This is a genomic window from Curtobacterium sp. NPDC090217 (assembly GCF_044746705.1).
GTDB lineage: Bacteria > Actinomycetota > Actinomycetes > Actinomycetales > Microbacteriaceae > Curtobacterium.
In genome coordinates this window covers 1-42245 of the sequence record NZ_JBIVCR010000008.1, presented here as the reverse complement: position 1 = coordinate 42245, position 42245 = coordinate 1, and the positions used below count along the sequence as shown (strand labels likewise).

Below are 42245 nucleotides of genomic sequence, written 5' to 3'. Positions count from 1 at the left end.
GCCCGGTCACATTCCGAACCCGGAAGCTAAGCCTCTCAGCGCCGATGGTACTGCAAGGGGGACCTTGTGGGAGAGTAGGACGCCGCCGGACTTCTCTTGCAACACCAGGGAACCCCTGACCAGTACTGGTCAGGGGTTTTCTGCGTTCCACGACCGTTCCAGGACTGTTCCAGGACCGCTCCAACGCCATCCACTGGGCCGCCGCAGCCGGGGTCGCCCGCGATAGGATCGTCGGCGTCATGACTGCGCCATTCACCACCGCCACCGGTTCCGACGTCCGCGTCCGATTCTGCCCCTCGCCGACGGGGACGCCCCACGTCGGCCTCGTGCGGACGGCCCTGTTCAACTGGGCCTACGCCCGGCACACCGGCGGCAAGCTCGTGTTCCGCATCGAGGACACCGACGCGGCACGGGACAGCGAGGAGTCGTACCAGCAGATCATCGAGGCGCTGCGGTGGCTGCAGCTCGATTGGGACGAAGGCGTCGAGGTGGGGGGACCGCACGGCCCCTACCGGCAGTCCGAGCGGTCCGACGTCTACGAGGACGCCATCGCGAAGCTCAAGGACGCCGGCCACCTCTACGAGTCCTTCGTGACGCCGGAGGAGATGGAGGCGCGGAACGTCGCGGCCGGTCGCGACCCCAAGCAGGGCTACGACAACCACGAGCGCGACCTGACCGACGACGAGCGCCAGGCGTTCCATGACCAGGGGCGTGCGCCGGCGCTCCGACTCCGCGTGCCGGACCGGGATCTGAGCTTCGACGACCTGGTCCGTGGCGAGATCACGTTCAAGCAGGGCACGTTCCCGGACTTCGTGGTGGTGCGCCCGAACGGCAAGCCGCTGTACACGTTCACGAACCCGGTCGACGACGCGCTCATGGGCGTGACGCACGTGCTCCGCGGCGAGGACATCCTGTCGTCGACGCCGCGACAGATCGCCCTCTACGAGGCGCTGTTCGAGATCGGGATGGCCGAGTTCATCCCGCGCTTCGGGCACCTGCCGTACGTGATGGGCGAGGGCAACAAGAAGCTCTCCAAGCGCGACCCGGAGTCGAACCTCTTCCACCACCGGGCGAACGGCATGATCCCAGAGGGGCTGATCAACTACCTCGCGCTGCTCGGTTGGTCGATCGGTCCCGACCGCGACGTGTTCTCGATCGACGAGATGGTCGAGGCGTTCGACGTCGCCGACGTGAACCCGAACCCCGCCCGGTTCGACCACAAGAAGGCCGAGTCGATCAACGGTGACCACATCCGCCTGCTTCCGCCGGCGGACTTCCGGGACCGCCTGAAGCCGTACCTGACCGAGTACCTCTCGGACCCGGCCACCCCCGAGCAGGAGCACGTGCTCGAGGCCGCGGCGCCGTTGGTGCAGGAGCGCATGCAGCTGCTCAGCGAGGCCCCGGGGATGCTCGGGTTCCTGTTCACCGCGGACGGCGACCTCGTCGTCGAGGAGGACGCGCTCGCGAGCCTCAAGGGCGACCCGACCGAGGTCCTCACCGCGAGCATCGCCGCGCTCGAGCCGCTCGACGACTGGCGGACCGAGGGGATCGAGGGTGCGCTCCGCGTCGCGCTGATCGACGGTCTCGGCCTGAAGCCGCGCCTGGCGTTCGGTCCGTTGCGTGTCGCGGTCTCCGGTCGTCGGATCAGCCCGCCGCTGTTCGAGTCGATGGAGATCCTCGGCAAGGACTCGACGCTCGCACGGCTCCGCGCACTCTCGGCTCGCTGACGTGTACGACGTCGCGGTGATCGGTGCGGGGCCCGCTGGTCTCAGTGCCGCGCTCAACCTGGTGCGGGCGAAACGGTCCGTGCTGCTGCTCGACGCGAACCGTCCGCGGAACGCCGCCACCTTGCGGTCGCACGGCTTCCTGACTCGCGACGGGGTGTCGCCGCTCGAGCTCCGGAAGCTCGGACGCGCCGAGGTCGAACAGTACGCAGAGGCCACGGTCGTGCAGGCGATCGTCGACAGGGTCGCTCCGGACGGCGACGGCTGGCGCGTGCACGGGACCTGGCGCGGCGCCGAGGTGGACGAGACGGCGCGCACGGTGGTCATCGCGACCGGGCTCCGTGAGGAGTTCCCGGCGTTGCCGTCCCTGCGGGCGTTCTACGGCACCGCGATGCACAGCTGCGTCGAGTGCGACGCCTACGAGCGGTCCGGCGAACCCCTGGCGTTCGTGTGCGAGACCGCCGACGTCGTCGACCGGGCGCTGCTCATCGCGGCGTGGACCGACGACCTCGTCGTGTACACGAACGGCACCGCGCCCCTCGACGCCGACGGTCGCCGCCGGCTGGCCGACGCGGGCGTGCGGATCGACGAGCGCCCCGTCGTCGACTTGGAGGGGGATCGGTCCGGGATGACCGGCGTGCGCCTCGCAGACGGCCACGTGGAGCCGCGCACGGGCGGGTTCGTCCGGCCGACGTGGCACGTCGACCTGGACTGGGTCGACGCGGCACTCGACCGCGACGCCGAGGGACTCGTGGTGGTCGACCGCGTCGGACGCACGACGGTCCCCGGGCTGTACGCCGTCGGCGACGTGACCCCGCCCGGGCCCGAGCAGCTCATCGTTGCCGCAGGGCACGGTGCGACGACCGCCGCCGCGGTGCACCGCGACCTCGTCGGTGGTCTTGCGGACCTCCGGGATGCTGTACAGTAGATGACCGTGCCCCGGACAACGGGGACGGAAGACCGACAGGTCTTTTGGGGTATGGTGTAATTGGCAACACAGCGGTTTCTGGTACCGTCGTTCTTGGTTCGAGTCCAGGTACCCCAGCAGATGTGAGAACGGCCCCCGGGATGTCCCGGGGGCCGTTTTCGTGTGCCGTTCACAGCACGTTCAGCGGAACCCGCGAGGATGCGCAGAACCGCAGGATGTCCGCACCCGCCGTCGTCACCCCTGGAACGGGGACCACTCGTCGACTTAGTGTCCGAGTGGCCGTACCGGACGGGCGGTCAGCAGACGATCCAGGGGAACTGCCATGACGTCCACCGACGCATTGCTCCACCACCGTTGGGACCACACCGCTGTGATCCCCGCCGCGGACGACCACTCGGTCCTCGACCGCTGGGCACGCGTCGTGACCGCGTACCCGGACGAGCCGGCCCTCGCCGGCAACGGCCGCGCGTGCACGTTCGCCGAGGCGGATGCGCTCGCGTCGTCGCTCGCCGCGGTCCTCGCCGAGCGGCTGCACCCCGACGACCGGACCGGAGCCGGCGTCGGCGCGGTCCCCGGCGGTGCTCCCGTCCCGATCGGCGTCATGGCCGGGCAGACGACCGAGGGCGTGGTGGCCGTCCTGGCGCTGACGATGGCGAACCGCGTCGTGGTGGTCCTCGACGACCACCTGCCGGAAGCCCGGCTGCGCCACGTGGTCGAGCTCGCGGGCGTCTCGGAGGTCCTCGCGGACGCCGAGCACGCGGACCTCGCCGCCTCGGTCATCGGCGACGCCGGCCCGGTCCACGACCTGGACGCACTGCTCGACGCGTCGGCGGACGCCGCGGACCGCACGGCCAGCGCCGATGCGGTGGCGCGGAGCAACGGCATCGCCGAACAGGAGCGACGTGGGACAGACCCTCTCGTGCTGGTCTTCACCTCCGGGTCGACCGGCATGCCGAAGGGCGTCGCGATGACCCACCGGCAGCAGCTGCAGAACGCCGAGCAGGACGCCGTCGCGCTCGGGCTCCGACCGGGGGACCGGTTGGGTCTCGTGCTCCCGCTGTCCTTCGCGGCCGGCTACCTCATGGCCTTCGACACCCTGTTGAACGGCGGGGCCATCGTGCTCCTCGACCCGCGGGACCTCGGCACCGAACGACTCCTCGAGCGGATGCCGGAGGAGGACGTGAACGTGCTCGTCTGCACCCCGCACCTCCTCCGGTCCATCGTCCAGACGAAGCAGGCGGTCCCCGGCGGCGCACGGCTGCCGTTCCGCTTCCTGATGACCGTCGGCGAACCGATCACCGGCACGGACGTCATCGCCGCGCGCCCGGTGCTCGACGCCGGGACGGTGATCTGGAACGGCTTCGGCGCGAGCGAGATGGGGTGCGTCGCGTACTGCTCGGTCACTCCGGGCGACGACGTCGCTCCCGGCGTGATCCCCGCCGGGTTCCCGCTCCCCGGCAAGACCGCCAGGATCGTCCGCGAGGACGGCACCCCGGCCGACCTCGGCGAGACCGGCGAGCTCGTGATCGAGTCCGACGGCCTCTCCGCCGGGTACTGGGGCGCACCGGACAAGACCGCCGAACGCCTCGGCGCGACGGACGACGGCACGCCGACGTGGCGTCAGGGCGACCTCGCGAAGCTCGAGGCCGACGGCAGCCTGGTGCTCCTCGGCCGCTCCGACGACGCCGTGAAGGTCCGCGGGTACCTCGTCGAGCCCAGCGAGGTCGAGGCAGCGCTCCGCGCCGTCGAGGACGTGCACGACGTCGTCGTCACCGCGCTCGTCGAGCCGCCGGCCGTCACCCGCCTCGTCGCCTACGTCGTCGGTCGCCCTGGACGTCGGACCCCGGCACCCGCGGCGATCCGCCGTGCGCTCCGTGATCGGCTGCCGGAGTACATGGTGCCGGCGTCGATCGTCCCGATGCCCGAGCTGCCCCGCAACGAGCGCGGCAAGGTCGACCGCGCGCTGCTCCCCGGCGCGCCGTCGATCGAGACCGAGATGGTGGAGGGCGAGTACGACCAGTGGGAGCTCGTCGTGGGGCAGATCTGGGCGGAGGTCCTCGGCCTCCGCGGTGTGCACCTCGACGAGGACTTCTCCGCACTCGGCGGCGACTCGCTCTCCGCCGAGGAGATGCTCGCGATCGTGCACGCCCGGCTCGGCGTCGACATGCGCGCGTCCGAGCTGCTCGAGCACCCCACGCTGCGCACCTTCGCACGGCACGTCCGCTCTGGAACCAGCGCGCTGCCGAGCCACCCGGACATCGTGAAGGTGTCCGAGGCGCGGACCCCTGGACGCCCGCCGGTGTTCTGCCTGTCCGGCGGCGGCGCGCTCGGCCTGACGTTCCTGCCGCTCTCCCGGTACCTGCCGGAGCACGACGTCTACGCGATCCAGCAGCACGGCCTGGAGCGGCGCGCGATCCCGGACCGCAGCATCGAGCAGAGCGCCCGGCGGTACATCGCCCTGATGCGCATCGTGCAGCCGCGCGGCCCGTACATCATCGTCGGGCACTCGCTCGGCGGCATCGTCGGACTCGAGGTGGCACGGCTCCTCACCGAGGCGGGGGAGGAGATCGAACACCTCGCACTGCTCGACTCGTACCTGCCGCGTACCCGGACCGAGGCCGCGCAGCTCAACTTCGCCAGGATGCAGCCCCGTGAGCCGCGGAACGCCGCCGTCCGAGCGCTCCGGCACGGTCTCGACCGCGCCGTGAAGCGCGTGCTGCCGTCCGGCGTGCCGTACGGGGACCTCTTCGTGCGTCGTGCGCGGGCCTACGGCGCCGGGGTGCTGCGCTACGGCGGCCAGAAGGACTTCGACGCGATGTTCGACCACGCCGAGATGATCGTGCGCCGGCACACGCCGACGCCCTTCCACGGGCGGTCGACCTTCGTGCTCGCGGAGGACAACCCGGACGTCGAGCGCTGGTCCTCGGTGCTCCGCGGGGACAACCGCACCGTGCACATCCAGGCGGAGCACACGTCGCTGCTGCGCGAACCGCACGTCGCGGAGCTCGCGGCGGAGCTGCGCGCCGCCCTCGGGACGGACCCGACCCGGTCCTGACGGCCCCAACAGACCGACGGGAGGCTCGTGGCGACCCCGCCACGAGCCTCCCGTCCGTCCCGGGGCGACCCGACGACCCACCGCAGCCCGCTTGCGGGTTTCCGTATCCGCACCCGCGGCCCCGCAACGGATCACCGATCGCATTGACCCGTCACCCCGCCCCGACGAAGGTGGGAATCCCCAGGGAACGGCGTACCCCCGCTCCCGACGGGAACGACGGTGCACCCTCACCGCCGTGCACCGCAGCTGACGTACCCGCGTCCTGAGTCCTCGCGTACCCCGAGGACCATCGACCGTCGCCGTGACGGTCTTCCCGATTGCAGCCCTGAACCCGACAGGAGCACCATGTCCGCCAGCACGATCCGTCCCCTGGACCCTCGCGTCTCGGTCGTCATCCCCGCGCGCAACGAGGCGAGGAACCTCGAGATCATCCTCCCGAAGCTCCCGCCGGTGTACGAGGTGATCCTGGTCGACGGCAACTCGGTCGACGACACCATCGCGACCGCGCAGCGCCTCATGCCCTCGATCAAGGTCGTGCAGCAGACCCGGAAGGGCAAGGGCAACGCGCTCGCCTGCGGGTTCGAGGCCGTCACCGGCGACGTCGTCGTCATGTTCGACGCCGACTGCTCGGCGGACCCCGACGAGATCCCGCGCTTCGTCGACGCGCTCGTCGCCGGCGCGGACGTCGCCAAGGGCACCCGATACGCCCTCGGCGGTGGGAGCGACGACATCACGATCGTCCGCAGCCTCGGCAACCGCGGTCTGAACGTGGTCTGCAACCTGCTGCTCGGCGCCCGTTACACGGACCTCTGCTACGGCTACAACGCCTTCTGGGCGGACACGCTGCCCAAGATCGGCCTGCTGTCCTCGACCCTGCCGAAGCCCTCCGACGGCTCGATGCTGTGGGGCGACGGCTTCGAGATCGAGACGATCCTGACCTGCCGCTGGTCCGCCGCGGACCTGGCGATCTCCGAGGTGCCGAGCCACGAGAAGCTCCGCGTCCACGGCACCAGCAACCTGAACGCCGTGACCGACGGCATCCGCGTGCTGAAGTCGATCATGCACGAGCGTCGCCGCGCCTCCGAGGCGCAGGCACGCGCGCGCCTCACCCCGGTCACGCCCCGCGTCGTCCCGACCGCCGTGCCGGCACTGGACGAGGAAGCCGCGTGAGCGTCCCGACGGTCGCGGTCGTCATCTGCGCGTACACGCAGCAGCGGTGGGGCGACCTGCAGGACTCGGTCGAGTCCGCGAAGCGACAGCCGAACGCCACCGAGGTGGTCGTCGTCATCGACCACGAGCCCGAGCTGTTCCTGCGTGCGACGGCGCGCTGGCCGGAGCTGCTGGTCGTCGAGAACTCCGAGGACCGGGGCCTGTCCGGCGCGCGGAACACCGGCGTGGCGCTCGCCGAGTCGGAGGTCGTGGCGTTCCTCGACGACGACGCGACCGCCGACGACGACTGGCTGGCCCACCTCGTCGAGGCGCTCTCGTTGCCGGACGTCGTCGGCGTCGGTGGTCGGGCGACCCCGTCGTGGCCGACCGCGACCGGTGCGGGTCCCTACCCCGACGAGCTCCTGTGGATCGTCGGCTGCAGCTACACCGGACTGCCCACCGAACCGGGCGACGTCCGCAACGTGATCGGCTCGAGCATGGCGTTCCGCCGTGACGTGCTCCTCGCCGCCGGCGGGTTCCGGTCCGGGATCGGCCGGGTCGGCAACCAGCCGCTCGGGTGCGAGGAGACGGAGCTCTGCATCCGGATCGCGCAGGCCGACCCGACCGCGAGGATCCGCTTCGAGCCGCGGTCGAACGTCTCGCACCGTGTGTCCCCTGATCGCGTCGCGATGCGGTACGTGCGGCGCCGGAGCTACTACGAGGGCATCTCGAAGGCGGTCCTCAGCCGTCGTGTCGGGGCGAAGGACTCGCTGTCCAGCGAGTCGACGTACCTGACGAAGGTGCTGCCGAAGGCGCTGTTCCGTGAACTCGGTCGGCTCGGGCGAGGCGGCGGGACCCGTGCGGTCGCGATCGTCACCTGTGTGCTCGGTACCGTGACCGGCTACGCCGTCGGCCGGTTCCTCGGCGGCGTCGTGGTGGCGTCGCCCGCACCCGTCCCCGTCGCCGTGCAGCCGGTGGGTGCACCGTGACGCGTGCGACCCTGGCGATGGTCGTCTCGCCGATCACCACGGGTCCGCTGTTCCCCACGTGGGACGGCGCCCTGTGGGTCGGCGAGGTCGACCGCGCGGACGTGCACGCCTCGAGCCACCGCGACGTCATCGCGCTCGACGGGGCCGAGGGGTACCGGCGTGCCCGGCTGCTCGTGCGCGACCACGGCGAGCCCCTCGGGTTCGTCGAGGCGGAGATCACCGAGCGCCGCCGCATCGGCGCGACGATCGACGTCCGCTCCCTGCAGCGCGCGATCCGGCCGATGCCGGCGCCGGCAGCGCGGGTCTCCTCGGTGTCCGGGACGGCAGCAGGTCTGGTGCTGCCGTCCGTCACCGTCGTGCTCTGCACGGACGGTGCTTCGGACTCGACGATGCGCTCGGTGCTCGCCTGCCGGTACCCGTCCTTCGACGTCGTCGTGGTCTCGCACGCGGCCGAGCCGGGTGACGACGCCGTCGTGACGATCGACGGCCGCACGGTGACCACGATCGCCGCACCGTCCGGCGGGCTCGCCGCAGCGCGGAACGCCGGCCTGCTCGCGGCGACCGGTGCGGTCGTCGCGTTCGTCGACGAGGGGGCCGTCGTCGACGCCGGGTGGCTCGACGCCCTCGGGACCGCGTTCGCCACGGACCCCGACGTCGCGTGCGTGACCGGCCTCGTGCCCAGCGCGGAGCTCCGCACCCCGGCGCAGCGGTGGCACGACGAGCGCACCCCGGCGGCCAGGACGATCCGTCGCCGTGTCCTGCGGCTCGGCGACGACCCGGGCGACCTCCCACTGCACCCCTTCGCCGCGTCCGCGTACGGCACCGGGGCGAACCTCGCCGTGCACCGCGCGACGGCCCTCCGGATCGGCGGGTTCGACACCGCCTTCGGACCGGGCACCCGCGTCGGCGGCGGGGACGACCTCGACCTCTTCACACGACTGCTGTTCGCGGGTGCCGCGATCGCGGTCGAACCCGCCGCGATCGCGTGGCAGCGATCGGCGGACGACGTCGCGTCGTTGCGCCGCGCCGCCGCAGCGAACGGCCACGGACTCGGAGCCTGGATGACCAAGAACGCCTTCGACCGCGAGACGCTCGCCGCGTCGATCGACGCTGCTCCCGAGGCCATCAGCGCCTTCGCGCGCCTCGGATTCGAGCAGGGGGACCGTGCGGCTGCCGTCGACGGGTCCGCCGCGTCCGAACCGCTCGACGTCGTCGACGCCGAGTTCGCCGCGACGAAACGTCGGCTCCGCGGGGTCGAACGACGGTCGGCGTTCACGGCGCCGTTCCTCGCGCTGCGCGAACGGATCGGCGGCGCCGGGACGATCGACCGGACGGCGCACGGTCGGCACGAGCTGCAGCGTGGTCTCGAGACCGCTGGACCGGTCCGGGAAGTCCCGACCGGTGCGATGGGGCCAGCTGCGCGCCTCGTCGCGTCCGGCCTCCTGGTGGGCGTCCTCGTCCTCGCCGCGGTCGGACAGCTCGTCGGCGTCCCGGTGCTCCGTGCGAGCGCGACAGCGGTGTTCCTCTTCGCGCTGCTCGGCGTCGCGCCGCTGCTCTTCCTGCGGCCGATGCCCCTCGCACGCTTCGCGGTCTTCGCGGTGACCGGGTCCTTCGTCGCCACGATCGGCATCGGCTACACGATGGCGACGTTCCACGTCTGGGACCCGGTGGCTCCGTTCGTCGTGGTGGTCGTGGGCACGGCGCTCGCGGTGGCGGTCGCCGTGCCACGTGACCTCGCCGAGCTCCGCCGGGCACGGTACGTCGCCGACGACGCTCCGACGCGGCGCCGGTGGGGGACCACCGCGACGGTCACGACGCTCTCGGTGGCCGGGCTCGCCGTGGTCGTCGTCACCGCGCTCACGCACACGGGCGACCCGATCAGGGACGGCCTGTTCGGCAGGCTCGGCGCCGGGCTCGTCGTGGGACTGGCGATCGTCGTCGCCGCGGCCGTGGTCGCGCTGGTCCGGGGCCGTGCCGTCGCCGTCCCCGTGGTGGTGTTCGGCGGCGCGATCCAGCTGGCGCAGGCCATCACGTACGGCATGCCCACGGTGATGGCGGCCGCTCGGCACATCGGCGTGCTCGAGTACATCCGGCAGTACGGCGGGACCAACCCCGCCGCTGACATCTTCCAGACGTGGTCGGGGCTCTTCGCCGCCGGTGCCTGGGTGGCCGACGTGGGCGGGATCCAGAACGCGATGGTCATCGCCGCGTGGGTCCCCGTCCTCCTGGCCTTCAGCACGACGATCGCCTCGGGTGTGCTCGCGTCGCACTGGCTCCCGGGACCACGGCGTCCGTGGATCGCGGCGTTCCTGATCGCGATGACCGGGTCGCTCAACACGACCTACTTCTCGCCGCAGTCGGTCGGCATCCTGCTGTCGCTCGTGATCCTCGTGCTCGCGACCGGACCGCTCCGCAGCGTCGACACGACGTCGGTGAACGGGATCGTCGCCGCGAAGCCGCGGGCCCGGAAGGTCGGGCTGTCCCGGATCGTCGGGATCGCCGCCATCGGCATCGTGCTGGCCGTGACCCACCAGATCTCGCCGTACCTGACGGTCGCTGCGCTCGTGGTGCTCGTCGTCTTCCGCCTGGTCCGCCCGTGGTGGCTGCCGTTGGTCGTGCTCGTGCCCGCTGTCGTGTTCGCGGTCATGAACGGCAACGTGCTCGACAAGTTCCTGTCCCTCGCGAACGTCGGGCGGGTGTTCGACAACGTGCAGCCGCCGTCCCACGGATCGACCCTCCTCCCGCAGCCGCTCGTCACGCGGCTGGCGTTCGACGTCCCGGCCGCCGCACTCGTGGTGCTCGGGCTCGCCGCCCTGGTCACGGTGCTGCTCCGTCGCGACCGCGTGCACTGGGGGCTGCTCCTCGCGGCGGCGAGCCCGGTCTCGTTGCTCGTCGCCACGAACTACGGCCAGGAGGGCATCTTCCGCGTCGTCCTCTTCGCCACCCCGTGGATCGCGATCCTCGCCGCGGCGCTGCCGATGCCGACCGGACGGCTGGCGTGGGCAGGCTCTGCCGTGCGCCGGGTGATGCGCCCGGCCGGTGTGCGGGCCGTCGTCGCGGGAGCCGGCATCGCCGCGCTCGTGGCCATCGGGGCGTTCGGGCAGACCGCACTCGACTGGAACCGCGTGATGACGCGCAGCGAATCGGCCGCCACGCAGTACTACGACCGGACCGCGCCGAAGGGCTCGGTGATGCTCCTCACGGGATCCGCGATCGCCGTGCCGAGCAACACCGGTGCCCGGTACTTCGACGTCTCGTACCTGACCCGTGAGGCCCTCGGCAACTACCAGGACCCGTCCGGCACCTACGACCCGGAGGCCGACGTGTCCGACATCACGGCGAAGCTCGTCGACACGTGGCCGGCGACCCAGTACTACGCCCTCGTCGCCGAGCCGTTCGGCGCCTACGGCGAGCGCTACGGGTACCAGACGGACGCGCACTACCAGGAACTCGCCCGGGCGATGGCGTCCTCGCCGTACTGGAAGCGCGTGTGGTCGTCGGGCACGACGGCGATGTACGAACTGACCCGCGAAGGGATGCGTCATGCAACCAGGTGACAGACGAGGGCCCCGGCGGACACGGCGAACGATCGCCGCGTCCGCCGCGGCCGTGCTCGCGGTCGTCGCGGCACTCGTGGTGGGTCCGGGGCTCGCGGAGACGGCCGGAGCGGCGACGCCGACGGCCGACTGCAGCGCCGGTCGGGTGCTCAACGTCGTCGCGCACCCCGACGACGACCTGTTCTTCCAGGGCACCGCGCTCCGGAAGGACATCGACGCGGGGCGGTGCGTCCGCTCCGTCGTGGTCACGGCCGGTGACGCGGGCTACCCCAGGTACTACTGGGAGAGCCGCCAGGAGGGCCTCGAGGCGGCCTACGCGGAGATCGCGGGCGTCGCGTCCGACTGGACCACCGGTTCCCTCGTCGTCGCGGGCCGGACGCTCCACACCGAGACACTGACGGCCGACCCCCGGATCAGCCTGGTGTTCATGGAGCTCCCGGACGGCAACGTCGAGGGGAACGGGTTCTGGGGCGACGGCTACCAGAGCCTGCAGCGGCTGTACACGGGCGACAGCAGTTCGATCAGCACGGTCGCGGACGCGTTCCACAGCGCGACCTACACGCTGGCCCAGTTGCGGTCGACGCTGCTCGGGATCGTGCAGGACTTCGCGCCGAGTGACATCCACACCCTCGACTACGAGGGGTCGTACGGCGACGGCGACCACAGTGACCACCACACCGTCGGGTACCTCACCGACGAGGTGCAGCAGCAGTACAGCGGCTCGCACACCTTCACCGGGTACATGGGGTACCCGATCTCGGACCGGCCGTCGAACCTCACCGCGGCGCAGACGGCCGCGAAGTCCGACGCGTTCTACACGTACGCGCCCTACGACGACCTGACGTGTGCGTCCGCCGACGCCTGCTCGAGCCGACCGGAGTCGTCGTGGCTGAGCCGCGAGTACACCGCCGGTTCGACCGCCCCGACCGAACCCAGCGATCCCGTCGATCCGGGCCGGACCGACGTCACGGGCAGCGCCACGGTCACGGCCAGCGCGGAGAACCCCGCTGACGGCCAGACCGCGCTGAAGGCGGTCGACGGGGTCGTCAGCGGGTACCCGGACGCGCCCACCGCCGAGTGGGTCGCTCCGTCTGGTCGTGCGGGCACGTGGATCCAGCTCGGGTGGTCCGGCGGCACGACGCTGTCGTCGATCGACCTCGCGGACCGGCCGAACGGCAACGACCAGGTGACCGGCGGCACGCTGACGTTCTCCGACGGGTCGAGCGTCACCGTCCCGGCGCTCCCGAACGGTGGAGCGGTGCAGACCGTCACGTTCAGCGCCAGGCAGGTGGCGTGGGCGCGCTTCACGGTGACGTCGGTCAGCACCACCACGGAGAACATCGGGCTCGCCGAGATCCGCGCGTACGCACCGGCAGGCACCACGACCCCGCCGCCGACGTCCGGACCGACGAACGTCACGGCGGCTGCGACGGTGACGGCCAGCGCGGAGAACCCCGCTGACGGGCAGACCGCGGTGAAGGCGGTCGACGGCGTCGTCAGCGGGTACCCGGCGAACCCGTCGGCGGAGTGGGTCGCCCCATCGGGCCGTGCCGGCACGTGGATCCAGCTCGACTGGGCGGGCGGCACGACCCTGTCCCAGGTGGACCTCGCCGACCGGCCGAACAGCAGCGACCAGGTCACCGGCGGGAAGCTGACGTTCTCCGACGGGTCGAGCGTGACGGTCCCGGCACTCGCCAACGGCGGCACGGTGCAGTCGGTGACGTTCGCCGCGCGGCAGGTCACGTGGGTGCGGTTCACGGTCACGGCCGTGAGCGCGAGCACGCAGAACATCGGGCTCGCGGAGATCCGGGCGTGGGCACCGGCGGGGACCTCGACGCCGACGCCGACCCCCACCCCGACGCCGACGCCGACCCCGACGCCGACGCCGACCCCGACGCCGACGCCGACGCCGACGCCGACCCCGACGCCGACGCTGTCGGACGTCACCGGCTCGGCGACGCCGTCGGCGGTGGCGGACAACCCGGCGGACGGTCAGACCGTCGCGAAGGCGGTCGACGGCGTGCTGTCCGGCTACCCGGCGAACCCGTCGGCCGAGTGGGTCGTGCCGTGGGGGCGGACCGGGATCTGGTACCAGCTCGACTGGTCGAAGCCGGTCGCCCTGCAGCGGATCGTCCTGTACGACCGACCGAACGCCAACGACCATGTCACGAGCGGGACCCTGACGTTCTCGGACGGCAGCCAGGTCGCCGTCGGTGCGCTCCCGAACGACGGTTCGGCGCTGACGGTCGACTTCACCGCCAGGAACGTGACGTGGGTCCGCTTCACGACCACGGGGGTCTCCGGCAGCACCGTCAACGTCGGGCTCTCGGAAGTCCGCGCGTGGGCGACAGCGGGATGACGACCGACGACGATCGCGTCGGCGACCGCGACGTCGACGCTGTCCGTCCGCTCGACCAGCTGGCTGCGGCGGCACACGGTGCGGCGCCGGCACACGGTTCCGGCATCGCCCGGCACCGTGTGCCGTTCCGCGCCGGTGGACGGCGCACCGCCTTCGCGGTCGGAGCACTGGTCGTCGCGGCCGGGGTGGTCGCGGCATCGACGACGACCGCGACCGGAGACGGCGCCGACCCGAGCGGGGTGAGCATGCCGACGAGCGACGGCAGCGGGTGGAACCGGGTCTTCTCGGAGGACTTCGACGACAGCACCCCGACGGGCGGATTCGAGGCGGACTACGCCGACCGGTTCTCCGTCTACCACGGGTTCGCGGACACCGCTGGGACCGGGCGGTACCAGTCGTCGGCGCTCACCGCGCACGACGGCATGCTCGACATGCGCCTCCGGACCACCAAGGGCGGCACCCCGCTCGCCGGTGGGATCGTGCCCCTGGTCGACGGGCGCTGGGGCGGGCAGACCGCCGGGCGCTACAGCATCCGCATGAAGAGCGACGAGGTCGACGGCTACGGGGTCGCCGTGCTGCTCTGGAGCGACGAGAACGTCTGGTCGGACGGTGAGATCGACTTCCCCGAGGGAGCGCTCGGCGCGCCGGCCTCCCTCAACGTGCACTGCCTCGAGGACCCCGCGGAGAAGTGCGTCCAGTACGAGACGGCCGCGTCCCTGGCGGACTGGCACACGTACACGATCGAGTGGACACCCGCGCGGATGTCGTTCCTCGTCGACGACGCCGTCGTGGCGACGACGACCCAGAGCATCCCCACGTCGCGCATGCACCTGGTCGTGCAGGCCGGTTCGAACGCCGGACACCCGCCGCGGAGCGCCGCCGGGTCGCTCCTCATCGACTGGATGACGATCGACGTTCCCGTGGACGGGGCCGAGCCGCAGGCGACCCTGCCGTCCGGCGGCCGACCGGTGCCCGACGACGGGACCTGGACCGCCGACACCTCGGGCGACTGAGCCGACCCGGTACCGCCGCGCCGGGCCGGTTGCGGCGGTAGCGTCGCGCCGATGCCGGTCGCGGCGGTCCCCGTCGGTCAGGCCCTCAGCGCCGCGCGTGTGCCTGCAGTGCGTCGAGCAGGGCGGTCACGTGCGGGGCGCGCCCGTAGCGGTCGAGCACCCACGTGCGGCAGCGTTCCCCGAGGGAGGGGTCGTGGACCGCCTCGTCGAGGACGTCGAGGACCCGCTTCGCCAGCACCTCGGTGTCCGACGGGTCGACGGTGAAGCGCTCCCACCCGTCGGAGAGGATCTCCCCGGTGCCACCGGACGCCGCGGCCACGACGGGGCGTCCGGTGGACATCGCCTCGACGACGACCCGACCGAAGCCCTCCGGCTCGATGGACGGCGCGACGACGAGGTCAGCGGCGTGCAGGAGCGGGACCACGTCGTCCCGCTCCGGCACGACGAGCACGGAGTCCTCGGGGAGCTCGGCGACGGCGCGGTTCACGGCGTCGGCCTCGTCCGGGTAGAGGGCGCCGGCGAGCACGAGGAGCGGCAGGCGTCGCCCGGACGACGCGGACGCGGGGACCGTCTCCGGCTGCCGTGCCGCAGCGGTCTCGAGCACGCGTCCCCACGCCTCGAGCAGCGCGAGCACGCCCTTCGCACGGGTGAGCCGTCCGTAGTACAGGACCGTCAGCGTGGCGTCGTCGATGCCGAGCACCGCACGGGCACGGTGCACGTCTGCCGGTGTCGCTGCGGGGAAGTCGTCGGTGTCGATGCCGTTCGGCACGATCGTGATCCGGTCGGCAGGCGCGCCGGCAGCGCCCCATGCCGTCGCCATCGCCTTCGACACGGCGAGGAACTCGGTCCGGCCACCCGCCATGGGCCCGATGCGGTTGTAGTTCGGCGCGTGGTGCAGGTGGACCGCGAGGGGCACACCGGACACCAGCGACGCGAGCCGCCCGAACGGCAGGTACTCCGGCCGGTTCAACCACAGGACGTCGAGGTCCGCACGACGGAGCCGCAGACCCTGGCGAGCGAACCGCCAGGCGTCGCGGACGGCCGTCCTGATGCCGAAGCGGTAGTCGACGGCGTCGTGCAGCGGCACCCCCATGGCCTCGAACGGCGCGCGTCCGTCCTCGGATCGTGGCGAGTGGGCGTTGCGGTGCCAGATCTCGACCTCGTGGCCGGCGGCGAGGAGCTCGGCCGTGTCCTCGAGGACGCAGCGTTCCAGCCCCCCGGTGATCGCGAGCCCCGTCGTGACGACGCCGATGCGGAGTCGCCTCGAGCCGTCCTGCGTGTGCTTCCGTCGGGTCATGACGCACCTCCTCGTGCTGCCCGCAGCCGACGGAGGAACCACGGGAGGCACCCGAGGACACCGATGATGCGGAACCAGTTCCAAAAGACGTCCTGCGGCACGAACAGCGATGCCGCCGCGACCGTCAGGGCTGCGAGCACGGGGAGCACGATCCGGAGACCCGGCCCACGCCACTCGCGTCGGTCGGGCAGCACGAACAGCTGCATCGCGGCGAGGACCACGTAGGCCACCACCGTCGCGATCGCTGCCCCGGCGATGCCGAACAGCGGGACCAGTGCGAGGTTCGCACCGATGTTCACGGCGCCCGCGATCGCGGCGATCACGCCGACCGCCACGCCGCGCCGCTCCACGAGCAGCAGACGACCGGTGGCTCCGCTCGCGACCACCGGGAACGCCGTGATCGCGACCACGAACACCACGACGGTGAGTTCCTCGACGCGGTACGACGCCGGTGCGAGGATCGGCAGCGCCACGGGGGAGACCAGCGTGACGGCCAGCAGCACGGGCGCGAGCATCCGGTACAGCTCGTCGCGGGAGTGCATGGCGAGCTGCCGGCGGGCGACGGCGTCGCGGAGTGCGGCGAAGTGCGGTGCCCATGCCTGGTTCGTGAACGACAGGAGCAGGATCACCGCGGAGCCGACGACGTAGGCGATCTGGTAGCGCGCGACCTCCTCGGGGCCGAGCAGCCGCTGGACGACGACACGGTCGCCGGCGTTCAGCACGAAGTACGACAGGTTGCCGAGCGCGATCGGGATGCCCAGCTTGAACGCGCGGGCGTTCGTCGCGCCGTCGAACAGCCCGGCCAGGCGCGGCCGCGTCGCCGCGATCCCGATGACCATCGCGACGCCCTGCGCGACGACCCCGCCCCAGGCGTACGTGGTCGCGTCGGCGTGCACGAGCGTGAGCAGCCCGAGGCCGATGATCGAGCCGCCGATCGACGACAGCAGACTCGTCACCGCGAACACCTTGATGCGGTCCTGCGCCACGAGGAGCGCCAGCGAGATCTGCACGATCGCTGCCGGTCCGGTCCAGAGCACCGCGACGAGGAGCAGCGGGTGGTTGCCGATGAACCCGGCGGCGTCGGCCCAGACCGGGATCGTGGTGAGTGCCACCACGGTGACGATGCTCGCGGTGACCATGCCGACGGCGAGGAGTCCTCGTGCACGCCGGTCGTCGCCGTCCTCGGCCCGCTGGAGCACCGACGCCTGGTCGATCCCGGCCACCGCCAGCACGACGAGCGCCTGGTACAGCGCGATCGCGGAGGCGAGCACACCGAACTCCGCCGGCGGCATGAGGTGCGCCAGGACGGGGGAGATGAGCGACGAGACGACCAGCTGCATCGACCAGACGACGACGTAGAGCAGCCCACGGCCGAAGAGCGCGTTCGCACCCTTCCGGACGGCGACGCTCCCCGTGTCGACCGCGCCGAGCGCGGCGTCGGACGACGCCGACGACGGCGCTGCGGACGCGGACGCGGCGGCGGAGGCTTCACGGGCCTCGCGCGCCTCGCGCCGGGTCTGCGGGGGCACGGTCACGGTGCGACCACCTCCGGCGTGGGCGGTGAGACGACCGGCGCCGCGGGGGACGCCCGACGTCGCAACCCGAACGCCTCGTCCACGACCTCGAGCAGGTCGGTGCTCCGCTCGGTCGAGAACTTCCGCGCGAACACGTGCGGCAGGTCCACGTCCGAGCCCGTCCGACGCTCGAGCAGCCGCCCGGCATCGACGATCGTCAACCACGGCGGGCTCTTCATCGCCGTGCCGTCCCATCCGATCCACCACAGCGAGTGCGGCACGTGCTCGTCGGCGAAACCCGGAGTCAGCGCGGGCGAGCTCAGGACCGACGGCACGAAGGTCTCGTCGGCGATCCAGCTCCGTCGCCAGAAGCGGACGAGGTCAGGACGCCGGTCGACGACGTCGACGACCGCTGCCGCGTGGTGGCGAGCCAGGACCTTGAGCTGCGAGCCGCCGGCGAGGACGACGTCGCGTGGCATCCGCCGGGGCACCGGGAGCCGCAGCATCGTCTTCCGCCACGCCCAGTGCCGGTACCGGAGCCTGGCCACACCACCGTCGCGCCCCCACGCCGGGAACGGCAGCGGGTGCACGGCGAGGAACGACTGCTCCCGGTGCGCTGCGAGGAGTCCGGTGATCTCGGCCGCGTCCGCGAGGGGGTAGTCGCTGCCCGTGAGCACCGCGACGTGCGAGGCGTCCGTCGTGGCGAGCGCCGCCCGGTACCCGGACACCTCCGCCTCGACGTTCTCCCACTTCGCCCAGCCGGTGCGGATCCTGGGGAGGACCACGACCCGTTCCGGCAGCCCGTCCGTCATCGCGCGGAAGACCGGTTCCGGCGTCCGCGCGTCGCAGTGCAGGAACACCGGGAACGGGTCCAGCGCCTCGACGAGGCGGCGGACGTGCGCTGGGTCCTCGTGAGCGAGGACGATGCACGCGGGCACCGTGCTGGGGATGGCCATGGACGCGACGCTAACCGCGCCGTTCCGGGCCGGACAAGGCGACCGGAGGCCCTCTGCGGGGAAGCGGCGGTTTCCCGCACCGCCCCGTCGTGATCAGCGTTTCCGGCGGAACTCCGGGCAGTCGCAGAGCGCGCAGTCGGTGCCGGGACGGTAGTGCTCGTGGGCGTCCTGGACGTGCCCGCAGACGCAGGTCGCGGCGTCGACGACGACCACGCGCTGCTCCGACGAGACGACGACACCGAGCTCGGTCGCGGGGCCCAGCGGCATTCGTCCTCCTCGTGCCCGACGTGCTGCCGTCGGGTCGTCTCCAGCGATCCTACGGGGACCGGACCGCTGACGTGGCGGCAAACCGCAAGAGGGACGACCGTCGCCGCATCCCGGCGGGCACGCCGTTGACCGCGCGCGAGGGTGCCCGGAGCATCGGGGACATGAGCGACCACCAGGCGACCACGACCAGCGTGCTCACCCTCACGCCCGCGATGCCGTCGCCGGACGCGCCCGCATGGCCCGGCGCGGCCTGGGTCGGCGCCGTCGACCGGCAGCAGGCGCTCGCCGCGTCTGCCGTCGAACTCGCCGGCGCCGACGGCTTCCGCCGCGCCCGACTCCTCGTCCGTGACGGACGGGAGGTCGCGGGCTTCGTCGACGTCGCGGTCGACGCGACCGGCGACGTGGACCCGGCCGAGCTGGGACCGGCCCTCCGCGCCCTGCGCACCACGAGCCTCCCGTCCGTTCCGCTCGGACCGACCGACGGCCGGATCTCGGTCGTCATCGGGACCCGCGACCGACCGGCCGACGTCCGTCGGTGCGTCCGGTCCGTCCTGGCGTCCGACCACCCCGACTTCGAGGTGTTCGTCGTCGACAACGCGCCGACCACCACGGCGACCCGCGACGTGGTCGCCTCGTTCGCGGACGCTCGCCTCCACTACGTCCTGGAGGCCCGACCCGGCGTCTCGCGCGCACGGAACGCCGGTCTCGCCCTCGCGTCAGGGGCCGTGGTCGCCTTCGTCGACGACGACGTGGTCGTCGACCGGGGCTGGCTCGCTGCGCTCGCCGACGCCTACGCCCGCGACGCGGACGTCGTCTGCGTCACCGGCCTGGTGCCGAGCGGTGAACTCCGGACCCCGACGCAGCGCTACTTCGACGAGCGGGTGACCTGGGCGCGGAACACCGACCGCCGGGTGTTCCGCACCGCGGCACCGCCGGCCGACCTGCCGCTCTTCCCGTTCTCGGTCGGGGCGTTCGGCACCGGCGCGAACATGTCCCTCCGTCGATCGGCAGCGCTCGCCCTCGGCGGGTTCGACGTCGCGCTCGGCCCGGGGACACCGTCCCGCGCGGGGGAGGACCCCGACCTGTTCACCCGGGTGCTGCTCTCCGGCGGGGCGCTCGCCGTGGAGCCCTCCGCGATCGTGTGGCACCGGCACCGCCCCGACCGCGCGGCGCTGCGCTCCCAGGCACTCGGGTACGGGACCGGGCTCGGCGCGTGGGTCGCGAAGCTCATGCTGCGCCCGCGGACGGCGTTCGCGGTCTTCCGACGAGCGTTCGGTGCCCTGCGGCAGCTCGGCGCGCTCGGCCAGGGCGCCGGAGAGGTGTCCGCGGCCGTCGACGCCGTCGGCGGGTGGCCCGTCGACGAGGAGTTCCGCGCGGCGACCGCCGGGCTCAAGCGCGTCGAGCTCGTGGCGGCGCTCTGCGGTCCGTGGCGCTACGTGCGCGGACGTCTGCGTTCCCGCGCGTAGGCGCGCGCCCCGCGTGCCGCGCTCCATCGCCCACGGAGCGGGCGGCGGGCGGCCGGCGCGGGCGCCGCGGCGGGCTAGGGGCGAAAGCGCCCCTCCTCGACCTCGCGCCAGAACCGACGGCTCTTGAAGTACGCCGCCGGGCCGAGCGGGAAGCCCCGGAACTCGTGGTACGCCAGGGACCGGGGGATGCGGGTGGTCGACGCCTCGGTGATGGTCTCGGCGGCCGCGTCGCGCTTCCCCGCGAGCCGCGACACGAGCTGCGAGAGCTTGATCTTGCCCGCGCGGGGCATCAGCCGCGCCAGGACCAGCGCGTGCCGGCGGTCCTTCGCGATGAGCTCGCACATCAGCGCGGTGAACCCGACGCCGTTCGAGTGCAGCTGCCCGTGCAGTCCCTCGAGGGTCTGGCGGTGCCGGTGGTGCACGACCGCGCGGGGTTCGAAGCCGATGCGGCCGCCGCCCCAGAGGATGTCGATGAAGATCGCGAGGTCCTCGCCACCGCGGGCGGGGACGCCGGCGCCGAGCACGGGGTCGAACCCGCCGACGGCGTCGAACGCAGAACGACGGACCGCCCAGTTCGCCCCGGCGCCGTACCCACCGATGCCGTACACGGCGAAGTGCTTACGGACCGTGCCGTCCGGGCTCACGGCAGAGGCCTGCGCGTGCCGCATGACACCGGGGACGTCGTCCGGGACGATCGTCACCGGGTCGAAGGTGCGCTCGCCGCTGAAGCCGCCGTAGTACGCCTCGTACCAGATCTGCGCGGGCGTCTCGAGCTCGACGGGCAGGATCATCCCCGTCACGGCGGCGACCTCGGGCTCGCGGACGAAGCGCGTGCCGATCGATCGGAGCCACTGCGGGTCCACGCGGACGTCGTCGTCCGTGAACGCGATGATCTCGCCGCGCGCGGCCGCCACCCCGCTGTTCCGGCCGATCGAGCAGCCGGGGCGCCGTTCCGTGACGAGTCGGACGTCGCGGCCCTCGAGGAGTCCCGGGAGCGCGTCGATCTCGGGGACCTTCACGCGGTTGTCGACGAGGACCACCTCGTAGTCGGGGTAGTCGAGGTCCTCCAGGAAGTCGAGCAGCTTGCCGATGTCCTCCACCCGGGTGACGATCGTCGACACCACGATCGAGATCATCGGCAGGTCCGCGTCCGGAACCGGGGTCGCTGCGCCGCCGACGCTGTGCTCGCGCTCCGCGACGAGCGGGGCGAGTGCCCGCGCGGCGTCGGCGGGGTCCTCGGTGAGGAGCACGTCGAGGGTCGTCACGGGGAACCCGCCGCGGTAGCCGACCACCAGCGCGGAGGAGCCGGTCTGGTCGGCGACGAGCCGTGGCAGCGGAGCATCGAGGTCGACGCTGACGACCCGACGGGGGCCGGGCACGGTGACGGGGGAGAGCTGGGTCATGGTCCGGACGTTATGTCGGTCCGGCAGTCTCCCTCTACGGCGGGCACCAGCAGTGGCGGGGATCATGCGGGGTTCCGCAGCCCGGCGCCGCATCGCCGGAGCGGCGGGTGAGCGCTCACCCAGGAAGTCTGGGCAACTCCAGAGGTCACACTCAGGTCACGGCTTCGATGCAACCGGTTGCAAAACGCTGAGTGCGGGCGTAGCTTCCACTCCCAGCAGGCAGCGTCGCCTGCTCCAGGTGGTCGTCGTCCGGTACCCGAGACGACGGCTCCTGGTGATCTCGATGAGGAGACAACGCTGTGAAGAACACACGCGCGAAGGTGCGACTCGCATCCGTGGCCGGGGTCGCCGTGATCGGCCTCGCCCTGGCCGGCTGCTCGAGCGGCAGCTCGGCCTCGGACGCCAAGGACGGGCAGGACAGCCGCGGCCCGATCACGTACGTCCAGGGCAAGGACAACTCGAACGTGGTCCGCCCCCTGATCGCCAAGTGGAACAAGGCGCACCCGGACGAGAAGGTCACGTTCAAGGAGCAGTCCGACCAGGCCGACCAGCAGCACGACGACCTCGTGCAGCACTTCCAGGCGAAGGACGACGGCTACGACGTGGTCGACGTGGACGTCGTGTGGACCGCGGAGTTCGCCGCGAAGGGCTGGCTGACGCCACTCACGGGATCGATGAAGGTCGACACGTCCAAGCTGCTGCCCGCCACCGTGAAGACGGCGACGTACAACAACACGCTCTACGCGGCACCGCAGACCTCGGACGGCGGCCTGCTGTACTACCGCAAGGACCTCGTGAAGACCCCGCCGACCACGTGGTCGGAGATGATGAGCGACTGCCAGATCGCCAAGGACAACGGCATCGGGTGCTACGCCGGCCAGTTCGCCAAGTACGAGGGCCTCACCGTGAACGCCTCGGAGGCGGTCAACAGCACCGGTGGCTCGATCCTCGGCAAGAGCGGGACGCCGGACGTCGACACCGCGAAGGCGAAGGCGGGCCTGGAGAACCTGGTCGCCGCGTTCAAGGACGGCAACATCCCGGCCGAGGCGATCACCTACCAGGAGGAACAGGGCCGCACGGCCTTCGAGAGCGGCAAGCTGCTCTTCCTCCGCAACTGGCCGTACGTGTACAACCTCGCCAAGACCGACGGCTCGTCGACGGTCAAGGACACCTTCGGCGTCGCTCCGCTCCCGGGTGCCGACGGCGTCGGCGCGTCGACCCTCGGCGGCCACAACGCGGCGATCAGCGCGTACTCGAAGCACAAGGCGACGGCGCACGACTTCCTCGAGTTCCTGATGTCGAGCGACACTCAGAAGTTCTTCGCGACCCAGGGCTCGCTCGCCCCGGTGATCGGTGACCTCTACACGGACTCCGAGCTGACGGCGAAGCTCCCGTACCTACCCACCCTGCTGAAGTCGATCCAGAGCGCGGAGCCCCGCCCGGTCACGCCGTACTACCCGGCCGTGACGAAGGCGATCCAGGACAACTCCTACGCGGCACTCAAGGGCTCGAAGAGCGTCGACGAGGCGATGAAGGACATGGAAGCCGCCCTCAAGGCGGCGACCACCAGCAACTAGCGGCTCGCGCCGCGTCGGACTGGAGGCATGGGTCACCCATGCCGGTGCCTCCAGTCCGCCCCTACTTGCGTCCCGACACCGGCAAGGAGGCCGTCAGTGTCAGCAGCAACCGAGATCCCAGCCGCCATCCCGAACCCCCAGGGTCTGGAGCCGCCCAAGCGGCGGCGCGGCGGACTGAACGCCGAACACGGCCGATGGGCCGTGTACCTGATCGGCCCGACGATCGTGCTCCTCGCCGTCGTCATCGGCTACCCCGTCGTCAGCGCGATCATCCAGTCGTTCCAGCTCGACGCCGGACTCGACAAGGCGACCGGCCTGTTCGTCGAGGGCGGCTTCGCGGGCGTCACGAACTACGTGCACTGGCTCGGCCAGCAGTGCGGCAACGTCACGTGCCCCCCTGGCAGCCTCGGCGCCCAGTTCTGGGTGTCGTTCGGCAACACGTTCTTCTTCACGGTCGTCACCGTGCTCGCCGAGACGCTCATCGGCGTCTGGATGGCGATCATCATGAACCGCAACTTCAAGGGCCGCGCGCTCGTCCGCGCCGCGATCCTGGTGCCGTGGGCAATCCCGACCGCCGTCACCGCGAAGCTCTGGTACTTCATCTTCGACGCGAACGGCGTGCTCAACCACGTCATCGGCCACCAGATCCTCTGGACGAGCGGCGAGTGGGCGTCCCGGTTCGCGGTCATCATCGCGGACACGTGGAAGACGACGCCGTTCATGGCGCTGCTCATCCTCGCGGGCCTGCAGCTCATCCCGGAGGAGGTCTACGAGGCCGGCAAGATGGACGGCGCCTCGACCGTGCAGCGCTTCATGCTCATCACGCTCCCGCTCCTGAAGCCGGCGCTGATGGTCGCGATCCTGTTCCGCGTGCTCGACGCGCTGCGCATGTACGACCTCCCGGCGATCCTCACCGGCGGCGGCGGTGGTTCCGGCAACGCCACGACGACCCTGTCGATCCTCGTGGTCGACCAGATCAGGCAGGGGTTCAACTCCGCCTCAGCGCTGTCGACGATCACCTTCCTGATCATCTTCGTCGTCGCGTTCCTGTTCGTGCGGTTCCTCGGCGCGAACGTCGTGCAGACACAGGCAGCCCAGCAGAAGGGTGAACTCAAGTGACCCTCGCAGCAGACCGTCCCCGGTCGTCGACGCGTTCGCGCGAGCGATCGATCGACCGCGCCGACGTCCGTGTCCAGCGGCACACCGGCCCGCGGGTCCGCACCGCGATCCAGGCGATCATCATCGCGGTGTGGTGCCTCCTGCCCTTCTACTGGATGGTGGTGACGAGCTTCCGCGACGTCGGGTTCACGTTCGACGCCACCCCGTGGCCGACGCACGTGACGCTCGACAACTACGCGACGGCGTTCTCCACCGAGCTCGGCAACCACCTCGGGCGGGCGCTGCTGAACAGCCTGCTGATCGGCGGCGTCGTGACGATCATCGCGCTGCTCGTCGGGACCTCGGCGGCGTACGCGCTGGCCCGGCTCGAGTTCAAGGGCAAGTCCCTCATCGCCGGTGCGATCCTCGCGGCGTCGATGTTCCCTGGTGTCGCGCTGATCTCCCCGCTGTTCCAGCTCTTCACGGACATCGGGTGGATGGGGACGTACCAGGCGCTCATCCTGCCGAGCATCTCGTTCGTGCTGCCGCTGACGGTCTACACGCTGGCGTCGTTCTTCCGTGAGATGCCGTGGGACCTCGAGGAAGCGGCGCGCATCGACGGGTGCACCCGCGTGCAGGCGTTCCGGCGGATCATCCTGCCGCTCGCCGCGCCCGCCGTGTTCACCACCGCGATCCTGGCGTTCATCTCGTCCTGGAACGAGTACCTCATCTCGTCCCAGCTGTCCTCGGACGCCACCCAGCCGGTCACCGTCGCCATCGCGTCGTTCGCCGGGACCCAGCCGCACCAGGAGCCGTACACGGCGGTGATGGCAGCGGGGACGATCGTCACGATCCCGCTCGTGATCCTCGTGCTCGTCTTCCAGCGGCGCATCGTGGCCGGCCTCACCGCCGGCGGTGTGAAGGGCTGATCGCCATGGCGTACCGCGCACCGCGTCGACCGTCGGCACCGATCGAGGAGGCCATGGGCTTCGTCGGCTTCTTCGGCGTCGCGTTCCTCGCCGTCACCGTGTTCTGCGAGTTCACCGGCCGACCGGCGCTCGGCTGGGCGCTCACCCTGTTGGCGTGCGTGCTCGTACTCGTCGCGCTCGACCGCTGGCGGGTCCGGGTGGTCCGTCGGTCGGAGGCCGCCGAGGCCCTGGCCGCCGGCCGCGTCCTCCGCCGCGACGAGCACCCGGTCGGGGTGCACGTCCCCGGTGGCCGCGCGCCCGTCGAGACCGTGTTCCGCGACCACGTGCACGTCGGGTTCGACGAGCGAGCGCCGCGACCGCATCGCACGCGAGCCGTCGCGCGGACCGGCGCCGGGCCCGTGACCCGTGACGCGGGGGACGCGACGCACGGCGCGGACGGCTGACCGGCCTCCCGGCTGTGTCCGATGGGGATCCAGGAGATCGCGACCGTCACCGGGCTGTCCAAGGCGACCGTGTCCCGCGCCCTGCGCGGACTCCCGACCGTGGCGGACACCACGATCGACCACGTGCGCCGGGTCGCCGACGAGCTCGGGTACGTCCCGAGCTCGGCGGCGGCCGGGCTCGCCACCGGGCGGCAGCGTGCCGTCGGGGTCGTCGTGCCGGTGTTCGACCGCTGGTTCTACGTCAAGGCGCTCAGCGGGGTCGACGCCGAACTGCGGCGGGCGGGGTACGACCTCGTGCTCTACAACCTCGGCGGCCCCGGGGGAGACCGTGACAGGGCGTTCCGACGGTCGATGCTGCGGCAGCGCGTCGACGCCCTCGTGCTGCTGTCGCTCGTGCTCGACGAGACCGAGCGGAGCGAGCTGCAGGTGAGCTCGCTGCCGACCATCGTCATCGGTGGGCCGGCCCCCGGACTCCGGAACGTCGGGATCGACGACGTCGAGGTCGCCGGCATGGCGACGGAGCACCTCGTCGGGCTCGGGCACCGGCGGATCGCGTACGTCGGCGGGCAGGACGAGGCGGGCATGAACGTCGCGGTGCCGTACCGTCGGCGGGACGGGTTCGTCGACGCGATGCACTGCGCCGGACTCTCGGTGCCGCCGTCGTGGATCGCGGACGGACGGTTCTCGTTCGCCGGTGGGGTGGACGCCGGCCTGTCGTTGCTCGGGCCGGGTGCCGATCGACCGACCGCGGTGTTCTGCGCCTCGGACGAGATGGCGCTCGGCGTGATGCTCGCCGCGGCTCGACTCGGCCTGTCGGTGCCCGATGACCTGTCGGTGATCGGCATCGACGGGCACGAGTACGGCGCAGCCGTCGGGTTGACGACGATCACGCAGGACCCCGAGGCGCAGGGACGTCTCGCCGCCCGCGCGGTGCTCGCCGAGGTCGACGGTGCCGCGGTCCGTCCGGTGCCGCCGTCGCCGGCGTCGCTCGTGGTGCGGTCGTCGACGGCGCCGCCGCGTTCCTGACGGGCGGGCGCTGCCCGCCGCCGCGGTCCTGGGCGGGCGCTGCCCGCCGCCGCGGGCCTTCGCACAACCGAAAGCAGTCCGCACCATGCGTACGCGCGGCGCGGACTGCTTTCGGTTGTGCGGCGGCGAACGGAACCACATCAGCACCCCGCGTACGCTCGGCAGCATGGAGGTCACGAAGCTCGAGCACGCCTGCCAGATCGTCGACGTCGACGGGGCGCGGCTGGTGATCGACCCGGGGAACTTCACGCGCGACGTGGACGTCACGGGTGTCGTCGCGGTCGTGCTCACCCACGAGCACCCCGACCACGTCACCCCGGCGCAGCTGTCCGGCATCCTGTCCCGGAACCCCGGCGCGGTGGTCTTCGGTCCGGGCGGAGTCGCCGCCGCGCTGCCGGACTTCGAGGTCGACGTCGTCACGGACGGGTCCTCGCGATCGGTCGGGCCGTTCGCGCTGACCTTCCACGGCACCCGGCACAACGTCATCCACTCGTCCGTCCCGGTGATCGACAACACCGGCCTCATGGTGAACGGGCAGCTGTTCTACCCCGGCGACAGCTACACCGTCCCCGGCGTCCCGGTCGAGGTCCTCGCCGCACCCGTCGGCGCCCCGTGGCTCAAGGTCGCCGAGATGATGGACTACGTCGCCGCGATCGCACCCCGTCGCGCCTACCCCGTGCACGAGGCGACCCTCTCCGACATCGGCTACGGCATGCACACCGGCCGGCTCCGCGAGATGGTCGAGCCCGCCGGTTCGCTCGTCCTGTTGCAGCCGGGCGAGTCGCTCACGATCTGAGCGGGGACCGGACTGGAGGCTCGGCTCGGCCCGTGCATGCACGCTGCGGCATGACGGCACACCCGGGCGACACGCCTCGTTTTGGCAGGTCGGACCGCTTGTGCCATACTTGTCGAGTTGTCGGAACGGCCCCATCGTATAGCGGCCTAGTACGCTGCCCTCTCACGGCGGTAACGCGGGTTCGAATCCCGCTGGGGTCACCACAGGTGGCTTAGCCCGAGTCCGACAACGTGTGCCGCGGCCCCATCGTATAGCGGCCTAGTACGCTGCCCTCTCACGGCGGTAACGCGGGTTCGAATCCCGCTGGGGTCACCAACCGAAGGTCCTCGTCCACACGGACGGGGACCTTCGTCGTTCCCGGCCTGGTGTCGCATGCCGGTCACCCTGCGGTGGCCACGTCGCGGACGACGAAGCGCGGGATCTCCACGGCGACCGTCGCGCGACACGTCGAGAACGTCGGGTCCGAGTGCACACGATCGAGTGTGACCACGACGGCTCCGGCGTCCGAGTCGAGTTCGACCGACCATCCGGCCGGGTCGTCGAGCGTCTCCGGAGCGCGCACACCGCGCGGCCGGAAGGCGTCGATCCGGTGGTCTCCGGAGCGTGCCGCGGCTGCGGCGACGGCAGCCTGTTCGACGTGGGAGTACAGCGACCGCCCGCGGAAGCCGTCCGGGACGACGATCCCACGCGTCGACGCCTCGGCGATCGCGACGGGATCGAGTTCGTCGACGCGTCCGTGGTTCAGCCCGTGCGGGAACAGCATCGTCGTCGCCGCGAACCGGTCACCACCGAGGTGCGAGCACTCCCAGGTCTCATCGGGGAACACCTCCGCCAGCCGGGCTGCGACCGACCGTCCGCGCACGGCGCAGCACTCGTCGTGCCGGCCGTGGGCGCACACGGCGAAGACGGGCCGGTCGGATGGCGTTCCGGTGCTGCCGTCGAGCGGGAGCGACAGCAGCTCGTCCGGGCCGTCGGCCTCACCCCACCGCACGGTCGCGAGCCCGGTGTCGACGACTGCCCAGCGCCACCGACCGGCACCACGGGACCGGCCGGGGCGGCGGATCGCGAGGATGCGCATCCCGGCTCGCTGCACCCGACGCGCGAGGGCGATGCCGGTCTCGGGCGGGAGTGCGGGGGAGTCGGCCCAGACGTTCCAGCCCCACGCACCCGCGACCTCGACGAGCAACCAGCGGCGCCCGGGGGACGCGGTGGCGGTGAGGTCCTCGTCGCGGGACCGGGAGCGGTCGCTGCACGCCGGCCCACCGGCCGAGCGGGGGAGTCGTGGATCGGCCGGACCCGTGCGTCGCCACTCGGTCACGACGCCGGTACCAGCACGCCCTCCCGGAGGAGCCGACGGACCACGACGACGGCGTCGTCCTCGTCGAGGCCCGGCAGGGACCCGACGGCGTGCGTCCCTCCGGCGTGCAGCGCGCGCACGGCCTGACCACACGATGCCGGCAGGCGGATCGTCGTCGTCGGCAGGACGACGGCCACGCGCTCGCCCTCGTCGCGGACGTCGGCGCGGAGTCCCTCGCGCCACCGGACCCGATCGCCGGCCGAGAGCGTGCCGAGGAGGTCGACCGTCTGCAGCGGGCGGACCGGCTCCGGACGGGTGGAGCGACGGAACCGCGACCCGACGGTGTGCGCGACCTCGTCGACGGCCGAGCCGACCGACGCCGACTCGAGGAACCCGATGAGGTCCTCGGCAGCGGCGCGGACGTCCGTCGCGATCTGGTCCGGGTCGCCGAGGTCGACACCGAGGGGCAGCGATGCGCGGAGTCGGTCCGATCGGAGCGCACGGGTGATGAGGTCCCGCGCGAGGTCGGCCCGGGTGACGGCGGGGATGCCGATCGTCAGGTGGATCGTCGTGCCGCCGAGTGCGGTCGCGGAGTGCAGCCAACCGCGAGGGAGGTAGAGCGCGTCACCTGGACGGAGCACGGTGTCGATCGCGGGTGCCCCTGCTGCCCGCGCGGCGACCTCGTCGCGTCGGTCGCTCCACGGTTCGTCGGCGAACGGGAGCTCGTGCACGGGCTCGTGGATCACCCAGCGCTTCGCCCCGGCGATCTGCAGGACGAACACGTCGTGCACGTCGTAGTGCGGGTCGAAGCCGCGCGACGACGCCGGCGTGATGTAAGCGTTGACCTGCGCGGGATGCCCGAGCTCCGCGACGAGCCGTCGCGTGAACTCCTGGATCGGCGGCCACGTGCGGTGGAGGCCCTGCAGGACGATCGTCGAGCCGGCAGCGAACTCGGCGAGGACCTTCTCGGAGCTGACCTGGTCGCCGACCTCGGCGCCGTAGCCACCGGGTGCGGTGAAGGCGCTCTGCGGGAGCACGGTGCCGTCCTTCGCCATCCGGATGAACGGCGTCCGGAGTCCTCGGAGCGAGAGCAGCTCGTCGGCGGCTTCGGAGGAGAACAGGTCGACGAACGTCGAGCCGAGGTCAGCGGCGCTGCTCAGGAGCGCGCGGCGACCCCAGTACTCGTCGGCGAACCGGGCGACGGGGACGGCGATGCACCGCTCGAGGGCGCGCGCCGTCTCCGTCGTCTCCGGTCCTCGGCTCACGCGGAGCCGTCCGCGCCGCCGTCGTGTCCGTTCGGGTTGGCGCCGCCGTCGGCCGGGCCTTCGCCGGCGTCTGCGGAGCCGTCGGCACCGCCGTCGTGTCCGTTCGGGTTGGCGCCGCCGTCGGCCGGGCCTTCGCCGGCGTCTGCGGAGCCGTCGGCACCGCCGTCATGTCCGTTCGGGTTGGCGCCGCCGTCAGCGGGGCCTTCGCCCGCGCTCTGGGGATCCGTGGTGATGTCGTCGTCGTTGATGCTCATGTGCGTCCCTCTCCGTCGTGCGGCCGGGTGCCGTCTGTGCCCGAGCGTAGGACGTCCGGCTGGCGGTGGTCCAGGTTCGTCCGAGCAGGAGGCGTGTTGCGGAGTCCCGGTAAGGTGGGGGAGTCGTCTGACCCGGCAGTGGGGCCTGCCGGACCCAACCGTGACCGATCGGTCACCAACGGTCCCTATCCCGAGAACACCGCACGCGCGGACGACCTCCGGCGTGCTCGGCGATAGGAGCACCTCCGTGCACGACGAACCCCGACGGCACCTCACCGACTCCGGGAACATCCCGATCGACCCGGACGTCGAGGTCGAGGAGTCCGACACCAGACCCGAGCGGCCGCCACACCTGCGCTGGGGGTACCTCGGCGTCGTGGCGCTCGGCGGGGCGATCGGGACCGCGTTCCGCGCCGTGCTGGCCGACCTCGTCCCCGCCGTCGACGGGATCAGCTGGACGATCCTCGCCATCAACGTCGTCGGGGCGTTCTGCATCGGGCTGCTGCTCGAGGCGTTGGCGCACCGCGGGCCGGACGTCGGTCGGCGTCGGCGCCTGCGGCTCTTCGTCGGCACAGGGGTGCTCGGCGGGTTCACGACGTACAGCACGCTCGCCGACGACACCGCGCAGCTGCTCGGGGACGGACGGTGGGGTGCTGGGAGCGGGTACGCGCTGCTCACGGTCGTGCTGGGACTGCTCGCCGTGGTCGCCGGGCTCTGGGTGTCGACGCTGCTGCGGCCACGGGGAGCCACCCGGTGAGCGCGCTCGAACTGCTGCTCGTCGCCGTCGGCGGGGGAGTCGGGGCGGCGCTCCGCTTCCTGCTCGACGGGCTCGTGAAGGCCAGGGTCAGCGGCTTCCCGCTCGGTACGCTCGTCATCAACGTCTCCGGGTCGCTGGTCCTCGGGCTCCTGACGGGACTCGGGCAGGCCGGGACGCTCCCGCTCCCGGCGGTCGCCATCCTCGGCACGGGCATGATGGGTGGGTACACGACGTTCTCGACGGCGAGTGTCGAGACCGTGCAGCTCCTCCGATCCGGCAAGACCCGGCTCGCCGTCCTGAACGGCCTCGGCATGCTCGTCGTCTCGGTCGGCGCAGCCGCGCTCGGCCTCTTGCTCGGAAGGAACACATGACCTCGGAACGCCCCGGCGAACTCGTCCTCGTCCGTCACGGAGAGACGGAGTGGTCGAAGAGCGGGCAGCACACCGGCCGCACCGACATCCCGCTCACCGAGAACGGGGTCGAGCAGGCGAAGCGTGCCGGCCGGTACCTCGCGGACCGCGACTTCGCGCTCGCGCTGTCGAGCCCGCTGCAGCGTGCCCGGGACACCGCTGCACTCATCGGCGTGGACCCCGAGGTCGACGAGGACCTGTACGAGTGGGACTACGGCGCGTACGAGGGCCTCACGACACCGCAGATCAAGGTGCTCCGGCACGGGCCGTGGGACCTCTGGACCGACGGCGTGCCCGCAGGGGACACACCGGGTGAGAACGCCGCCGAGGTCCGTGTCCGGGCTGAGCGCGTGCTCGACCGAGCGCGTCCGGTGCTCGCGGAGGGGCAGGACGCCGTCTTCATCGCCCACGGGCACGTGCTCCGCGCGATCGGCGCCGCGTGGATCCGGCTCGCGCCGCAGGACGGTGCCGTGCTGAAGCTCGGGACCGCGTCCGTCAGCACGCTGGGGTACGAGCACGGGCGTCCGGTCATCGACTCCTGGAACGTCCAGCCGGACTGACGTCCAGCCCGCCTGACGTCCGGCCCGACTGACGGCTGTCCCGGCTACCGCAGGACGGCGGCCATCCCGAGGCTCGGCGCGACGTCGTCGAGCCCGAGCGAGCGGTACAGCCGCTGCCCGGGCGGGTCCCCGATGAGCGACACGTAGGCGCCCTCCGGTGCCCGCGACCGGATGTCCGCGATGAGCCACTCGAGCACGCGCCGACCGAGACCGCGCCGCTGGTGCGCCGGATCGGTGGCGACGTCCGCGATGTGGAAGTACCAGCCGCCGTCGCCCAGCACGCGACCCATCGCGACCGGCGTTCCAGCCGCGTCGACCACGTGGCAGGCTGACCAGCTCCCGCTGATCGCGCCGGCGCCCTGGTCGGCCCGGACCGGGGTCAGTCCGGAGTCGCGGCGGAGGCGGAGGTAGTCGTCGAGCGGCGGCGGCCCGGCGACGAGTCGGTAGTCGTCCATGTGTCGATCCTGCCGGGCGCCGCCGACAGCCGCCGACGCGTCCGCCCGGTCAGACCGTGCGGATCGAGGTCGTCGCGCCGAGGGCTCGACCGCGGCGCCGTTCGATCGCGCGTCCGACGAACAGCAGCGCGACGCTCACCAGTGCTCCGAGCGTCGTCTGTGCGACGCGGTCCAGGGCGAGGAGCTCCGGCGCCTCGGGGAGGCTCAACCAGGAGACAGCGAGCGCGAGCGGCGTGAGGAACAGCAGGCAGACCGCGTAGTTCCGCGCGACGAAGATCTCCGCGAAGAACTGTCCGACGACCGCGATGAGCACGATCCACCACGCTCCGGGTTCGAGGAGCAGGATCCCGACCGCGATCACCGTGCCCCCGATCGTGCCGATGAAGCGCTGGAACGCCCGGAGGACGGTGTGCCGTTGCCGGATGGCCGGGAGCGTCGACACGACGGCGATCACCGCCCAGTACGGGTGCCCGAGCCCCGGGATGGTCTCCGCGATGGCACCGGCGACGAGGGCCCCGACGACGTTGAGCGCGACGGTCTCCCACAGTGCGGGGGTGCTGAGGATCCCGAAGCCCCGTTCCTTCATCGGCGCGAGCGGCCGGAAGCGGTGCGGCGCGCGCGGGTGCCACACGCGGCGGATGACGAACCCGGACATCGCGACGAGCCACGCCCACGCGACGGAGCACACGATGATCGTCGCGACGAGCGGCAGGTCCGACGGCCGCAGCGGCACGAGCGAGGACACCAGGAACGCGAACGTCGGGAAGATCGGCTGCGCCGGGATCGACCGGAGCGTGCTCAGCGTGCAGACCGCGACGACGAGCACGACGACCAGCCCGACGGCCTGCAACCAGAGGGGTGCACCGACGATCGAGACCGCGATCCCTGCGAACATGCACAGGGCCTGCAGTCCCCCTGCGATTCCCGTGGTCACGGCGCGCTGCCGGTACGGCTCCGTGGCGCCGAAGATCGCGGTGAACCCCGCGAACATCGCGAAGGCTGCGTAGCCCGGCATCCCGAGGGCGATGAGCAGTGCGAGGGGAGCGGCGCCCGCGATCGCGGCGCGCGTCGCGCCCTCGAGGTTGACCGTGCGGGCGGAGTGCGTCGGAGTCGTCATGTCCCGGCCATTCTCCCACCGCGACAGGTGTCGGAGAACGCGAGTCGAGCCTCCAGTCCGGCCGGAAACCGGCCGCGATGCGGGCTGCACCGGCGTCGGACGCGTTGGTATACCAGTGCTAGACTCGCCGGATCGCGCCGCGTCAGCGGCATCGAACCGATGCGAACGGAAGGGTCGAGGTCATGGGTAGGACACTCGCCGAGAAGGTCTGGGACGACCACGTCGTGGTCAAGGGCGAGGACGGCAACCCCGACCTCCTCTACATCGACCTCCACCTCGTGCACGAGGTCACGAGCCCTCAGGCCTTCGACGGTCTCCGCCAGGCCGGCCGCCCGGTGCGCCGCCTCGACCTGACGATCGCGACGGAGGACCACAACACCCCGACGCTCGCGATCGACCGGCCCATCGCCGACCCGACGAGCCGCACCCAGATCGAGACGCTCCGCCGTAACTGCGCGGAGTTCGGCGTCCGCCTGCACTCGCTCGGCGACAAGGAGCAGGGCATCGTGCACGTCGTGGGCCCGCAGCTCGGCCTGACGATGCCGGGCATCACGGTGGTCTGCGGCGACTCGCACACCTCGACGCACGGTGCGTTCGGCGCGATGGCGTTCGGCATCGGGACGAGCGAGGTCGAGCACGTGCTCGCCACGCAGACGCTGCCGCTGAAGCCCTTCAAGACGATGGCCATCACCGTCGAGGGCACCCTGCGCCCCGGCGTGACGGCGAAGGACATCATCCTCGCGGTCATCGCGAAGATCGGAACCGGCGGCGGACAGGGCTACGTGCTCGAGTACCGCGGTTCGGCGATCCGGGCGCTCTCGATGGAGGGGCGCATGACGATCTGCAACATGTCGATCGAAGCGGGTGCCCGCGCCGGCATGGTCGGTCCCGACCAGACCACCTACGACTACGTGCAGGGCCGCGACCACGCCCCGACCGGTGCCGACTGGGACGAGGCCGTCGCGTACTGGGACACGCTGAACACCGACGACGACGCGGTGTTCGACGCCGAGGTGTTCATCGACGCCGACGCGCTCGAGCCCTTCGTCACCTGGGGAACGAACCCGGGCCAGGGCGTCTCGCTCTCCGAGTCCGTGCCCGACCCAGCCGACTACACCGACCCCAACGACCAGGCAGCGGCACAGCGCGCGCTGGAGTACATGGACATCACCGCGGGCACGCCGATGAAGGACATCGCCGTCGACGCGGTCTTCATGGGCTCGTGCACGAACTCGCGCATCGAGGACCTCCGCGCGTTCGCGTCCGTCATCAAGGGGCGCACCAAGGCCGAGGGCGTCCGCGTCATGGTGGTGCCCGGCTCCGCACGGGTCCGGCTCGAGGCCGAGGCCGAGGGGCTCGACAAGGTCTTCACCGACTTCGGGGCCGAGTGGCGCTTCGCCGGTTGCTCGATGTGCCTCGGCATGAACCCCGACCAGCTCGCGCCGGGGGAGCGCTGCGCGTCGACCTCGAACCGCAACTTCGAGGGACGTCAGGGCAAGGGCGGCCGAACCCACCTCGTGTCGCCGCTCGTCGCAGCCGCCACCGCCGTCCGCGGGACGCTGTCGAGTCCGTGGGACCTGGAAACCGAAGCAGCAACCGCTCTGGAAGGGGCAGTCTGATGGAGAAGATCGGCACCGTCACCGGGATCGCCGCACCGCTGAAGCGGTCGAACGTCGACACCGACCAGATCATCCCCGCCGTGTACCTCAAGCGCGTCACCAAGACCGGCTTCGAGGACGCGTTGTTCTCCGGGTGGCGCCAGGACCCGTCGTTCGTGCTGAACCAGGAGCCCTTCGACCGCGCGAAGGTGCTCGTCGCCGGTCCCGACTTCGGCACCGGGTCGTCGCGCGAGCACGCCGTATGGGCACTCCGCGACTTCGGCTTCCGGGTCGTCATCTCGCCCCGGTTCGCGGACATCTTCAAGGGCAACGCGGGCAAGCAGGGCCTGGTCACCGCAATCGTGACCGAACCGGAAGTCGAGCGCCTGTGGGCCGCCATCGAGGCGAACCCGGGCATCGAGGCGACCGTGGACCTCGCGGCGCAGCGCGTGTCGCTGGGCGATGTGGACGTGGCATTCGAGATCGACGCTTACACTCGTTGGCGGTTGATGGAAGGGCTCGACGACATCGGGCTCACCCTCCGTGACGAGACCTCGATCACGGAGTTCGAATCCCGCCGTGGAAACTGGCGGCCGAAAACATTGCCGGTGAAGTAGTGAACTCTCTCGTACAGGACGCAGCAGCAGCTGGGGCACGCGTCGGGTTGAAGTCGGACGAGATCGTCATCCGCGGCGGCAAGCCGCTGGTCGGACGCATCGAGGTCCGCGGCGCGAAGAACCTCGCGACGAAGGCCATGGTGGCCTCCCTGCTCGGCGACACCCCGTCGATCCTCAAGGACGTCCCGGACATCTCCGACGTCAAGGTCGTCCGCGCGCTGCTCGAGGTGCACGGTGTGCGCATCACGGATCCTGCACGAGGCGAGCTCATCCTCGACCCGTCGAACGTCGAGTCGGCGCACTTCGCCGAGATCGACGCGCACGCCGGGTCGAGCCGCATCCCGATCCTGTTCTGCGGCCCGCTGCTGCACAAGCTCGGCGAGGCGTTCATCCCCGACCTCGGTGGCTGCCGCATCGGCGACCGCCCGATCGACTTCCACCTCGACGCGCTGCGCGCCATGGGTGCGGTCGTCGACAAGCAGGTCTCCGGCATCCACATCACGGCGCCGAACGGCCTCAAGGGCGCGAACATCGAGCTGCCGTACCCGAGCGTCGGTGCGACCGAGCAGGTCCTGCTGTCGTCGGTGCTCGCCGACGGCACGACCGAGCTCCGGAACGCCGCGATCGAGCCCGAGATCATGGACCTCATCGCGATCCTGCAGAAGATGGGCGCGATCATCACGGTCGAGCCGAGCCGCACGATCTTCATCGAGGGCGTCGAGTCGCTCCGCGGCTACACCCACCGCGCGATCAACGACCGCAACGAGGCAGCGAGCTGGGCCTCCGCCGCACTCGCGACCAACGGCGACATCTTCGTCGAGGGCGCGAAGCAGCAGGAGCTCATGACGTTCCTCAACGTCTTCCGGAAGGTCGGCGGCGGGTTCGACATCCAGGAGGACGGCATCCGGTTCTACCGGGAGCTCGAGGTCCTCAAGCCCGTCGTCATCGAGACCGACGTGCACCCCGGCTTCATGACGGACTGGCAGCAGCCGCTCGTCGTCGCGCTGACGCAGGCCGACGGCCAGAGCATCGTGCACGAGACCGTCTACGAGAACCGCTTCGGCTTCACCGAGGCCCTCAACGAGATGGGTGCCGACATCGTCGTGCACAAGGAAGGGCTCCCCGGGCACGACCGCCGGGTCGCCCGTCGTCCCTTCGAGCAGGCAGCGGTGATCACCGGCCCGACGAAGCTGCACGGCGCGAACGTGCGTGTCCCGGACCTCCGCGGCGGCTTCAGCCACCTCATCGCGGCACTGACCGCCGAGGGGGAGTCGCACATCACGAACGTCGGCATCATCAGCCGCGGGTACGAGCACTTCATCCCGAAGCTGCGCAAGCTCGGGGCGGACTTCGACTTCGCTGGCTGAGATGGCTGACGACCACCGCGGTGCGCCCGCGGGCAACGACCGTGGCGTGGCCGGCGGCGACCGCGGCGCACCCGACGGCACGCCCGGCCGCGACCTCGACCGTGTGACCACCGGCCTGCCGAACCCCGGCCGTCGGTGGAAGCGTGGTGACCTCAACCTGGCGTTCCGGATCACCGCGTTCTTCGTGATCCCGACTTTCCGGTTCACCGCGCGCTACCACTGGCACGGCCGGAACCGGTTGCCGGAGCAGGGCGCGTTCGTCCTCGCGCCGAACCACTACACGAACATCGATCCGCTCGTCGTGGGCACCGCGGTGTACCTCAGCCGCCGGCAGCCGCGATTCCTGGCGAAGGCGTCGCTGTTCCGCGTCCCCGTGTTCGGCAAGCTCATGAGCGGCATGGGGCAGATCCCGGTCGAGCGGTCTGGTCGAACCCGCATCAGCGATCCCCTCGGCGGCGGCCGGTCCCTCATGGAGCGCGGTGGCGCCGTGATCGTCTACCCGGAGGGGACGCTGACGCGCGACCCCGACCTGTGGCCGATGCGCGGCAAGACCGGCGCGGTGCGGATCGCGCTCGAGAACGACGTGCCGCTCATCCCGATGGCGCACTGGGGCACGCAGCAGATCATGGCGCGGTACTCGAACAAGCTCCGGCTGTTCCCGCCGTCGCGCGTGGACGTCGTGTTCGGCGACCCCGTCGACCTGTCGGCGTTCCGCGGACGCCCGATCGACCAGCAGCTGCTCACCGAGGCGACCGCCGTCCTGATGGACCGCATCACCGAGCTCGTCGAGCAACTCCGTGGCGAGCAGGCACCGGCGACCCGGTGGGACCCGTCGACGAAGAACCAGAAGGAAACCGGCAAGTTTGAGTGACGCACCCAGCACCGGCACGCGTGCCGGCGCACCAGGCCTCCGCCCGCACGACGACCACCCGGATCCCACGGCTGCCGCACGTGGCGCGGTCGACACCGCCGCGATCCGCGTCGTCATGCAGTCCACGGACAAGCCCCGCGTGGCGGTCATCGGTGCCGGCAGCTGGGGGACCACGTTCGCGAAGGTCCTCGCCGAGGGCGGCGCCGAGACCGTCGTCTGGGCGCGTCGACCCGAGGTCGCCCGAGAGATCACCGAGACCAAGCGCAACTCGGACTACCTGCCCGGCATCAACCTGCCGCGCACGTTGACCGCGTCGACCTCGTTGGCCGCCGTGCTGCAGGGCGCGCAGCAGGTCTACGTCTCCGTGCCGTCGCAGACGCTGCGGTCGAACCTGGAGGCCATCCGCGAACTGCTCCCGGCTGACGTCCCCGTCGTCAGCCTGATGAAGGGCGTCGAGAAGGCCACGGGTCTCCGGATGAGCGAGGTCCTGCTCCAGGGACTCGAGATCGACCAGGACCGCATCGCGGTGGCCAGTGGTCCGAACCTGGCGCTCGAGATCGCGCGACGGCAGCCGACCGCGGCCGTGGTGTCCTCGACGAGTGCCGACACCGCCAGTGCGGTGGCTGCGGTCGCGACCAACCCCTACTTCCGGTCGTTCATCAACACGGACGTCATCGGCACCGAGTTCGGCGGGGTGCTGAAGAACCTCATCGCCGTCGCGATCGGCATCGTGGACGGCGTCGGCTACGGCGAGAACACGAAGGCGTCGATCATCACCCGCGGGCTCGCGGAGATGACGGAGTTCGCCGTGTCGCTCGGTGCCCAGCCCTCGACGCTGTCCGGTCTCGCGGGACTCGGCGACCTCATCGCGACGTGCCAGTCGCCGCTGTCGCGGAACAACACCGCCGGGCGCCTGCTCGGCCAGGGGTACCGCTTCGACGAGGTCGTCCGGCAGATGAACCAGACCGCGGAGGGGCTGGCGTCCGTCGCGCCGATCCTCGAACTCGCGCGGGCGAACGGCGTCGACATGCCCATCGTCGGGCAGGTCGGCGAGGTCCTCGCCGGTAGGCTCGATCCGCGCAACATCGCGCCGCACCTCACCGAGACCGACGAGCCCCAGGGCGAGTGACCGGTCCGGCCACTCTGCAACCAGGAGCGCCCATGCCCACCAGCAGCACCACCGTCGTCGTCCTGTTCGGCGGCCGGTCGAGCGAACACGAGATCAGCTGCGTGACCGCCGGCGGGATCATGGACGCGGTCGACCGCACCGCGTACGAGATCGTCCCGGTCGGGATCACCAAGGACGGTGCCTTCACGCTGCAGCCGGACGACCCGGAGCAGTGGGCCCTCGTCGGCGAGCACCTTCCGACGGTGCCGGACAACGGCACGCGCGTCCGGTTCCCGAGCGCCGCCGAGCCGCGGCAGCTGACCGTCGAGCACCAGGACGGCACCGTCACCACGATCCCCGTCGACATCGTCTTCCCGATCCTGCACGGTCCGTTCGGCGAGGACGGCACCGTCCAGGGCATGCTCGAGATCGCCGGGCTGCCGTACGCCGGGGACGGCGTCCTGGCGAGTGCGCTCGCGATGGACAAGCACGTCGCGAAGGCCGTCCTCGAGCACGCCGGGCTCCGCGTGGCCCCGTGGACGACGGTGCTCCGTCGGCAGTGGCAGGCCGACGAACTCGGGGTCGCCGAGACGATCGCGGCGCACGGCTGGCCGCTCTTCGTGAAGCCCGCCCGGGCCGGTTCGAGCATGGGTGTGTCCCGGGTCGACGGGCCGGACCAGCTGGCCGCGGCGATGCACCTGGCGTTCGAGCACGACAGCAAGGTCATCGTCGAGCCCCGCGTCGTCGGTCGCGAGGTCGAGGTCGCCGTCCTCGAGGGTCGTGACGGCACGCCGCGCACGAGCCTGCCCGGCGAGATCGTCGTCGCCGAGGACGGCTTCTACGACTTCGCCGCGAAGTACCTCGGCGGGGACGAGCAGCTCCTCTGCCCGGCACCGCTGACCGAGGCCGAGACCGACGAGATCCGCTCCATCGGTGCCCGCGCCTTCGAGGCGATCGGCGGCTCCGGACTCGCCCGCGTCGACTGCTTCCTGACCGACGACGGTTTCGTCGTGAACGAGGTCAACACGATGCCGGGCTTCACCCCGTTCTCGATGTACCCGCGCTGCTGGGCGGCCACCGGGGTCAGCTACCCGGAGCTCGTCGCCGAACTCATCGAGCTGGGTCGCGCCGCCGTCCGCTGACGCGGTCGCACCGCGCGTGGTGGGCCCTTCCGCGCGTAGGGTGCCGATCCGCGCGTAGGAAGTCGTTCGTTCCGGCCACCTACGCGCGATTCGGCTTCCTACTGCGGGCGCGATGGGTAGGAACGCACGCCATGGCGGACGGGAGGCTCGTGGCGGGCCCGCCACGAGCCTCCCGTCCGGTGGTGGGTCGCGTCAGCCCTGCACGTCGGACGGGTCGAGGCACTCGTGCCCGTCCTTCGGCAGCGTCTCGACGGCGTTGCCGATGTCCTGCAGGACCTGGTCCGTGGTCTTCGTGGAGTCGATGACGACCTGCACCGCGGGGTCACGCCCGAACGTCGTGTAGACGATCTGCTTCCCCTCGTCGTCGCGGATCCAGTCGACCGACCCCTTCGAGAAGCACGGCAGGTCGGAGACCGTCGGGACCGCGACACCGCAGTGGTAGAGCGCCGCTGAGGGATCGCCCCACGCAGCGGTGGACTGGGCGTTCGTGTTGCGGAGCTGGTACTTCGTGTCGACCGCGTCCGGCAGGCGGACCTGGGCGGCTGCACACGCGGCGGCGTTCGCCGACGGAGCTGCGGTCATGGTGACGGCGTTCGTGCACCCGGTCAGTCCGGCGGCGAGGGCGACCACGACGCCGAGTCCGGCGAGGATCCGCAGGGGGCGGCGCACAGTGTCCATCGAGAGTCCAGGCTACCGTTCTCGTGTGGACGCGAAGGACGACCCCTGGACCGGACCGACCGTCGGGGAGCTCGGTGAACTCGTCGTGCTCGACCGGGTGACGTCGCGGCTTCCGCAGGGGTCGCCGCTCGTCGGGCCGGGGGACGACTGCGCCGTGGTGGCGGCTCCCGACGGCCGGTTCGTCGTGACGACCGACATGATGGTGCACGGTCCGGACTTCCGGTGGGCGTGGTCGTCGCCGTCGGACGTCGGGTGGAAGGCCGCGGCGACGAACCTCTCGGACGTCGCCGCGATGGGTGCGGTGCCCTCTGGACTGGTCGTCGCGATCGCCGCACCGCAGGACACGCCCGTCGCGGTGCTCGAGGGCATCGCGGACGGGTTCCGGCTCGCGGTCGACGCGCTCGCTCCCGGGTGCGGGGTCGTCGGGGGAGACCTGTCCACGTCATCGGCGTTCACGGTCGCCGTGACCGCCTTCGGCGACCTGCAGGACCGTGCTCCGGTGCTGCGGTCGGGGGCGCGCGTCGGCGACGTGCTGGCCGTGTCGGGTGAGCTCGGTCGCGCGGCGCGGGGGCTCGCTCGGCTGTTCCGGTCCGGTGTCGACGCGCACGGTGAGCCGTCGCGGGCCGCGGTGGTCGCCGCCGGACTCGACGAGGACCCGGACGTCGGGCGCCAGCGCCGACCGGTGCCGCCGATCGTCGACGGGCCGCTCGCTGCCGCTGCCGGTGCGACGGCGATGCTCGACCTGTCGGACGGGCTCGCGATCGACGCCGGGCGACTTGCACGGTCGAGTCGGGTGACGCTGGAGATCTCCGCGGCGCTCGACGACGTGGCGTTGCACGGGGGCGAGGATCACGGGCTGCTCGCGACGTTCCCGGCGGACGCCGTGTTGCCCGGGGGGTTCCGGCGGATCGGTGTCGTGCTGGAGCGCGGCGCGGCCGACCTCGTCCGCGACGGTGTCGCCGTCCCGACGACCGGGTGGGACCCGTACGCGGACTGGGACGGCGTCGCGGGCTGAGGGGGCGCGGGCGCGGGCGCGCGAGGTGGTTGCGCGGGCTTGCGCTCGGGGCGGCGCGAGGTGGTTGCGCGTGCAAGGAGCGACAGAGTCGCTGGGTGGATTCAGGTGGTGGTTGCAACACCTGTTTCTGTTGGTCGTGAGAGTAGTTGTTTGAGTGCTTCGGCGGGAGTCATCGCGTCGAGGCGTTT

36 protein-coding genes, 3 tRNA genes and 1 rRNA gene are annotated in these 42245 nt (G+C 71.6%); 29 read left to right on the top strand and 11 right to left on the bottom strand.

From position 1 onward, the window contains the following. From rrf to ACIPJ2_RS18955, 10 genes are all read left to right on the top strand, one after another. Positions 1–91: ribosomal RNA gene (rrf, locus tag ACIPJ2_RS19000) — 5S ribosomal RNA — on the top strand; the annotation flags it as partial. A gap of 148 nt (positions 92–239) precedes the next feature. Further along, positions 240–1727, top strand: coding sequence for a glutamate--tRNA ligase (gltX, locus tag ACIPJ2_RS18995; RefSeq protein ID WP_402730152.1), 1488 nt, complete (start codon positions 240–242; stop codon positions 1725–1727). Between the two features lies 1 nt (position 1728). Then, positions 1729–2652 carry an NAD(P)/FAD-dependent oxidoreductase gene (locus ACIPJ2_RS18990; protein ID WP_402730151.1) on the top strand — a complete coding sequence of 308 codons (924 nt, stop codon included), beginning with the start codon at positions 1729–1731 and terminating at the stop codon, positions 2650–2652. Between the two features lie 45 nt (positions 2653–2697). Further along, positions 2698–2769: transfer RNA gene (locus tag ACIPJ2_RS18985), tRNA-Gln, on the top strand. A 205-nt stretch (positions 2770–2974) separates the two neighbouring features. After that, a complete protein-coding gene (locus ACIPJ2_RS18980) occupies positions 2975–5707 on the top strand; it encodes an alpha/beta fold hydrolase (protein WP_402730150.1) in 2733 nt (910 codons plus the stop codon). Between the two features lie 345 nt (positions 5708–6052). Next, positions 6053–6877: a glycosyltransferase family 2 protein gene (locus tag ACIPJ2_RS18975; protein WP_402730149.1), complete on the top strand. Its 825-nt coding sequence runs from the start codon at positions 6053–6055 to the stop codon at positions 6875–6877. Beyond that, positions 6874–7845 (top strand): glycosyltransferase family 2 protein, encoded by a 972-nt coding sequence (locus ACIPJ2_RS18970; RefSeq protein ID WP_402730148.1) that lies wholly within the window; start codon positions 6874–6876, stop codon positions 7843–7845. The genes ACIPJ2_RS18975 and ACIPJ2_RS18970 overlap by 4 nt, the downstream gene beginning before the upstream one ends. Beyond that, positions 7842–11402, top strand: a complete 3561-nt coding sequence (locus ACIPJ2_RS18965; RefSeq protein ID WP_402730147.1) for a glycosyltransferase — start codon at positions 7842–7844, stop codon at positions 11400–11402. The genes ACIPJ2_RS18970 and ACIPJ2_RS18965 overlap by 4 nt, the downstream gene beginning before the upstream one ends. After that, positions 11389–13761, top strand: a complete 2373-nt coding sequence (locus tag ACIPJ2_RS18960; protein ID WP_402730146.1) for a PIG-L family deacetylase — start codon at positions 11389–11391, stop codon at positions 13759–13761. Before ACIPJ2_RS18965 ends, ACIPJ2_RS18960 begins: the two co-directional genes overlap by 14 nt. After that, positions 13758–14774, top strand: coding sequence for a glycoside hydrolase family 16 protein (locus tag ACIPJ2_RS18955; RefSeq protein WP_402730145.1), 1017 nt, complete (start codon positions 13758–13760; stop codon positions 14772–14774). The genes ACIPJ2_RS18960 and ACIPJ2_RS18955 overlap by 4 nt, the downstream gene beginning before the upstream one ends. An 85-nt stretch (positions 14775–14859) precedes the next feature. On the opposite strand, the gene ACIPJ2_RS18950 is transcribed toward ACIPJ2_RS18955, so the two are convergent. The 4 genes from ACIPJ2_RS18950 to ACIPJ2_RS18935 form a co-directional block, all read right to left on the bottom strand. Further along, positions 14860–16071, bottom strand: a complete 1212-nt coding sequence (locus ACIPJ2_RS18950) for a glycosyltransferase family 4 protein (RefSeq protein ID WP_402730144.1) — start codon at positions 16069–16071, stop codon at positions 14860–14862. Next, positions 16068–17606, bottom strand: a complete 1539-nt coding sequence (locus ACIPJ2_RS18945; protein WP_402730143.1) for a lipopolysaccharide biosynthesis protein — start codon at positions 17604–17606, stop codon at positions 16068–16070. Before ACIPJ2_RS18945 ends, ACIPJ2_RS18950 begins: the two co-directional genes overlap by 4 nt. Next, positions 17603–18541: a beta-1,6-N-acetylglucosaminyltransferase gene (locus tag ACIPJ2_RS18940; RefSeq protein ID WP_402730142.1), complete on the bottom strand. Its 939-nt coding sequence runs from the start codon at positions 18539–18541 to the stop codon at positions 17603–17605. The genes ACIPJ2_RS18945 and ACIPJ2_RS18940 overlap by 4 nt, the downstream gene beginning before the upstream one ends. A gap of 93 nt (positions 18542–18634) precedes the next feature. After that, the gene (locus ACIPJ2_RS18935; RefSeq protein ID WP_281264907.1) at positions 18635–18808 is read right to left on the bottom strand and encodes a hypothetical protein; all 174 of its coding nucleotides are present in this window, start codon (positions 18806–18808) and stop codon (positions 18635–18637) included. A gap of 161 nt (positions 18809–18969) precedes the next feature. On the opposite strand from ACIPJ2_RS18935, the gene ACIPJ2_RS18930 reads away from it, so the two are divergent. Then, entirely contained in the window at positions 18970–20274 is a 1305-nt protein-coding gene (locus ACIPJ2_RS18930; protein WP_402730141.1) for a glycosyltransferase family 2 protein, read from the top strand. Between the two features lie 74 nt (positions 20275–20348). Here the strand turns inward: ACIPJ2_RS18930 and ACIPJ2_RS18925 are convergent, their stop codons facing one another. Further along, a complete protein-coding gene (locus ACIPJ2_RS18925; RefSeq protein ID WP_402730140.1) occupies positions 20349–21677 on the bottom strand; it encodes a glycosyltransferase in 1329 nt (442 codons plus the stop codon). 299 nt (positions 21678–21976) lie between these two features. On the opposite strand from ACIPJ2_RS18925, the gene ACIPJ2_RS18920 reads away from it, so the two are divergent. The 8 genes from ACIPJ2_RS18920 (at position 21977) to ACIPJ2_RS18885 (ending at position 27861) form a co-directional block, all read left to right on the top strand. After that, positions 21977–23254, top strand: coding sequence for an ABC transporter substrate-binding protein (locus ACIPJ2_RS18920; protein ID WP_402730139.1), 1278 nt, complete (start codon positions 21977–21979; stop codon positions 23252–23254). Between the two features lie 27 nt (positions 23255–23281). Continuing rightward, positions 23282–24373 (top strand): carbohydrate ABC transporter permease, encoded by a 1092-nt coding sequence (locus ACIPJ2_RS18915; RefSeq protein WP_402730138.1) that lies wholly within the window; start codon positions 23282–23284, stop codon positions 24371–24373. A 50-nt stretch (positions 24374–24423) separates the two neighbouring features. Next, on the top strand, positions 24424–25281 hold the full coding sequence (locus tag ACIPJ2_RS18910; RefSeq protein ID WP_402730153.1) for a carbohydrate ABC transporter permease: 858 nt from the start codon (positions 24424–24426) through the stop codon (positions 25279–25281). Between the two features lie 5 nt (positions 25282–25286). Then, positions 25287–25724 carry a hypothetical protein gene (locus tag ACIPJ2_RS18905; RefSeq protein ID WP_402730137.1) on the top strand — a complete coding sequence of 146 codons (438 nt, stop codon included), beginning with the start codon at positions 25287–25289 and terminating at the stop codon, positions 25722–25724. A gap of 21 nt (positions 25725–25745) precedes the next feature. Further along, positions 25746–26750 carry a LacI family DNA-binding transcriptional regulator gene (locus tag ACIPJ2_RS18900; RefSeq protein ID WP_402730136.1) on the top strand — a complete coding sequence of 335 codons (1005 nt, stop codon included), beginning with the start codon at positions 25746–25748 and terminating at the stop codon, positions 26748–26750. 166 nt (positions 26751–26916) lie between these two features. Next, on the top strand, positions 26917–27546 hold the full coding sequence (locus ACIPJ2_RS18895) for an MBL fold metallo-hydrolase (protein WP_402730135.1): 630 nt from the start codon (positions 26917–26919) through the stop codon (positions 27544–27546). 127 nt (positions 27547–27673) lie between these two features. Next, a tRNA-Glu gene (locus ACIPJ2_RS18890) sits at positions 27674–27749 on the top strand. 36 nt (positions 27750–27785) lie between these two features. Then, positions 27786–27861, top strand: a tRNA-Glu gene (locus tag ACIPJ2_RS18885). A gap of 64 nt (positions 27862–27925) precedes the next feature. Here ACIPJ2_RS18885 and ACIPJ2_RS18880 read toward each other — a convergent pair. The 3 genes from ACIPJ2_RS18880 to ACIPJ2_RS18870 are packed head-to-tail and all read right to left on the bottom strand — an operon-like array spanning position 27926 to position 30362. Further along, a complete protein-coding gene (locus ACIPJ2_RS18880) occupies positions 27926–28864 on the bottom strand; it encodes a sucrase ferredoxin (protein WP_402730134.1) in 939 nt (312 codons plus the stop codon). Next, entirely contained in the window at positions 28861–30108 is a 1248-nt protein-coding gene (locus tag ACIPJ2_RS18875) for a cupin domain-containing protein (protein WP_402730133.1), read from the bottom strand. Before ACIPJ2_RS18875 ends, ACIPJ2_RS18880 begins: the two co-directional genes overlap by 4 nt. Further along, positions 30105–30362 carry a BatC protein gene (locus tag ACIPJ2_RS18870; RefSeq protein WP_243561894.1) on the bottom strand — a complete coding sequence of 86 codons (258 nt, stop codon included), beginning with the start codon at positions 30360–30362 and terminating at the stop codon, positions 30105–30107. Before ACIPJ2_RS18870 ends, ACIPJ2_RS18875 begins: the two co-directional genes overlap by 4 nt. 247 nt (positions 30363–30609) lie before the next feature. On the opposite strand from ACIPJ2_RS18870, the gene ACIPJ2_RS18865 reads away from it, so the two are divergent. The 3 genes from ACIPJ2_RS18865 to ACIPJ2_RS18855 are packed head-to-tail and all read left to right on the top strand — an operon-like array spanning position 30610 to position 32089. After that, positions 30610–31119 (top strand): fluoride efflux transporter FluC, encoded by a 510-nt coding sequence (locus ACIPJ2_RS18865; RefSeq protein WP_402730132.1) that lies wholly within the window; start codon positions 30610–30612, stop codon positions 31117–31119. Further along, positions 31116–31490 (top strand): fluoride efflux transporter CrcB, encoded by a 375-nt coding sequence (gene crcB, locus ACIPJ2_RS18860; RefSeq protein ID WP_402730131.1) that lies wholly within the window; start codon positions 31116–31118, stop codon positions 31488–31490. The genes ACIPJ2_RS18865 and crcB overlap by 4 nt, the downstream gene beginning before the upstream one ends. After that, entirely contained in the window at positions 31487–32089 is a 603-nt protein-coding gene (locus ACIPJ2_RS18855) for a histidine phosphatase family protein (protein WP_281264896.1), read from the top strand. The genes crcB and ACIPJ2_RS18855 overlap by 4 nt, the downstream gene beginning before the upstream one ends. A gap of 44 nt (positions 32090–32133) precedes the next feature. Here ACIPJ2_RS18855 and ACIPJ2_RS18850 read toward each other — a convergent pair whose 3' ends face one another. Together ACIPJ2_RS18850 and ACIPJ2_RS18845 are read right to left on the bottom strand one after the other, a co-directional pair. Then, positions 32134–32544 carry a GNAT family N-acetyltransferase gene (locus ACIPJ2_RS18850; RefSeq protein ID WP_281264895.1) on the bottom strand — a complete coding sequence of 137 codons (411 nt, stop codon included), beginning with the start codon at positions 32542–32544 and terminating at the stop codon, positions 32134–32136. A 49-nt stretch (positions 32545–32593) separates the two neighbouring features. Then, complete coding sequence (locus tag ACIPJ2_RS18845) at positions 32594–33661, bottom strand: FUSC family protein (protein ID WP_402730130.1); 1068 nt, start codon at positions 33659–33661, stop codon at positions 32594–32596. Between the two features lie 182 nt (positions 33662–33843). Here ACIPJ2_RS18845 and leuC point away from each other — a divergent pair, with 182 nt between their 5' ends. From leuC to ACIPJ2_RS18815, 6 genes are all read left to right on the top strand, one after another. Beyond that, positions 33844–35280, top strand: a complete 1437-nt coding sequence (leuC, locus tag ACIPJ2_RS18840) for a 3-isopropylmalate dehydratase large subunit (RefSeq protein ID WP_402730129.1) — start codon at positions 33844–33846, stop codon at positions 35278–35280. Continuing rightward, positions 35280–35876 (top strand): 3-isopropylmalate dehydratase small subunit, encoded by a 597-nt coding sequence (gene leuD, locus ACIPJ2_RS18835; protein ID WP_281264892.1) that lies wholly within the window; start codon positions 35280–35282, stop codon positions 35874–35876. Before leuC ends, leuD begins: the two co-directional genes overlap by 1 nt. Beyond that, positions 35876–37243 (top strand): UDP-N-acetylglucosamine 1-carboxyvinyltransferase, encoded by a 1368-nt coding sequence (gene murA / locus ACIPJ2_RS18830; RefSeq protein WP_281264891.1) that lies wholly within the window; start codon positions 35876–35878, stop codon positions 37241–37243. The genes leuD and murA overlap by 1 nt, the downstream gene beginning before the upstream one ends. A 1-nt stretch (position 37244) precedes the next feature. Continuing rightward, positions 37245–38114 carry a lysophospholipid acyltransferase family protein gene (locus tag ACIPJ2_RS18825; protein ID WP_402730128.1) on the top strand — a complete coding sequence of 290 codons (870 nt, stop codon included), beginning with the start codon at positions 37245–37247 and terminating at the stop codon, positions 38112–38114. Between the two features lie 115 nt (positions 38115–38229). After that, positions 38230–39243: an NAD(P)H-dependent glycerol-3-phosphate dehydrogenase gene (locus tag ACIPJ2_RS18820; RefSeq protein WP_281267598.1), complete on the top strand. Its 1014-nt coding sequence runs from the start codon at positions 38230–38232 to the stop codon at positions 39241–39243. A gap of 32 nt (positions 39244–39275) precedes the next feature. Then, positions 39276–40364 carry a D-alanine--D-alanine ligase family protein gene (locus ACIPJ2_RS18815; RefSeq protein ID WP_402730127.1) on the top strand — a complete coding sequence of 363 codons (1089 nt, stop codon included), beginning with the start codon at positions 39276–39278 and terminating at the stop codon, positions 40362–40364. Positions 40365–40556: 192 nt separating this feature from the next. On the opposite strand, the gene ACIPJ2_RS18810 is transcribed toward ACIPJ2_RS18815, so the two are convergent. Then, positions 40557–41042 (bottom strand): DUF3515 family protein, encoded by a 486-nt coding sequence (locus ACIPJ2_RS18810; protein WP_402730126.1) that lies wholly within the window; start codon positions 41040–41042, stop codon positions 40557–40559. Positions 41043–41067: 25 nt separating this feature from the next. Between ACIPJ2_RS18810 and thiL the strand changes: the two genes are divergently transcribed. Next, positions 41068–42057 (top strand): thiamine-phosphate kinase, encoded by a 990-nt coding sequence (thiL, locus tag ACIPJ2_RS18805; RefSeq protein WP_402730125.1) that lies wholly within the window; start codon positions 41068–41070, stop codon positions 42055–42057. Positions 42058–42245: the final 188 nt, after the last annotated feature.

Excerpts from the sequence above, each read along its gene's own strand:
- leuD (WP_281264892.1), top strand. The coding sequence starts at position 35,280 with ATGGAGAAGATCGGCACCGTCACCGGGATCGCCGCACCGCTGAAGCGG.
- ACIPJ2_RS18820 (WP_281267598.1), top strand. The coding sequence starts at position 38,230 with ATGCAGTCCACGGACAAGCCCCGCGTGGCGGTCATCGGTGCCGGCAGC.
- ACIPJ2_RS18845 (WP_402730130.1), bottom strand. The coding sequence starts at position 33,661 with ATGACGACTCCGACGCACTCCGCCCGCACGGTCAACCTCGAGGGCGCG.
- ACIPJ2_RS18810 (WP_402730126.1), bottom strand. The coding sequence starts at position 41,042 with ATGGACACTGTGCGCCGCCCCCTGCGGATCCTCGCCGGACTCGGCGTC.
- ACIPJ2_RS18930 (WP_402730141.1), top strand. The coding sequence starts at position 18,970 with ATGAGCGACCACCAGGCGACCACGACCAGCGTGCTCACCCTCACGCCC.
- ACIPJ2_RS18825 (WP_402730128.1), top strand. The coding sequence starts at position 37,245 with ATGGCTGACGACCACCGCGGTGCGCCCGCGGGCAACGACCGTGGCGTG.
- ACIPJ2_RS18815 (WP_402730127.1), top strand. The coding sequence starts at position 39,276 with ATGCCCACCAGCAGCACCACCGTCGTCGTCCTGTTCGGCGGCCGGTCG.
- ACIPJ2_RS18850 (WP_281264895.1), bottom strand. The coding sequence starts at position 32,544 with ATGGACGACTACCGACTCGTCGCCGGGCCGCCGCCGCTCGACGACTAC.
- ACIPJ2_RS18855 (WP_281264896.1), top strand. The coding sequence starts at position 31,487 with ATGACCTCGGAACGCCCCGGCGAACTCGTCCTCGTCCGTCACGGAGAG.
- ACIPJ2_RS18925 (WP_402730140.1), bottom strand. The coding sequence starts at position 21,677 with ATGACCCAGCTCTCCCCCGTCACCGTGCCCGGCCCCCGTCGGGTCGTC.
- ACIPJ2_RS18940 (WP_402730142.1), bottom strand. The coding sequence starts at position 18,541 with ATGGCCATCCCCAGCACGGTGCCCGCGTGCATCGTCCTCGCTCACGAG.
- ACIPJ2_RS18915 (WP_402730138.1), top strand. The coding sequence starts at position 23,282 with ATGGGTCACCCATGCCGGTGCCTCCAGTCCGCCCCTACTTGCGTCCCG.
- gltX (WP_402730152.1), top strand. The coding sequence starts at position 240 with ATGACTGCGCCATTCACCACCGCCACCGGTTCCGACGTCCGCGTCCGA.
- leuC (WP_402730129.1), top strand. The coding sequence starts at position 33,844 with ATGGGTAGGACACTCGCCGAGAAGGTCTGGGACGACCACGTCGTGGTC.
- ACIPJ2_RS18960 (WP_402730146.1), top strand. The coding sequence starts at position 11,389 with ATGCAACCAGGTGACAGACGAGGGCCCCGGCGGACACGGCGAACGATC.
- ACIPJ2_RS18975 (WP_402730149.1), top strand. The coding sequence starts at position 6,053 with ATGTCCGCCAGCACGATCCGTCCCCTGGACCCTCGCGTCTCGGTCGTC.
- ACIPJ2_RS18870 (WP_243561894.1), bottom strand. The coding sequence starts at position 30,362 with ATGAGCATCAACGACGACGACATCACCACGGATCCCCAGAGCGCGGGC.
- ACIPJ2_RS18900 (WP_402730136.1), top strand. The coding sequence starts at position 25,746 with ATGGGGATCCAGGAGATCGCGACCGTCACCGGGCTGTCCAAGGCGACC.
- ACIPJ2_RS18895 (WP_402730135.1), top strand. The coding sequence starts at position 26,917 with ATGGAGGTCACGAAGCTCGAGCACGCCTGCCAGATCGTCGACGTCGAC.
- ACIPJ2_RS18935 (WP_281264907.1), bottom strand. The coding sequence starts at position 18,808 with ATGCCGCTGGGCCCCGCGACCGAGCTCGGTGTCGTCGTCTCGTCGGAG.
- ACIPJ2_RS18955 (WP_402730145.1), top strand. The coding sequence starts at position 13,758 with ATGACGACCGACGACGATCGCGTCGGCGACCGCGACGTCGACGCTGTC.
- ACIPJ2_RS18980 (WP_402730150.1), top strand. The coding sequence starts at position 2,975 with ATGACGTCCACCGACGCATTGCTCCACCACCGTTGGGACCACACCGCT.
- ACIPJ2_RS18905 (WP_402730137.1), top strand. The coding sequence starts at position 25,287 with ATGGCGTACCGCGCACCGCGTCGACCGTCGGCACCGATCGAGGAGGCC.
- ACIPJ2_RS18950 (WP_402730144.1), bottom strand. The coding sequence starts at position 16,071 with ATGACCCGACGGAAGCACACGCAGGACGGCTCGAGGCGACTCCGCATC.